Source organism: Okeanomitos corallinicola TIOX110 (assembly GCF_038050375.1).
Lineage (GTDB): Bacteria > Cyanobacteriota > Cyanobacteriia > Cyanobacteriales > Nostocaceae > Okeanomitos > Okeanomitos corallinicola.
In genome coordinates this window covers 4,440,531-4,498,201 of sequence record NZ_CP150886.1, presented here as the reverse complement: position 1 = coordinate 4,498,201, position 57,671 = coordinate 4,440,531, and the positions used below count along the sequence as shown (strand labels likewise).

Sequence of the window (57,671 nt, the reverse complement as noted above, 5' to 3'; positions counted from 1 at the left end):
GTTCTTCTTTAATCTCTTGTGGACGCAAAAATATACACCTGGAGAAATTATTTTATCTTATGTATTTTAACAGTATTTAATAGCTTTGTAAATTAAAAAAGTTCAAAAAGTAAGTTCAAAAAGTAAAATTTTTGCAATAAATATTATACTTTCAACTTCCATATTTTATTTTCCTCATCCGCGTCTATCCGCGTCCATCTGCGTTCAACACCACCTACCTTTTTTGCACCAAATACCCGCAACGATGCTCACCATGAATCAACCAATGCGTCCTTTCCACGCTACAATCAGGTAAAATCGCTGCAAACATTTCTAACTCATTTCCACACACACTAGGAAATGACTCCGCAACATCAGAAATAGCGCAAGTGTGTTCCATAAAAATAAACTTTTCACCACCATTAACATCAGACTCAACAGGGTGAAACTCAGCCATAAAACCTTCCGCTTTTCGCAACTCTACCAAAGCTGCAACCCTTTCCTTTAAAGAACCTTTACCCACCCTTTCTCGATATTCCAGCGCTTTGCGTTCCCATTGCTTTTGTAAAATCGTTTTAACTTGCTCACGTCCAACAGTTGCCGCTAAAGTGTCTAACAGCGAAACCGCAAACTCTCCATAACCACCATTTAAACTGGCGACACTTTTTTGTAAATATTCCCTACCCTTCGGACTTAAATGATAAATATGTTGGGGTCTGCCCATACCAGAATTTTCAGGTATAGAATATATCACTAAATTATCAGCTTCTAAATCCTTTAAATGGCGACGAATCGCTTGGGGACTGACTTCTAGTATTTCCGCAAGTTCCAGAGCCGTCGCTTGCGTATGTTTCAAAAGATACTCTAAAATATCCTGCTTAGTGGAGGACTGCTGGGTAGTGGCCATTTTAGTCCCAAGAAAAAGTTCAAAAAAATTCAAAAAATTTGACTTAAACAACAATGTTGTTGTTAATCTATCGTACAATGAAAATGAGATTAAACAACAGCCGAATTGTTTTAATCCTCAAACCCATTCTAGCAGTCTTGTTAGCAATAGGTACAAAAAACGGGAATTAGCATTATAAAGCCCGTCTCCTATCCTTTAAAGAGAACACGAGAGAAACGATGAGCGCATCAGTTAAAACCTTAGTCAATCAACCTTACAAGTACGGTTTTGTCACCGACATCGAAACCGACACCATCCCTCGTGGACTAAATGAAGACGTTATTCGCTTAATTTCCGCTAAAAAAGAAGAACCAGAATTCATGTTAGAATTTCGTCTTCGTGCATACCGTCAGTGGTTGAAGATGACAGAACCTACATGGCCTCATGTCACCTATCCACCTATTAATTATCAGGATATTATTTATTATTCCGCACCTAAGAAAAAGAAAGAAAAACTCAACAGTTTAGATGAAGTTGATCCCACTTTATTGGAAACCTTTGCAAAATTAGGTATTCCTTTAAATGAACAAAAAAGATTAACTAATGTTGCTGTTGATGCAATTTTTGATAGTGTTTCTGTCGCTACTACATATAAAGAGAAACTCGCCAAAGATGGCGTTATTTTCTGTTCTTTTTCCGAAGCACTGCAAGAACATCCAGAACTGATTAAAAAATATTTGGGTAGTGTTGTTCCCGTTGCTGATAATTATTTTGCAGCTTTAAATGCGGCTGTTTTTAGTGATGGTTCTTTCGTTTATATTCCCAAAGGCTTAAAATGTCCAATGGAATTGTCTACCTATTTCCGCATTAATTCCGGTGATACAGGACAATTTGAACGGACTTTAATTGTCGCCGAAGAAGGTAGTTATGTTTCTTATTTAGAAGGTTGTACAGCACCCATGTACGACAGCAACCAGTTACACGCTGCGGTGGTAGAATTGGTGGCTTTAGATAATGCCGAAATTAAATATTCTACTGTGCAAAACTGGTACGCTGGTGATGAAAAGGGTAAAGGTGGAATTTACAATTTCGTAACTAAACGTGGTTTGTGTCAAGGTGTCAATTCTAAGATTTCTTGGACTCAAGTAGAAACCGGTTCTGCTATTACTTGGAAATATCCTAGTTGTGTGTTAGTTGGTGATAATTCTGTGGGTGAGTTTTATTCAGTTGCATTAACAAATAATATGCAGCAAGCTGATACTGGCACTAAGATGATTCATATTGGGAAAAACACTCGCAGTACAATTATTTCTAAAGGTATTTCTGCTGGAAATTCAAGCAATAGTTACCGTGGTTTGGTGAAAGTTAATCCGACTGCAAAGGGTGCGAGAAATTATTCTCAATGTGATTCTATGTTAATTGGGGATAATGCTCAAGCTAATACTTTTCCTTATATTCAAGTTCAGAATAATACCGGGAAGGTTGAACATGAGGCTTCTACTTCTAAGATTGGTGAAGATCAATTGTTCTTTTTTGCTCAACGTGGTATTTCCTCAGAAGATGCTATTTCTATGATGATTAGCGGTTTCTGTAAGGATGTTTTCAATCAACTTCCTATGGAATTTGCTGTTGAGGCTGATAAATTGTTGAGTTTGAAGTTGGAAGGTAGTGTTGGTTAATCTGTTTTCTTTGAGGTTCTTTTTTAATGAACCACGAAGGAACGAAGGAAGCGAAGAAGAAAGAGAAGAAGAAAGAGAGGAAAGAAGATGATTGTTGAGAATAGTGATTTGATTTTGTCGGTTAAGGATTTGACTGCTGATGTTGATGGTACTCCTATTTTGAAGGGGTTGAATTTGCAGGTTCGCGCTGGTGAAATTCACGCGATTATGGGTCCAAATGGTTCTGGTAAGAGTACGTTTTCTAAGGTTTTGGCTGGCCATCCTGCTTATGATGTGACTGGTGGTGAGGTGGTTTTCCAAGGTCAGAATTTACTGGATATGGAAGCGGAAGCAAGGGCTAGAAGTGGTGTGTTTTTGGCTTTCCAATATCCTTTGGAAATTCCCGGTGTGAGCAATTTAGATTTTTTACGGGTTGCTTATAATTCTCGTCGTAAAGCGCAGGGTTTAGAGGAAGTTGACGCTTTCGATTTTGATGATTTGGTTGAGGAAAAGTTGGATGTTGTGAAGATGAATTCTTCTTTTCTGGAACGTAGTGTAAATGAGGGTTTTTCTGGTGGGGAGAAAAAGCGGAATGAAATTCTGCAAATGGCTATTTTAGAACCTAAGTTGGCAATTTTGGATGAGACTGATTCTGGTTTAGATATTGATGCTTTGAAGATTGTTGCTAATGGGGTGAATCAGTTAACTAATGCTGAAAATGCCACAATTATGATTACTCATTATCAGCGTCTTCTTGATTATATTGTCCCTGATTTTGTTCATGTCATGGCACAGGGACGCATTATTAGAAGTGGTGGCAAGGAATTAGCTTTAGAGTTAGAATCTCGCGGTTATGATTGGGTGTTAGCAGAAGCTTTAGGGGTAGGTGTGTAATTATGACTATTGAAGTTTCTCCTAGTTCTATTGCTGATTCTTTGTTAGATAGAGATGAGTTTTTAACTGGGTTGTTAAATCAGGTTTCTGGATCTGAAAAAAGCGGTTGGATACAACAAATTAAGAATGATGCTGTTAAATGGGTGCGTCATTCTGTAATTCCTAATACCCGCGATGAAGAATGGCGTTTTACTGATTTATCTGCTCTAAAAGAGGTAAGTTTTAATGTAGAGACAATTCATGAATTGTCCCTACCAGATGGTTTAGCTTTATCTGAAGTTTCTCAGCGGTTGGTTTTTGTGAATGGTGTTTTTGCACCAAGTTTATCTAATACTGAAAGTTTACCTGCTGGTTTGAAGGTTGGTAATTTGGATGTTTTACCTGATGATGTTGCCCAAAAATATTTAGCTCAGTCTGAGGGTACAAGGGATGTTTTTACTGCTTTAAATACTGCTGGTTTAAATGATGTGGCAGTGGTTTGGGTGGGTAAAAATGTGGTGATTGAAAATCCCATTCATTTGTTATTTATTTCTGTTGCTGCTGAAGGTGCTATTATTTCTCAACCTCGTTGTTTAGTAGTTGCTGAAAGTAACTCTCATGTGAGTTTAATTGAAGAGTATATCACAGGCAAGATGCCTGTTCCACAAGAGCAGCAAGTTTACTTTAATAATAGTGTGACAGAAATCTGGGTAAATGAAAATGCTCAGGTTAATCACAATAGAGTTGTGTTAGAAAGTGATGCTGCTTTTCACATTGGTAAAACTGCGGTAACACAAGCACGATATAGTCGTTATAGCTGTAATGCTGTAACCGTTGGTGGTAAAATTTCCCGTCATAATTTGGAGATTTTACAAACTGGAGAACAAACAGAAACCACACTCAATGGTTTAACAGTTATTGCTGATAAACAATTAGCTGATACTCACAGTGCTATATCCTTAAATCATCCTCACGGTGTAAGTAAACAACTACATAAGTGCATTATAGGCGATCGCGCTCATGGTGTATTTAACGGTAAAGTTTTCGTACCCAAACCCGCACAATTAACCGACGCAGCACAATTAAACCGCAATTTATTGTTATCATCAAAAGCCAGAATTGACACCAAACCCCAACTAGAAATTACTGCTGATAACGTTAAATGCGCTCACGGTGCAACTGTCAGTCAATTAGAAGATGATGAAATCTTCTACTTGCAAAGTCGCGGAATAGATGAAACCGACGCACGCAAATTATTAGTTAATGCTTTCGCAGCAGAAATTATTAACTTAATTCCTGTTTTATCATTGCGAGAAAAACTGTTAAAAACAGTCATTACCCTCACAAGTAAGTAAAGCATCTTTCTTAAGTTCGTAGTGAGCGATTCATCGCTCAAACATAAAGATTTTAAGGACTAAATTCCTTACTACGAACTTTATAGTTTCTGTTGAATTATCGAATTTCTAAATTTTAGAAATTATTCTGTACCCCTGAAATCCTTATTAAAAATGACATTCACTTCTACCAAAACCCTAGCCGATCAAGTTCGCAAAGACTTCCCAATATTACATCAAGAAGTCCACGGTAAACCCCTCGTTTACCTCGATAACGCCGCCACCTCCCAAAAACCAATATCAGTATTAAACGCATGGCGTGATTATTACGAAAAATATAACTCAAACGTTCATCGTGGCGCACATTATTTAAGTGCAAAAGCAACCGACGCTTACGAAGCAGCAAGAGACAAAGTTACTAACTTTATTCATGCAAAATCTCGCCAAGAAATTGTTTTTACCCGCAACGCCAGCGAAGCAATAAACCTAGTAGCTTACAGTTGGGGAATGAACAACTTACAACCGGGAGATGAAATAATTCTCTCAGTTATGGAACACCATAGTAATATAGTTCCTTGGCAATTTGTCGCTCAAAAAACAGGCGCGGTTTTAAAATTTGTCGAACTCACACCAGAAGAAACTTTTGATTTTGAACAATTCAAAAACCTTATTTCTGAGAAAACAAAACTGGTTTCTATAGTTCATATTTCCAATACATTAGGCTGTGTAAATCCAGTCAAAGAAATTGCCGAAATTGCCCACAAATACGGCGCGAAATTCTTAATGGATGCTTGTCAAAGTGTCCCCCATACTCCTATCAATGTCCAAGAAATTGATTGTGATTGGTTGGTAGCTTCCGGTCATAAAATGTGCGCTCCCACAGGCATTGGTTTCTTGTATGGTAAATTAGAATTATTAGAAGCAATGCCGCCATTTATGGGTGGTGGAGAAATGATTGCAGAGGTCTATTTAGACCATTCCACCTATACAGAATTACCCCATAAATTTGAAGCCGGTACACCTGCAATTGGTGAGGCGATCGCCCTTGGTGCAGCTATAGATTATCTTACTAATATCGGTATGGAGCAAATCCATGCCTATGAAGCGGAATTAACAGCCTATTTATTTGAGCAATTAGCCCAAATACCCCAAATTAGAATCTACGGGCCAAAACCCGATGCTCACGGCGAAGGTAGAGCGGCTTTGGCAGCTTTTACAGTTTCTGAAGTTCACGCTAATGATTTAGCAACTTTGTTAGATCAAGAAGGGGTAGCGATTCGTTCTGGACATCATTGTACTCAACCTTTACACCGTCATTTAGAGTTAGCAGGAACTGCACGGGTGAGTTTATCTTTTTACAATACTCGTGAAGAAATTGATGTTTTTATCAAGGCTTTGAAAGAGACTTTAGACTTTTTTGCTAGTGTGTTTGGAGAGTAGGTAAATAATATTTTAGGTGGTATTTTCCCACCTTTTTGATTTTTCAACATGAGGCACTCCAGCAGCAGAGATAAAAATCATGAAAACATATCTGTATCTAATATGTTTTATTACTCCTTAGTCATAATTCTTATTTGTCCCTCATCAAACTAGTAATACATGGTATTGAGTTCAAATGAGGTACAAAATTAAATCATACAATCTTTGTAGTGCAGATATCTTAGTCGCTGTATGTATACGTTACTACAGAGGAAAATTATGTCATGAAGACACTGTGAAATGTACATGAAACGATGTATGATTTAATATTAAGAAGTATATATCTCACAGTATCATCCCTGATCTGTGGACTATATTATCTTGTGGTGATGTAATTGTACTGATTGCAATCATCTAACTAATGGTTTTCAGTAATCAACATAACTGAAAGCTAATGTAATTTCTGAACCATAGAGAGCAACAACCAATGCCTAGCAAAATCTTAGAACCCCAGGTAAAGCCATTCTTTGCCCGCTTTTTAGCTGAACAAGAACCACCAGAAAAACCAGAAGAGCCACAGCCTGCTCCTCAACCTGCTTCTCCCCCACCAATCTGGACTTTCAAATGGCCTTCTGATTGGGAAGAAATTTAAATACAAATAAGTTTCATTTTTCTTTGAAAAGCATAGGAATCTTGTTTGATTCTTGTTCAATCTATTTAGGTTCAAGCACTAATTAAATAAGTTAAACTATTTAATACTTATTTATAAATCAAACAAGATTCCTAGCCAGAAAACACAGACTTCATAAAAATTGCCTACAAACATTGATCATAATTGATATTTTTTTACCCCAGATCATCTTTACTTATTCATACAGGGGTTATTTACCTAATAGTTGTATAACTATTTACGAAAATCATAAATATTTTAACTAGATTTCTCACCAGCAGCACAGTGAGCAAACAGACATGATATAAATACGTAAAAAGTCAATCAAATTTCCTAATTTGTACTGATTCAAAACAGAATATATATAAATACAAATGCTTAATCCAGTTGCTAGGGATCAAAACAAAAAAAATCCTGTCTCTGTTTTTACTCAATTTTGGGAGGATCTGAGATTAGTCGCTCAACCTTATTGGTATCCTACAAGTATTAACGGCAGAGCATTCACAGAAGTAATTCGCTCATGGGGAATGCTATGTCTCCTATTATTATTGATAGTTGCACTGGTAGGTATGACTGCCTTTAGTAGCTACTGGAATCGCTATGTGCTTGATATAGTCATTGAAGAGAGAGATATTTCTAAGTATTTCAGTACATTATGGGTTTCTACCCTAGTGATTGTGATGACAGTCTTATTAGTAGGATTTTCCAGATATATCAGAAAAAAAATCTCTCTAGATTGGTACAAATGGCTAACTAATCACATTTTAGAAAAATATTTAAATAATAGTGCTTATTATCACATCAATTTTCGCTCTACTCTAAAAAATCCCGATCAACGTATAGCCCAAGAGCTAGAACCAATTACAAACAATGCTTTAAGATTTTCCACGACTTTCATGGAAAAAGTTTTGGAAATGTTCACTTTTTTAGTTGTATTGTGGACTATTTCTCCACAAATTACAATTTATCTAGTTTTGTATACAATTATAGGAAATACAATTGCTATTTACTTAACGCAAAAACTAAATGAGATTAATAAAAACGAACTAGAATTTAAAGCCGACTTCAATTATTGTTTGACTCACATCAGAAACCATGCAGAATCAATAGCTTTTTTTCAGGGAGAAGATGAAGAACTAAATATAATTAAGCGCAGATTTGATAATGTCATCAAAAATGCTGAACAAAGACTGAATTGGGAAAGAGGACAGGACATTTTCAATAGAGCTTATCAGTCAGCTATTACTATATTTTCCATGTTCATCCTTACACCTTTATTTATTCAAGATCAAATTGATTATGGAGAAATAAGCCAAGCAAGTTTATGTTGTTTTCTCTTTTCTAATGCTCTGGGAGGATTAATAGGTGAATTTGGGAGTTTAGGCAGCTTTTCTAGTTATGTTGAACGGTTAGCTAACTTTACAGATACTTTAGCTGAAGTTATTAAACAACCTGAGAATGTTAGCACTATTAAATTCAAAGAAAATGAAAGTATAGAATTTGATCATGTTACCTTACAAACTCCAAACTATGAAAAAGTAATTGTTGAAGACCTATCAGTAGCGGTGCAACCAGGAAAAGGGTTATTAATAGTTGGTCCTAGTGGAAGAGGTAAAAGTTCATTGCTGCGGGCAATCGCTGGTTTATGGAACTCAGGAAGCGGTAGTCTTGTCCGGCCTCCCTTAAGAGAAATGTTGTTTCTTCCCCAACGTCCTTACATAATTTTGGGTACTTTGCGCGAACAGTTACTTTATCCCCACACAGATAAAAAAATCAGTGATAGCGAACTAGAAGAAGTTTTGCAAAAAGTGAATCTGCAACATTTACTCACCCGTGTCAAAGGTTTAAACACAGAATTTAATTGGGAAAATACATTGTCATTGGGAGAACAACAACGTCTTGTTTTTGCACGAATATTAATTTCTCGTCCTAGTTTTACCATCATAGATGAAGCTACCAGCGCTTTAGATTTAGATAACGAAAGTAATTTATATCATCAATTACAAGCAACGAATAAAACTTTTATTAGTGTGGGACATAGGGAAAGTTTATTTGATTATCATCAATGGGTATTAGAACTTTCTGAAAATTCCCAGTGGAGATTTTTATCTATAGATGAATATCGTCGGCAGAAAGCAATTAAGACTTGCTGATTCAGCTATCATGTTGTTTTTACTTTTTTTTGCTTTTGTAAATCCTTAATATTAATAGCAGTTAACTCTTGGTTGAATAGATAAAAACGTCCCGATATCACAGTATGATAGCGTCCATTTTTGTCTTTTTTCAAGGTAATAATGGCATTTTTGCGTTTTTTAGATCCTTTGAGAAGGATAATTCCCCCAAAATTAAAGCTACTAGATAAAATTAATTTACTACTATCAGCACTCGCTTTGACATTGAAAAAATCGTAACCCAAAAACTTGACATGACCTGCAATACTAGCAGAATTATTAATATTGCCATTTTTTCCTTTACCAAGAATTAAAGTAGCACTATGGAAAGCTAAAATACCAAAATTGAAATCACCACTAGATTGAAATCCACTTTCAGTCAGACTAATATCTACAGCAGAAAATTTTCTACCCAGGATGCTGACATCTCCTAAACCAAAAACTGTTTTATTAGTTAAATCAAGACTAAAACTAGGCACATCTATCTTCAGAATATTTGCTAAATTCCAAGAGGCATTATTAATGGTAATAGCTTGATGATTAAATGATAAAGTACCAGTACCTAATGATTGCTCAAAAGCCGTAATGTCAGCAGTTCCTGTTGCCTGGTTATTTGCTAAGTTAATTGTTAAACTTTCAATATCTAATGTTAAAAACCCGGCTAAATTCAGAGTTGTATTATGGATTGTAATTCCATTTTTAGTTAAATAAAATGTGCTGCCAGCAATGGTATTTCCCAATACTAAAATTTTTCCTGAACCATTACCAATACCAGATTTTATATCTATACTCAGGTTATCAACATCAATACTAATCAGATTAGCAAAACTCAAATCAAAGTCTTTAAAAATGGCATTTGTAGGAGTAATTTGGAATTCAACTTTGGCAATTTCTTGATCAAAAATTTCAACTTGACCATCACCGGATAAATATTGTTCAGTCGGTGTTACCTTTAAGGCTAAATCTAAACAATCGTCATCTGTCCCCCCAACTTTGACAACTCCTAAATCAATTTCTGGAACATTTAATGATCCTTCTATTTTCTGAAAAGCTTGATCACTTTGTAAAATTAAAGTTGCTTCATGATTCCAAGCTGTAACTTTACCATTAATCTCTAATCCTGCTGATATAGGTTGTCCGGCAATTTCTGTTGCAAAAGGAACAATCTTGATTAATGGCTCATATTTTCCATCACCTTCTCTATCAATAGATTCGATGCTTAAATCTAAAAATGTATTTAAAAATTCTAATGTTTGATCAACTAAATCAGTTGAGAAATTAACTTGTTTACAAACAAAACCAGCTAGTGGTCCTTGCCATAATTTTACTAAGCTAACTGCTTGATTTGTAGTTAAAATTAACGCCAGTTTATGAGGGTCATTGGTATCCATGAGGAATGCTATCTCAATGTCTATTGAGTCCCATTTCAAATCCCCAATAAAGCCAAAGTTATCAAAATAGGGTGGTAAATAAGTACCACCTCCTTGAAAACAAATATTACGCAGTTCAGTCCCTACTAAACCATAGGGATTACACCAAGAATTTTCCCCTTGTTGAGAAAAGAAAGCCGTTAAGGATTTGGGTTCAAGAGCAACTGCACCAGTAAGAAATAATGTAGGTTCATCATCTTGAGTCAAATCATAGCCTTGAATAGCTAGATTTCCTATTAATTCAAAACTCGGTTCTAAATTAGCACCAATATCTATACTAAACAACAGGTTAGTAAAATTAGCATGAAAATCTTGTACAGAAATTAGCGGAGTGTTTTGTTTAATATCACCAGTTAAACTGACTAATCCCCCAGGATCAAAGCTAATTAAAACTCCTAAATCATCAATAGCTAGTTGACTGTTAATAAAACCACTGAAATCTGTGTTCAAACTTGTTAAGTTAATATCTCCAATAAAGTTAAAACCTTTGTTGATATTGATTCTTCCTAATTTTGTATGGTTACATAAATAGGTATTATCAGTAATAATGAGTTCCCCATTTCTTAATTTTAAATCTTTGATTACAGGGAGATCACTTGTTAAACTACTAAAATCAATATCATCAGATAATTGATATTGTAGTGTGATTCTATCGCTAAAGGTTAATTCAACTTCTTGGTCGTTGATTAATCCTGTTAAACTCAGCTTATTACTGATATCTTCTGGTGATAATCTTAATTTAGCCTCAGAAATGATCAGTTTAGATGTACCAAAAATTTTAGTAATGAAGCTGTTAAATATTTCTTCTATATTGATAGATGGTAATTGTAAATTACTACTCAGATTAAAAAAGTCATTTAAATTTAACTGAATGTCATCATTAAAATATAAGTAAATCTCTGATGTTGCTAATCCTAAGTTAACCTGATCTAAGGAATTGAGTTTTAATTGCAGCGGTTCAGGTAAATTAACTCCTCCTAATTGACTAAGTAAATTTATAATATCTTCTGAATTGATGTTATTAACGATTACTTGATAATCAATAGATGAGGTTGTAAATCCTTGTATATGGATATGAGGATTACTTACTTGATAACTAGCAAATTCAGGATTATTTTGAATAATATCTAAGTCAAGATTAAATTGTTTGCTCAAGGCTTGTAGTTCAACTTCTCCTAAATAGGAGATAAAAGCATTATTTTCTGCAATATTGATTATTTTTATTGGTGGTAATGTATCATTTTCTGGATCAATAATTGAATTTTCCCAAGCTGCTGATACTTGATATTCATTGGCTTTTAAATTTAAAAATAAATCATGCCAGGATTTAAAAGTCTTTTGCATAAATTCGCAACCTTGCAATCAAAATATGGTGATTTTCAGCAGAACACCCTTTGCGGTGTTTTATTGCTTATTTAGTATCTATATTAATCAGATTTGATTTTTGATTGATGTAAATAAAAATAAAAATTAACAAGGTTGAAAATCGCTGTTCTAGACTTTTTTACCTACAACGAACAGCTATCACCAAAAGTAAATCCTAATTAATTGATAAATGCTGAAATTTATTTAAGCCATTTATCGGCAATTTCTTGGATATTTCCCTCTTGCTCTAACTGCAACAGATTTACATCCAAGTCGTAAACTAAAGAACTACCCATTGGTAGCGCAAAGCCATAACTTTCAGTACCGACGGAAAAATCTGCTATTTTTAAATCAAGTTGAGGATTTTGTTTTAAATAATATTCCAGTGCAGGATTATCAAAGATTACTCCATCAGCTTTACCTGTTTCTACTAACTTAATTGCTTCAGGTAAATTTCCTATTTCTATTAATCTACTTTGATAATATTTACCCCACTTCACACCAGTCGTCCCTGAAACTACTGCTATCCGCGCTCCTTTGAGGTCTTCTGGTGACTGAAAACTGTCATTGCTTAAATTTGTCATTGATAAGGTAAAAGCTGATGCTAAACCTGCGGTGAGAGAAGAAACTGTTACCAGTGTCACCATCATCCAAATCCCGGCAATGATACGTCCAGCTTTGGTAACAGGAGCGCGATCTCCATAACCAACGGTAGTTAATGTTACTACAGCAAACCACATTCCATTGCCAACTCCATTAATATAAGACTTAGGAAACTGTTCGCTGTTTTGACGATGTTCTGCTAACCAAATTAAGTTACCAACTATAAACAAAGATAGGCAAATAAATCCTATTGATGAAAGGGTCGCTATGCCAAAAAAGGGTTTAAGTCTGCTCCACAAAGAGGGAGCTTCACTAGGTACTAATACCCCAATTTGAGCAATGTAAAAAGGCTGGGAAAAATCAACTTCTTGCCGACGTTCAGCGGTAATACTAATTGGTCCAATCACTACATCTAATTCACCTTTTTTGATCCCATTAATGCCAGATTCGACATTTTGCTGAGGAATAAATTCATATTCCAGATTTTGAGCTTGTGTGAATTGTTGCCAAATATCTAAACTAATTCCTTGATATTGATTATCGCTACTTTTAACTACAAAGGGAGCAGAACCTGTAATACCAACTTTAAATTTTTTTTGTTCAATTCGTGCAGAATTAATTTCACTATTAGGAGTTTGGCTAAAAGCAGGAAGACAGTAAGAAAAAACAGAGATTCCCGCAGAAGTAGCTAAGGTTAGAAGTATTCTGGAAATGTTAAATTTATTTTTGTAATCAAACATTGTAGTTGTGTTTTTCAGGATTTTTTGGAAGTAGCCATTTTGATAGCTAGGTTGCCTGATTAACTCAAACTATTTCACTCAGAAACTATCAGAAACTATCAGAAACAAATTTATACAAAGTGCTGAAACTCAATCTAGGATTACTGTAAGTACACTGAAAATCAAATTTAGTGGTTGATGAGCCACTGGTGAATAGTCAGAGTTAGGCAGATTCCCAACTAAGGTTAAGCGATACAATGAGTTGCCAGTAATTTAACACAGTCTGGTGAGTATGGCTAATTTGGCTACAGAGCGATCGCTAATTGATATCCCCCAATCTTCCCCACTAGCTTATAATTTCCAAGGGGCGCACGCTCTCCACCGGTAAGTAAAAGAGGGATAGATGACATTTAAACGGTTTCTGTTAATTCTCCTAACACTTTTATCAATCATATTGTCTGGCTGGTCTTTATTTGCTAGTTGGCAAAAACCACAATTCCAAAGTCGCTTGGAACTCTATCAAACTAATATTGTTCTCCAAGCCCAAGCTTGGCAACCAGAAGATGGCAGTGATGAGAACTTTATTGCACTGCGGAGAGCCATAGTCGGTGATCAACCTTTGGAAAGTGCCGCCAAGCAATATCAACAAGCTCGTAACTCTGTTCAAACTAGCTTAGACAAGGCAAAAACAAAACTCGTAGAATTGCGATCGCCAGACATCACAGCTATCACACCTCCCCAACCCCTAGCAAATGATCCTCTAGAAGTACAAAAAGAGCAAATAGAAAAATCTATCAGCAAGCTGCAAAAACTAAGAAATGAATTGGACTTACGCTGGGGAATTTTACAAACTCAACAGGGAGAAACAGAAACAGCCCTCAAAACCTGGAGTCAAGTCCAGACAAATTCAGAATCCAAATTTACGGAAACTGCTAATGTTTTAAGTGGACTTTGGAGCGACCCCCCGCGTTTACTCCCAAATGCTCAACCACTAATTCAAGCAAATTTAGATAGTTGGTTTCGCTTCACAGCTTTAATTCAGCTATACCAACTCCAACAACGTCAAGCAGCTTTAACAGATATACAAACTGCACAACAAGCAGTTGCCACCGATGCAATCTTGAAATTAGCCTTAATTGCCATTATCCCCAGTTTAGCGGCGTTTATCGGTGTTATATTCCTAGTAGCTTTAATTATTCAGCTTTTTCTCAAAGGTAAAGCATCTCTCTTAGCGACAAATGCCGATCAACCTTGGTCAACACCTTGGAGTGTCGAAACAATTTTACAAGTATTTGTCCTGGGATTTTTATTAATGGGACAACTATTTATACCTGAATTACTCAGCATTATTCCCCTACCCCGTTCCTCAGACAACGCCCGTATTCAGGCTTTTTCTGTATTAGTAAGTTATTTACTGGTTGCTTTCGGTGCTTTCACTGTACTGTATTTTTCCATCAGGCGCTATTTTCCCCTACCAGAAGGTTGGTTTAAATTCCGTTTTTTTAGTAACTGGTTTTTATGGGGAATAGCTGGCTACTGTACCGCCTTACCCATAGTAGTCGTTGTCTCCTTAATTAATCAAAAATTATGGCAAGGACAAGGTGGCAGTAACCCACTCTTACAACTGGTACTAGAAAGTCAAGACAATCTGGCCTTGGGGATATTTTTCTTTACCGCTGCTGTAGCTGCTCCATTTTTTGAGGAATTTCTATTTCGGGGCTTTTTATTACCCTCCTTAACTCGCTACCTTCCAGTTTCAGGTTCTATTGTGGTTAGTAGTTTAGTATTTGCTGCTGCTCATCTGAGCTTATCGGAAATATTGCCACTCACAGCATTAGGTATGGTTCTAGGAATAGTGTACACGCGATCGCGCAATCTCCTCGCCCCCATGCTTCTCCACAGCCTTTGGAATAGTGGCACATTATTGAGTTTGTTTATCTTAGGCAGCAGCAATAATTAAAACAGACAATTACGGATGAAAAAATCAAAAACATTTGCTTAGATCAACATATAAACTTTGAGTTACCAACCTGTCCAGAAGTTCCACTTAACAAGCCTAAAATCCTGAACCTAGACTCGTTAAACAATTACAAAACCTGTATTTTTTTAGTGGTTAAAGTTTTCATTAACTCATCATCTGAATACAGGTAAGTGTATTTATAGGAGACAAATTTTATGTGATGCTGTATAGAACCATAAAACGCATCAAATTATCTCCTCCCATCCGCGTTTATCTGTGGTTTATTATTAAGATAATATTCTATCCAGCTTCATATCAATTTGGTATTAGTCTCAACAACTCATATAAACAATATATTCCCCTCATCACTAGGAATTTTGAATAGTTCGGAAATAATTTTCCTGCGGCTGTAAACACTATTTTTTGTAGTTAGTTTTATCAAAGTTAAGTGTAGCTACACTTAACAAAATAGAAAATTAGTATCCATACTTCCCAGAGTCAGAGAATTATGCTGAATTGAGCTATACATACTCAGATTTTATAATTTTAACCCCTATCAATTCAGGAGTTTACATAAAAATGACAAATATTAATCCATCTCATGCTAACAAACAACTTCTAGCTGGTTATTGTGGCATTATTATGGGTGGATTGGGACTACATAAATTTATTCTCGGTTATGCTCCAGAAGGATTTATTATGTTAGTAATTTCCGTTGTCGGTGGTTCTCTCACCTACGGTTTTACATTAATACTTATGCAGTTGGTAGGTTTAATTGAAGGCATGATTTACCTCAACAAAAATCATGAAGAATTTGTTAAAACATACTTTATGAAAAGACAAGGTTGGTTTTAAAATACCAACATGATTTTTACATCATTTTGCATTAACTGATTATCAGTAGACAGACATCAACAAACCAAACAACGTAACAAAAATTAAAACTACTCCAAAACTCTACAGAGTAAAATATTTAACTATTCTTAACCTGCTCAAGTTCTTTATAAGTTATTAAGATTCAAAATTTTATGTAAGTATTAGGTTATCATTACAACGAAAACTAAGGACAGAAATTTCCGTTAGTGATGCTAAACACCCTGGTTGAAAACCATTATACTCAATCAGAGTCAAAGCTTCACAATTTTGTCTATCCTCAAGGAGTAGTTGTAATCATGTCTAATATTAATCCCAGTGATGCCAGTAACAAAAAAGTCGTAGCGGGTATCTGTGGCATTCTTTTAGGTGCTTTAGGTGTTCACAAATTCATTCTCGGTTACACAACTGAAGGTATCATCATGTTGTTGAGTACACTACTTACCTGCGGAATTGGTGGGGTAGTTATGGGTGTGATTGGTTTAGCAGAAGGGATTATTTATTTAATCAAAACAGACGATGAATTCTTAAATACCTATATTGCCAATAAGAAAGGTTGGTTTTAATCATCTGCATTGGAAGTTGTATTTGCCGTTTGACCTCATATTATACCTGTGTTTAAAATATCTCTAAATCGGCTTTCATATCACGGCAAGTTAGTACGTTGGGGTATATTGGGATTCTCATTTACCCCCCTACTTGGGACTCACTTTTATAACCAAGGATATAAACTCCCATTTCTAGTTTGTCCAATACGCTATTTCACGGGTATTCCCTGTCCCGGTTGTGGTATGACAAGCTCATTTATGGCGTTAGCTAGAGGCGATTGGCATCAAGCACTAACAGAACATCTGTTTGGCCCACTGTTGTTTTTGGGATTTTTAATCGCAGCAGTTCACGTAACAATAGAGTTGTTCATCAAACATCCAATCAAAGCTTTTTATTGGCAATTAATAAAGTTTAAAAAGTTGCAGATTCTGGGTTTATGTACAATTTTTATCTATTACTTATGGCGTTTGTATTACCTTTCACAAACAGGAGAACTATATTTTGCCTTAATTAACTCTCCCTTATTTAAAATATTTTCTGGTTCTGTTTAAGTTAAATATTCAATATTAATCCAAAGTTTTTTTTCTATCAAATCCAAATTTGACTATCATGTTAACCATCAAACGTAAACAAATTACCTGGGGAATTTTACTGATAATTGGCTGTGGGTATTTTAGCACCATGTCCAATTTAGAAACACATTATATTCTCAAAAGTATAATTGCTTTCATGCCTATTCAAGGGTTAGCTCTAATTTACGTAGCTTATGTCAACTGGAGTCGAAAATAAATTAACTTAATAAACTTAATATTTAGGACTAGCCGTTTCAAGGTGTGTTAATTTTATGTGTTCTTTGAGCTAGAATCTTAGCAGTTGAGACATGGGGCTTGTTCTTCAGGTAAGTTCGTTTTGGTTGAACTTTCTTAAGGCTTTGTGGATGTAGTAAGAGTTCAGATTGATTCCGAGGCTTCTTGTTTAACAAAAATAGCTCGATAAACAGGTTCACCCCTATTCTGCGTTGCTATTTCTCTTTCTGTAGGAACAGGAAGCGGATTTTCTGCTAACCATTCTTCATTACCAATTTTCTCAAATACAGGATTTTCAGAAAAGCGATCGCACATTTCTTCAGCTATAAATTTCTGATCAGATTGCAAAAATACCACTCCACCTACAGCCAAATAATTAGCTAACTCAGTTACTAATTTTGGTTGTACTACACGCCGTTTAGCATGACGATTTTTAAACCAAGGATCAGGAAATTGAATTGTTATCCTTTGTAAAATTCCTGGTTGTAAAGTAGATAAAATGGGACTTAAAGAATTATTGACATTACAAAATAAATAATGCAAATTTGTTAACCCCAACTCAAACCCCAACTTATTAGCCTCCACAACCAAAGTTTCTCGAATTTCCAAACCTAAAAAATTCCAGTTTGGTTCTACCTGCGCCATCTTGAGTATAAATCTGCCCTTAGCACAGCCAATATCTAAATGTAGAGGTAAATTGGGCTGTCTATAAACTTTTCCCCACGCTGGGGGATCAACAGGGGTTTGAAACTTTCTCGATAGTGGATTAACGTGCTGACGGACTCGAACCAAAGCCATAATCAATACTCCTTTGATGGGAATTTAGATAAAATTAAACATAAATATGTACAAATATTAAGTCTACTTGCTATTACGTAACCAGACAAAGCAAGAGTTATACTTTGATAAAAAGAGTATTTGCATTTGTTTTTAACATTTTTTTAATCAATGGATATCAACTTTCGCTTTGCCATAGTTAGTGATTTACACATTGCACTACCCCATACAATCTGGGATCATCCTAGCCGATTTCATTTAGTAGAAGTTAGTATTCCCGCCTTTGAGAGTGTATTGGAACATTTAACACAACTTGATTTAGACTTTCTTTTGATCCCTGGAGACTTAACCCAACATGGAGAACCGGAAAATCACAATTGGTTAACCAAAAGATTATCTCAGCTACCTTTTCCAGTTTATGTTGTTCCTGGTAATCATGATGTTCCTGTTCTCTTGGCCAACGAGCAATCAATTGGTTTGACTGAGTTTCCCTATTATTACCATAAATTTGGGTATGAAAATTCACAGCAATTTTACTACAACTGTCAAATATTACCGGGAGTGAGATTAATTGGTTTAAACTCTAATTCCTTTGATGAAGACGGTAAACAAATTGGGCGTTTAGATCAACAACAATTGCAGTGGTTAGAGACAGAACTAGCAGCAATTGATAATGAAATAGTTTTAGTCATGTTGCATCATAATGTTGTTGAACATTTGCCAAATCAGTTAAATCATCCTATGGCAAATCGTTATATGTTAGAAAATGCCCCAGAATTCCTAGATTTACTACGTAAGCACGAAGTAAAATTAGTATTTACTGGACATTTACACGTCCAAGATGTCGCCTGTGCTGATGGAGTTTATGATATTACCACAGGTTCATTGGTCAGTTATCCCCATCCCTATCGTGTCTTAGAGTTTGAAAGAGATAGTTTAGGAAAAGAATGGTTACATATAGTTTCCCATCGTGTTGAATCAGTACCAGATTTTCCCAAGTTGCAGGAATCATCAAAACAATGGATGGGCGATCGCTCCTACCCATTCTTAATCAAATTACTAACTTTACCACCCTTAAATCTACCACTAGCACAGGCAAAGCAACTAGCCCCAGACTTACGAGATTTTTGGGCAACCATAGCCAATGGAGACGGAGTCTTAGATTATCCCAACCTGCCCCTAGAAGTGCGTCATCACATTCAAGAATATGGTGCAGTTACTCACACCGGACATCATCACGCCATTGATAATAACAGTAAGCTCTTAATCGGTGATTGAGTTATTAATCTCCCCCACAGCCCACATCCTACTTGCTGCGGCAAATTGTAAAGACAGAAGTGTAACCATGGAGGAAAGTTTTACCGCTGACTGGGCCTATTTCACCACCACAAAAACAACCACCCATGGGGATGTCATGGAAATAACGACTAAATAAATGGGAATCAAAATTGGGTTGACCGTAAAGCCCCGTACCACGTCCCACGCAACTAAACATCAAGGCCGCCAGCGGGGAAGATTCACCATTACTTTGGTATTGATACTCTTTTAAGAGAAATTCTAAATCCTCTGCTGAGGCTTGGGAATCACGGAGATGAAATTGTAATCTTTGTCCAGCACGTATGCGATCGCCAATTGCGATCGCCCCAGCCGCCGGATCTACCCCTAATAAATTACGAATCAGAAAATCACCCTGTTTTAAAGACAGCTTAAACTCATCCATTGCCAAACCCACAAATAAAGAATGCTGTGCCAGCATTTTTTCCTGATCACTGAGACTATCAATCAAATCTCGTAGCACCTTGAGAGGTACTTGATCATCCAATTCCAAAACAATATTCCGTTCGGCCTTAGTTACCTGTAAAGGTTCACCAATAGGACGGCATCCTTGAGCGACAATAGTTTCCAGGACAATATCACCACTCAAAGCCACACCCACCGTACCTTGACGATATAACTGATCATTACAAAATAGAGCCATGCGATCGCTGGCAAATCCACCACTAGCTTGTCCTCCTACAACCACCGAACCAGGATAAGCAAAATCCAGCCCTTGTAACAAATCATTAGTACCAGCCGAAAAAGCACTAGAAAATAACAGAAACTGAGGTGCAGGTGATGGAGGTACACCCAAAAAATCAATCCAAGCATCCGGGGAACTATCCAAATCTGGCAACTGATCGCCCATAACATGAAAAGTCCGAATATCCACCCCAGGTAAATGTGCTAACGTCAAACTAATGGCTGGTTCTGACTCAATCTCTTGAGTTTGACTATCTGAATTTGTCCCCACTACACCCGCCGCACTACAACCAATCAACACAGGTATTGACAGCTTCTCTGCCAACAACGGTAAAAGTCGGGAATACTCACTGGTAAAAGCAGAAGAAATAAACACCAGTCCTAAATCCGCAGGTGCTTTCAAAGATGAAACAGCTTTTTGTACCACATCTGTGACAGCTGCTTCCAAGGAATGATGAGTTGATAGGGCATTTGCCCACTGCATTTGGTCTGCCATAATTTCTCGACTTCTCTCTGTGTTGAGGCTAATATTTTCAGTAGTTTGATCGGTGGGGCGGCTACTCCCTATCATATTCATTAAAATATTAAATCTATTGTATTATTCTTTTTCTGTATTTACGTCACCGACAAATCTTAAAACATCAAGAGGAACAGAAGATATGCAGGTTTGATGTGTTGTATTAGTGATGTAATATCAGCGGTAAAGTCCAACTTAGCAACTCAGTGGTTAAAATAGTAGGCAAAGACATAGAGCAAAACTATCATCAACTGAAATTTTTGATTCTTCCAACTCTGGTATAAACAACAAATAACGAGATTAACACAATGACAAACACTCAAGAAAAAACCAACAACATCGAAGAACAGATTCAAGACGAGATTCAAGAAGCTCGTAACGTCTGTGATATTTCAGGTAACAACTCCGCCGAATGCGCTGCCGCTTGGGATGCTGTTGAAGAATTACAAGCAGAAGCTTCTCACCAACGTCAAACCAAACCCAAAAACTCTTTAGAGCAATACTGTGATGCTAACCCCGATGCAGATGAATGCCGGGTTTATGAAGACTAGGAACTGCTCATAGTCTGGTTTCTCTAAACCTGTTCGGTAAGTAACCCAGAACTGAAAACTGATTAGGTTACACTTCTAGCATACTCACCATGAGTATTATTAATTTACAAATCATTAGGAAAAGTCAACGGATTTTTCCTGATGAATTGAAACATAAGTGTACTTTATCAGCCTATCACTGGTAAAACCCGAAATTATCAACGTTACTGGTGGAACAACTCAACTGGTTTACCACCAGTTACTAAATCTGGTCTTTAACCTACTGAGGCTGATGAGGGAAATGTAGGTAATTTACTAATTAACTAACAACTAACAAAAGCTATGCCGCAAGTTTGGTTTCGCCCCTACGTTTGGATGGATTATAGATTAGCATTATTATTTACTTTAATAATTCCTGTTATTCTTCTCATTTGGGCATTTGTACAAAAAACAGATGCAATACAACGCTTATTAATTATTTACTGGCGCGTAGCAAGTTTATCAGCTATTACAGTTTACTTATTGATTGGGGGATTACCAATCAGTTTTATTTCTGCTTTAATGGCGCGGATTTTGATTCCTATTTCCCTGTGGTTTTGGGTTGATATCAATGACGAAATAGACTACTTACCCAAAAGTCCTTTAAAACTGATGTTCACATCTTGGCGTTGGGCAATGACAGTGTATAGCTTTTTGGGTGCAATCAGTTTGCTACCATTTTTGAGTTGTACTTTCTCAGCAGCATCTCTAAAAAATCCCTTCTGTAGTGTTTGGGCTGAAGCACCATTAATGTTTAAGGATTATTTTCACCATAACAGTAAAACAGGTTTTCTAGGCTTTTTGGGCATAGTTGGCCTAGTTATTTATGTAGTTTATTTAAGTTACTTTGTATTTGTAAAACTAGGTAAGCATGGCAGATCAGCTACTCAATAAATAGAATACTTTAACCTCTATGGTGTCAATTCTCCCCCTTCAGGGATAAATGATTATCCCTAACACTTACTAAAAAAAAGATAAAGTCTGCCGTTAAATCATCAAGATAATGATAATAATGCAAACACTTAACTAAAATTAACAGTATTCTCTTGATGAATAGTCCCATTGGTAAACGGTTAGAACAATACACCATCAAAAGACCTCAAGAAGTCCTACTTGTTACCATAAGTATTGGTGATGAACAAGATAAAATTGCTGTGTTTAAAGGATTTTCTAGTTCTTTAATGCGTCCTACTGATTTTGATCCAGATGTACCTGTATTACCAGATGATGCCATTATTGTGGCAATTGATCGCATAGCTAGTCCTTATAATCCTGAATCACCCCGTTATATTCAACAAGGCATTTCTTGGGAAGCGATGGAGGCTTTGTTATTAGAAGTAGGTGTTTAATTAGGTAACTGGTGACAGTAAAAAATAACCAATGACTAATTCTGGATATACTCTCCCCGTGTTTGCTTGCGCTGCGGCCGTTGCAGCTTTACATTGGTTACGTCAGCGTCAAGCTTTAACTTTTAGTTCAGTAGATTTAATTACACCTGCGGAAATTGCAGATATTCCGATTGAACAGGTGGCTGGAATCTCTAAAAATTCAGCTTTAGCTATTACCCGTAGTGATCCGGGTGATAACCTTGACTTGACAAAAAATACACCAATTTGGGCAATGGTGACATGGTACGAGGGAGATGGGGAAAGAGTAATTATTCAAGGGGGAGAGGGAATTGGTAAACAATTAAATAATGATGGAAAAGCAGCGATTTATGGTTATGCTGAAAATTTGCTCACTGAGAATTTACAACGGTTGTTAGCACCAGGGGAAAAAATTATAGTGACAATTATTTTACCCCAAGGACGATCGCTGGCCGTTCGTACTTCTAACTCCGCTTTTGGTGTAGTGGAAGGACTTTCTCTATTGGGTACAACGGGTATTTCTCAACCTTTGAGTACACCTGATCAGTTAACTGCTTTCCGTGATGACTTAAAAGAAAAAGCTAGTCAGTTTAAAAGTTTAGTTTTTTGTATTGGTGAAAATGGCTTAGATTTAGCGAGAAAATTAGGGATAAATCCCCAACAATTGGTAAAAACAGCTAACTGGTTGGGACCTTTATTAGTCGAAGCTCATCTTTTGGGTGTGCAGGAAATTTTATTGTTTGGTTATCACGGTAAACTGATGAAACTTGCCGGGGGAATTTTTCACACCCATCATCACTTAGCTGATGGCCGACGGGAAATTTTAGCCGCTCATTGTGCGATCGCCAGTTTACCATGTTCCCATATACACACTGTCTTTTATAGTCCTACCGCAGAAGCTGCTTTGAAACATTTACGTCATTTAGATAGTACAACTGGTAGTAATTGGACAAACCAAATTTACAGTAGTATTGTAGAAACAATTGATCACCGCGCTCAAGAATATATAAAAAGTCATAGCAATAGAGAAATTAACACCACAGTCTGCGGTTCAGTTGTTTTTGACCGCGATCGCCAAATTATCACCAGTAGTAAAACTGGTTGTATGTTGATGGAAAAATTGTGCTAATTTAATATGAATAATCATAAACAAACCAGAATAATAAACAATTTTTTGTTAATTGAACCCTAACACCGCTTCGCGGAAGTCAAAAGTAATATGGCGTAATCTTTTTAGCCATTGAGAATGGTCTGTTTATTTACGCCATACCATACTAAATGGATATTTTTGCAATTAATAATAAGCCAAATTTATCGGCTTGATAGGTTTAACAGTAGTTATTACCATAAAACAGCACTTTACAAGTAAATAAAGTACACATCTAAATATTATTAAGTATTTCGATCTGGGAATATTTTCCCCATATGTGTACCTAATCCAGAAAAATTTGCTGTAAAAAGGTGTTTTGATTATTACTAACCTAAAAAGCCGGAAATGGTATTTACAATTTTTATCCTCAAAGACACACATCCACCATCATGAACACAGCGGTGACTCTACCAACCGAAGAAACATCTCCAAACCAAGAAGATGTAAAGGCGCTTAACCGCCAAATAATCGTCATTTTAGACTTTGGTTCTCAATATTCTGAACTTATAGCTCGACGTATCCGTGAAACTCAAGTTTATTCAGAAGTTCTTTCTTACCGCACCACAGCGGAACATTTACGCAAACTCAACCCCAAAGGAATTATCTTTTCCGGTGGACCAAACTCAGTTTACAGCGATCATGCTCCCCATTGTGATCCAGAAATCTGGAATTTAGGCATTCCCATTTTAGGAGTGTGCTATGGGATGCAGTTGATGGTGAACCAACTGGGAGGGGAAGTTGTCAAAGCTGAACGGGGTGAATATGGCAAAGCATCATTATATATAGATGATCCCACAGACTTGTTAACCAACGTCGAAGATGGCACAACCATGTGGATGAGTCATGGCGACTCAGTAAAAAAAATGCCCCCAGGTTTTGAATTACTGGCACATACAGAAAATACACCCTGTGCTGCAATAGCAGACCACGAAAAGAAACTTTACGGTGTGCAGTTCCATCCAGAGGTAGTACATTCACTAGGTGGTTTAGCACTAATTCGTAACTTTGTTTACCATATTTGCGACTGTGAACCGACTTGGACAACTGCGGCTTTTGTAGAGGAATCAATTCGAGAAATTCGCGCCAGAGTTGGGGAAAAGCGCGTATTATTAGCACTTTCCGGGGGTGTAGATTCTTCAACCTTGGCATTTTTACTTTATAAAGCCATTGGTGAACAACTAACCTGTGTGTTCATTGATCAAGGCTTTATGCGGAAATTAGAACCAGAAAGGTTATTGAAATTGTTTAAGGAACAGTTTCATATTCCCGTAGAGTATGTTAACGCACGCGATCGCTTTATTTCTGCCATTGCAGGTGTTACAGATCCCGAAGAAAAACGCCGGATTATCGGCCATGAATTTATCCGTGTCTTTGAAGAAACATCGAAAGAATTAGGACATTTTGATTATTTAGCACAGGGTACACTTTACCCCGATGTAATTGAATCTGCGGATACCAATGTTGATCCGAAAACTGGTGAACGGGTAGCAGTAAAAATCAAGAGTCATCACAACGTTGGTGGTTTACCCAAAGATTTGAGATTTAAACTCGTTGAACCATTACGGAAACTATTTAAAGATGAAGTCCGTAAAGTAGGCCGTTCCATCGGTTTACCAGAAGAAATTGTCCAAAGACAACCATTCCCAGGCCCTGGTTTAGCAATTCGGATTTTAGGGGAAGTCACTGCCGAAAGGTTAAATATTTTACGGGATGCTGATTTAATTGTCCGCCAAGAAATTAACCAACGTGGCTTGTATCACGATTATTGGCAAGCTTTCGCCGTATTATTACCTATTCGTAGTGTGGGAGTAATGGGTGATAAAAGAACCTATGCTTACCCCATAGTTTTACGGATTGTCACCAGCGAAGACGGGATGACAGCAGACTGGGCAAGAGTACCTTATGATGTGTTAGAGGGAATTTCTAACCGCATTGTGAATGAGGTCAAAGGTGTTAACCGCGTGGTTTTTGACATCACTTCCAAGCCACCTGGAACTATCGAGTGGGAATAATAAATAGGTCATAGATAACAGGGGACAGGTGACAGCAATAAGTTATCACCCGTTCTCCTGTAGTTAGATATTTACTACAAAAAATAATTATGCAAAGTTATGAACAACAAGGAAATATCATATTTCATGGTGATAGTGTGAACGTTTTAAGAAATCATATTTCCTCAGCATCAGTAGATTTAATTTTTATTGATCCTCCCTATAATATAGGTAAAAAATTTGGTGATTTTCATGATCAATGGGATTCTGAAGAAGAATATATAAATTGGTCATATCAATGGCTGAATGAATGTATTCGCATCCTCAAACCAAATGGAACATTATATTTAATGACCAGCACCCAAGCAATGCCATATTTTGATATTTACGTAAGAAAAGAATTAACTATTTTAAGTAGAATAGTGTGGCATTATGATAGTTCTGGAGTACAAGCTAAAAAATATTTTGGTTCAATGTATGAACCGATTCTTCATTGTGTTAAAAATAAAAATGATTATACTTTTAATGCAGATGATATAAAAGTTGAAGCAAAAACTGGTTCACAACGTAAATTAATTGATTACAGAAAATCTGTTCCCACTCCCTATAATACGGAAAAAGTCCCTGGTAATGCTTGGTATTTTCCTCGTGTAAGATACAGAATGGAAGAATATGAAAATCACCCTACACAAAAACCAGAATCATTGTTAGAAAGAATTATTCTTGCAAGTAGTAATCAAGATAGTCTCATATTAGATCCTTTTGCTGGAACTTTTACAACTGCGGCTGTTGCGAAACAATTAGGCAGAAAGACAATTAGTATTGAACTGCAAAAGGAATATCTAAAAATTGGTTTAAGAAGAGTTTTTGGATGGCAAGAGTACGAAGGGGAAAGACTTTTATCACCAGATAAAAATCACAAAATCAGAAATAAACATGGTAAAAATATAGAATGTGAATTTAGGCAAGGAAGTATTTTTGATGCCAATATTACATCATGAATTTACCCAAATAATCATTGATATTCTGGATAAATATTTTCCGGAAAATGGGAATATTATTTTCAATAATAGTCAATTATTACAATATATCAATATTAAAACAAAGGCAGCAAATCGTGGTTCAAAATCAAGAGCTAGTTTTGCTAATCATTATGCAATATATGTTTTAGTTGAAGATTATTTACAAAATGAATTTCATATTAAAAATGGATATGAAGATTATGAAGGCGCACAATATACAGCACTTTTGATAAGACAAAGAGAACTACCTTTTGGGAGTAAACTACAAAATCACGCTCTTAATAGTCGGTTAAATGAAGAATTTAAAAAATATTTTTTAATATCAGATTATTTACCAATTATTCGAGATATTAAAACTAACCGATATTGGATAAATGAAAATTTACTTAAACTGACAATTGAAAATAAAACTATTAATATTGCTCAGGCAATTAAAGATATTATAGATGCCTATATACAAGCAAGAACAGAATCATTTACGAACTTTATGAAACGCTGCCAAGAAATGACTGACATACAGCAGCAACAACCAGAAGCAGCAATTAATTTTATTAAAGAATTAATCAATCCTAATGAAGATGCTAGAGTTTTTGAAATAGTTAGTTATGCAATATTAAAGGAATATTATGCAGAACAAAAAATATATTGGGGATGGTCTCCAGATGAACTAAATGTTGAATCTTTATCTCTTTATAAAACAGGTCGTACAAATGCTAATGATGGAGGTATAGATTTCGTAATGAAACCTCTTGGTAGGTTCTTTCAAGTTACAGAAACTATAGATGCAGGTAAATATTTTTTAGATATTGATAAAGTGCAAAGATATCCAGTTACTTTTGTAATCAAAACTGAGCAGACAATAGAAGATTTATTAAAAATAATTGCGGCACAAGCAAGCATGAGATATAAGATTAATGCTGTTGTCAGCAGATATATGGAAGCAATAGAAGAAATTATCAATATCCCACAATTAATACTCTTTTTCGATCAGGTATTAGAATCTAACAGAGGTATGAAGGTTATTGAAGAAATAGTTTTACAGAGTCGAGTTGAATTTAATATGGATGAGGAAGTATTGAATTAATTTGATCTCAATACTATCCTCACAAATTTAGTCTATTGCTCTTGATGTTCAAAACTAATAGTTTCCGTTTTATATTCAGGTGGTTCAACGTGAATAATAATTCTCACAGGACTGAAACGTTGTTGTAATTGCTGTTCTACTGCTTCAGTAATATGGTGAGCAGTTTCTACATCCGGTGCATCTACGATCAAATGCATTTCTATAAAAACTTGACGACCTAAAACACCACGGGAAGCAATATCATGACAATTAATGACACCAGGAACAGCAACAGCAATACTATGAATAGTTTCCGGTGCGATCGCCATTTCATCTACTAACCAAGGTAAATTCTCTTTTAAAACTGACCAACCACTCCAAAACACCAACAAAGCTACAGGAAAGGCTAAAACTACATCTAACCATTGCAAATTTAACCACCAAATTCCTATTAACCCCCCTAATACAGAAATAGTCACCCACACATCACTCATGGTATGTGTAGCATCAGCAATTAAAATCGGACTACCTACCCTTCTACCAACATTACGTTCATAGAAAGCAACAAAAATATTTACTCCTAAGACTATTAATAATAACCACAATTCAACTCCTGATATTTTTATAGTTGAACCACCTTTAAGAATTCTCTCAATCGCTCCCTGGAGAATTTCAAAACAAGCTATTCCTAAAAAAGCAGCTATCCCTAAAGCACCTACTGCTTCAAATTTATGATGTCCGTAGGGATGTTCTCGATCAGGTACTGGGGAAGAAAACTTAATAGCAATTAATCCTAAAACGTTATTAGCACTATCTGTCACGCTATGCAAAGCATCAGCTAATAAACTGAGAGAGCCTGTAGAATATCCCACCACTGCTTTTATTGCCATGACAAATAAATTCAGAATTAGAGTAATAATTAATACTTTTCTAATTTCCAAGCGATTATCGTAAGCCATAAAAAATTTATTAGTTTTTGTATGTTCTATAGCTTCTAATGTAAAGCATCAAGGAAAAATAAATACAAATAAAATGTATCAAAATCTTACAGTGTAAAGAGTGTTTTTCTTGATAATCTCTGAATTTATGCCAATTTATTGAGATTTATTGTAAATAAAATTTGCTAAATATACAATTAATTCTGACATTATCATTTCTGCTCAAGAAGATATTATTCTCATTTATAAATTGATAATAATGTGGAAATAAAATTTCTCATATACCTGATTTCTTATAAAATCTGGAAAAATAGTCAAAATATCAATAAGAATTATTGATTAGTTTTGACTCATAGCACCATTAAGTAGGATATGTAGTAATGCAGAGGTTTTAATTAAAAATTCTATGTCTTCTACACCTTTAACACTAAACTTAGCTGATGGTTCTATCTCCTTTAGTTTTTCAGCCCAAGCCGCAAGGGAATTAAAAGCAGCAATAGACCAATTAATGCTGAGTCTCAAAGCTGTAGCAGCTAAACCGACTCCTGGTGGTGGTAAAGTTACTCCCCAAGCCTCTTTAGAATATCGCTACACCGGAGAAGTATTTTTAGAAGTGTTTTGTAACCCTAATATTTGGCCTACTCCTTTTGCCGCTAAAGTATTACTAACTATTCGTAATATGGGTATTCGCTTAACAACAGAAGCAGAACTTACTCGCATAATTGAGGATGTTAATCAATATTTAGAGCAAGTGGGATAATTTGTAATTCGTAATTCGTAATTGAGTTATGAATCTCTCCAACTCCTCCTTCACCTTTCTCCCACCAAAAAATATACTTGTCCAAAGTTATAAACTCTGGACAAGCATAAATAAAATAATGACTACTTATTCAAAATAGCGATCCTTTGGCTTAGGGTATAGCTAATATCGCTTACTGGCAAAGTAGTATAAATTCAGACTGTAATTGTTCTTTTTTCATAGTTAATTTCAGGATGATGGACAGAAAAATGTTTTTTCTTAAATCCACACATCAAAAAATTAACATTTAATTCAAAACTAACTTTTAATTAGTCGTTATCCCATTCTTCTCGGCCAATTAAATCCCCAATGCGATCGCGCAATAGAAAGTCACATTTCTCCAATTCACATTCCACGCAAACCCACTCTCTGGCTGGGATATATTGACAAAGTGTATATATTGGCTGTTGACGGCTCACTATCCCCCTTTGCACAAGTTGGCGTGCTTCGTCTTGGATTACGTCTAGAGAGTAATAATTGATAGAAGGCACCGTATTCACACTCATGGTTTTTACTCACAAAATTACATTTAGGTTGTGTTCCCAAAATTAATTAGGAACAAAGATGGAAATAATTAGACCTGTGGCTAGGTTTTGTAGTTTGCTATACGGAACTATTATCATTTTGACGCTACACACCTGTAAATTATCTAAAGAAATATTAAGTTTGTCAAGGAAAGATAACATCAAACCTAATTCCGCTTCCAACTTTCAATCCCAGAGACTAGCAGTGGGAATATCTTGTATGTATTAGCTCACTAGAATTAATTAACAGGTTTTTTACTCTGATATCTATATGTCCATAGTTACAATTTCATCTAAGATTTTCTGATTCTTTGTATCAAAAAAATTTTTATACTAAATAGCTAAACTACACTAATGAGCCGTATGACTACAATCTGTTAATATTTTTTTAACCTATACTCTGAATATCCTTAATAATCTCAATATTGTTTGTTTACACAATACCAATCTTTTCATCAGTAAGCCTTCAGTAGAGGTTGAGCGTTAGGCCTTACCCCTACTACAATACATACAAAGTTTAAAATAAGTAACTTTACTTATTCAGGAAAATCTTCCTCATTTTCTTCCATGCTTCCTGAAGAACGCTCTTGTTGGAGTTGGTTTAATAAGCTCAGAAGCTTAGTACCTCTTTCAAGAGAGCGATCTTCAACAAATATCACTTCTGGAGTACGGCGCAGCCTTACCCTAGAACCCAGTTCACTACGAACATAACCAGTAGCCGACTTCAAACCAGCCATTGTTTCAGCTTTAGCTTCCTCTGTCCCATAGATACTGACAAAGATTTTCGCGTGTTGTAAGTCACCAGAAACATCTACGTCAGTGACACTTACCATTCCTGTCCCCACACGGTCGTCTTTAATACCGTTGAGTAACATTTGGCTAACTTCTCGTTTAATTAGTTCAGCAACGCGGGAAACGCGGCGATTTGTAGCCATATAAATTCCGCCTTCTCACAGAGTTTGTACAATAAGATACGAATGCAAATTTAGGTGAACAGTGCTTGCGGTTATTAAAACCAGCAACAGCAACAGTCAGCGGGGTTAAATTATGGTTAAGCCCAATCCAGATTTTAACGGTATTGTACCTAGATTGTATTTAATCCCAACATAGCGCGGAGAGTAAACGTTAAAAAAAATATACTTCCCACAAACAAACCCAAAATAGCTATCAAAGTAACTGGGCGTTTCAAGAGTGGCATGAATGGTTCAAAGGTATTTAGAAAAAGACCTAAGACGATAGTGATCAAGTAACGAGGGTAGCGAAATACGTTATCCCAAAATCCATCAAACATTTGAATATAGACTACCTTGTTATTAACTGTTTTTTTCAGGTGCTTATTTAACTTAATTGTAATACACAGGGTGGAAAATCGTGCAATTCAGATAAAATAACTCAGATTGGCATATATTTAATATTTAACTATGGCTAGTAATTGGTAATTAATAATAAATAATTGGTATTTAGTAATTAATCTTTTGGTAAAACATCCTCCTAGTAAAACTTGATAAAAGAATAAAGGAAAATGGTAATTAATTTAACCTTTTCCCCTATCCAGCAAATTATTTTCACTGGGTAATAACCCAGGTAGTATTGATGCTCTAGAAAGCTGTTAATCTTCGTCAAGTGCAGGGAGAATTTCTTCAAACCGCCATAAATTATCTTTGTTTTCAATGAACCAAATGCGTGATTCTGTGGTTAATTTACTCCAGATTTCTTCAGGAGGAATGTGAGGAGAAGCATATTGATATTCTTGTCCGAGTTCTTTGAGATTATCCACTACATCAACCGGAACACCTAAGTCTCCCCAATCTATTTTTAAACTTCTACCTACTGTTCCAGAACAGGGGTCAAAAATTAATTGTGCTGTTCTGATTAAATCTGCGAAGTGTTGAGGTTTGAGTCCGATAATTTCTTGAATTTGGATTGATTTCTTTGGTTCTTGAGACATTGCACTGGAGTTATGAAGGTAGTTGTTTTACTGAATTTACTGCCAGAGATAATCCCAATACATCCTAATATTTATCCGAACATACCTAGTTTAACGCAGAAAATCAATGTTAATCAATAGAATTGAAAACAGGTGAGGTTTTGAAATATGTTTTCCATAATTTATAATTAAATTATCTTAATTTTCTTTGGTTTCAACTAACACTGTCACTGCTGCAACTGCTATCAACATTTCATCATTTTTGTCATTGAGAGAGGCGATCGCTAACCCATCCACTACCATTCCTCCAACTTCTACAGTTAGGGTTTTTTTCCCGAATGGTAAAACAGATAATACTTCTGCTTCTCTTACTTGTTCGGGGTATGGTACAGCTACTTTCACTTCTACTATCATCTCATTGGGATCTTGTAACCCTGCTACCTCCATAATACCTAATAAGGCATTGTTAGCGATCGCATTTCTGACTGCTCTTGCTGCTGCTACTGTTGGTTCTTGTCCATGTTGATCTACTCCCATTCCCATTTCTATAATAAAGCGTTTAAGTGCCATAAGTAAATTTTCTTAACTTTTCATCCTCTACTTTATCGCTATATGAGACAGTTAAATAATTTTACATATTTACAAATATATGAAGCCATAGTTTTTAGTAGTCATTAATCTTATGAATATAAATCGTCGTCAATTTATCACTACTTTAGGAGTATCTAGCCTACTAACCCAAATTGCTCCAACTATAGCTCAAAATACGATTTCACCACTGACCATAATTAAACCACCACGACTTAAAATAGGTGATACCATCGGCTTAATTTCTCCTGCTGGGATCATTGAAAATCAAGATATTGAAAATGCCAAGGAAACTTTTCAAAAATTAGGACTAAATATTAAGATAGGAACACATATTTTAGATCGTCATGGTTATCTAGCAGGAACGGATATCAACCGTACTAAAGATATTCACTTGATGTTTACAGATCCATCTGTTAAAGCAATTATGGCTATGCGTGGGGGTTGGGGTTGTAATCGCCTTTTACCTTTACTAAATTATTCTCTCATCCGTTCTTATCCTAAAATTATCATTGGCTACAGTGATATTACTTCTTTATTATTAGCTATTAATGCTCGTAGTCGCTTAATTACTTTTCATGGTGGTGTTGCTACTTCCACGTGGAATAAATTTACAGTTGATTACTTTCAAAGAATTTTATTTGATGGGGAATTATTAACAATGGAAAATAGTTCCACCCCAGAAGGAAACATCGAAAAAATTACTCCAGGTCAAGCACAAGGTAAATTAATTGGGGGGAATTTATCAGTTATAGCCGCTATGATTGGTTCTGCTTATTTACCATCATGGCATAATAACATTTTATTTGTGGAAGATATCGGTGAAGATGTTTATCGAATAGATAGAATGTTAACACAATTAAAAAATGCTGGTATTCTCAATCAAATTTCTGGTTTTATCTTTGGACAATGTACCAATTGTCAAGTTTCAGAACAACCATCATTTACATTAAAGCAAATATTACAACAACATATTCAACCTTTAAATATTCCGGCTTGGTATGGTTCTATGATTGGTCATGTCAAAGATAAATTTACAATTCCTGTAGGTTTAAAGGTAGAAATAGATGCTGATTATGGCACAATAAAAATGCTAGAAGCATCTGTTATGGTAGGTGACAGGGAACAGGTGACAGGGAACAGGTGACAGACCTAGAAGTCTTTCAGTGTCTAAGTTTTAGTTTTGCTTAATGTCCTAACCGCCTTGTCCATTGCTATATATAAATAAATTCTTTCAAAATTCTTTAACAATAATTTTTATATTTAAAAAAAATACTATTTAAAAGTCTTGACAATAGTTACAAAAATCACCTATTGTATTAGTAGATTTTAGTTATATTTACTGCTACATTACAGTGGTAATACTTCATAAATTTCGGATATTTATGTGATCAACATAATTTTTCATCTCTCAGTTAAGGGGTGTATATAAAATTGGAAGATAAACTCATGATAATTAATAATCAAAAGTCGAAAAAATATATTTGTTATATTTTATTAAATAAGCTTATTCTGGGTAGTTTGCTATTACCAGCTAATGCTCAAATAATTACCCAAAATATTACACAAACACCTGATCGAATAAGAGAAACAGAAATACAACCGCCAGTATTACCTAATCGTGAACCTCTACCAGAAAAACCATTACCACCCCTGGAAGAATTACTTCCTCAACCAGAAACAACACCTACAACTCCTCAACCATCAATAGGAGATATTCCCGGCACAATTACAGTGGTAAAGTTTGAGGTAATTGGAAGTACGGTTTTTAGTCAAGAAGAATTTACAAATAAACTGAAAGATTTTACTAATAAATCTCTTTCCTTTGCTGAATTATTACAAGCTAAAGAAGTTATTAATCAACTATATATAGAGAGCGGTTATATTACTTCAGGTGCTTTTATTCCTCCCCAAAATATAAAAGATGGGGTGGTAAAAATTCAAGTAATTGAAGGAGAAATTGCAGAAATTAATATATCTGGGTTGAATAGATTAAGACCTAGTTACATTCGTAGTAGATTAGCATTAGCAACAAAAGCACCTGTGGAGCAAAATCGCTTACTCCAAGCTTTGCAACTGTTACAACTTGATCCTTTAATTGCTAATTTATCAGCAGAATTAGCGGCGGGTTCTCGAACTGGTGTCAGTATATTGGACGTTAAAGTACAGGAAGCAGATGCTTTTTCTGGACAGATAAGTATTGATAATCAGCGATCGCCTAGCGTTGGAAGTGTACGTCGTCAATTACAAATTAATCACAATAATTTATTAGGATTTGGCGATCGCTTTCGTGTTGGTTATATTAATACCGATGGTAGTAACTCCTTAGATAATCTCAGTTACACATTCCCCATTAATGCCAAAAACGGTACTATCGGTTTTAACTACAGTCGTACCAAAACAAATATTATCGAAGCACCTTTTAATGTTTTAGATATTCAATCAGCATCACGTAACTATCAAATTACCTATCGTCAACCTCTGCACCAAAGTCCTACCCAAGAATTTATAGTCGGTGTCACAGGTTCAAGACAAGAGTCAGAAACATCATTATTAGATGAACCTTATCCTCTCTCCCTCGGTGCAAATGATCAAGGGGAAGTGAGAATTTCCGCACTGCGCTTTTTTCAGGAATATACAAAGCGAGACAGTCGGCAAGTATTTGCGATGCGATCGCAATTTAGCGTCGGGATCAATGCCTTTAATGCGACAAATAATAGTACAGAACCCGATGGTCAGTTTATAGGATGGCGTGGACAAACCCAGTATTTACGCTTACTAACACCAGACTTAACATTACTATTAAGATCAGATATACAACTGAGCGATCGCCCCTTACTAGCATTAGAGCAATTTAGCGCAGGTGGTCAACAAAGTGTCCGTGGTTATCGTCAGGATTCCTTATTAGCAGATAATGGTTTATTTGCATCCGCAGAACTTCGCACCCCCATTTTGCGTGTTCCCAAATGGCAAACCACAGTAGAATTAAGTCCCTTTTTTGACATAGGCACTGTTTGGAATCACTCTAGCTCTGATGTAGAAATTGACCAAAAAACCTTATCTTCACTTGGTTTAGGATTACGCTTATTAGTAGGTCAAAACTTTAATGCCAGATTTGACTGGGGTATTCCCTTACTTAAAGTAGATAAAACCGGAAATTCTTTACAAGAAAATGGTCTATACTTCTCCATTGAATACAGGCCTTTTTAGGTCAGAATTCAGGACTAAAAAATAATTTTTTTGAATAACGGGCTATTTTTGAGAAATTTCTGTAAAATCGAAATCTAAATTAGAAAAACTCCTTGATCAACCCATATGTTGCGTTACTCAACCTTATTTTGTTTACTACTGAGTGTTTTATTAATGGGTTGTTCTCCTCCCACCACAGCTGAACCAAACAACACATCAACAGATCCAATCATAATATCCACAGAAAAAGGTCAAAACTTGCCAATTTCCGCTCAAGCTATCCTTCCCCAAGGTGAGAAAATCAACCTAGAAGTAGCAGAAACACCAGAGCAGCAGATGATGGGGTTGATGTATCGGCCAGCTTTACCAGGTGACAGAGGAATGTTATTTGTATTTCCCTCCGCTCAACCTGTGAGATTTTGGATGAAGAATGTACCCGTAGCTTTAGATATGGTATTTCTGCACAAAGGAGTGATCAAATATATTGAAAATTCTGCACCTCCCTGCAAAAGTGAACCCTGTCCTACCTATGGACCCGATGTACCCATAGATCAAGTCATTGAACTGAGAGCAAAAAGAGCTACAGAGCTAAATTTACAAGTAGGCGATCGCATTGAAATTGAATTCTTTGAACCTAGTTAGTATTGACATACCTCCTCGTCCTAAAGGAGCGAGGATTCCTTGACACTTCGCTGGGATGCGCCACAAGTGGTCTTACCGTCCCTCCATGTCCGTTTAGAGTCTCCCAATGCCCTATGGCGACTATACCTAAATTTTACCATAAAGCCGTCCTAGAAGGACGGGGCTTGTATCCCATTCTTTTGGTCAGTAGGAGCCGGAAACAGATTGATAACTGATATGTGTAAAGAATTAATCAATTTTCTATGAAGATACTGTAGTCAAACAAATACTTAAAATAAAGGGGTTAATATTTAGCAGTATCCGTAATCACATCAAACTTAGGTTTCTACTACCTTAAATCATAGCTTCAAAATTTAATTTCAAATATCAGCCTTTTGGCATAAGTGTAAATAGTCATCAATAGAGGACTATAAGCTATGGAATCTTGGTGACTCCAAACGTAATTACATACAATGCAAACAACTAAATAGAATACAGCTAGAGTAACTGAGAATTAGTATGACTTCAAAATGCTAAAAACCAGCAAAATCAAACTTACTTTGTTGATCACCAAACTCTAGTAGGGACAAATAACCACTTAACTGTGATGGAGTATTTATCCAGTCATAGTACAGTGACACATCAAATACTGGCTTGAGATCACTGAGAAATTCAGGAGAGATATATGATAATACACTCTACCCAAAAAGGTGAGATACAAATGACACCATCAAGATATTCCCGTTTAATTAATTTTCTCCAAGAAGATTTAGCAATTTCCACCGCTTCCCTCGATGTAGCTTTGCGTCATCGTGAGCAAAATACAGGTTCTTTAACTATGGTTCTTTGGCAGTATGGGTTAATTACCCTAGAACAGTTAGAACAAATTTATGATTGGTTAGAGACTGTATAACTTCAGCAATGAAAAACCAGAAAATTCATTGCTGGTAAATATGGCAGCTAACTGTATGATGCAAAAATTTAAACTGAAACGGTTGAGCTATTTCAGGAGAAATGAGGTATGTTAAAACTCTGCCTAGTGCAAAGTTTAATCAATAGAAAACAGAAAATCAACACTAAGAATTTTTACTCATTCACATCCAAAATAAAAGGGCGAGTTCATGACAAGACTCGCCTTTTTAATGTTAATTATTATGTTTTAATTAGGGCTTGCTGAATAAATCTCAAAACATTACAGGTAAACGATTTTAGCGATTTTGACTTTCAAAAAATGCAAGCTTTGATGAGGTGAGAACTGAAAAACCTTGCATTTAATTCCTGCTTCAAGGAAAAATAGTTCCCATCCAACTCTTGAAACTGTCACCTGTCACCTGTCACCTGTCACCTGTCTCCACGACAAGACTTTATCAGCAAACCCTAATTAGTTTACTGTCACCTATTCTCTTATCCAAACACTTTAGCAGCCGCGCCTATTCCAGCACCAGGAGTAAATTTGTCATAACCTAGTTCTGCAAGGACAACTTCTAGGGATGCAATGCAGCTGAGAATATCGCGATCGCAGACAAATCCTAAATGACCAATCCGGAAAATTTTATTACTTAAATGGTCTTGACCACCAGCTAAGGCAATATCAAACCGCTTTTTCATTAATGACCGAATTTTATCAGCTTCCATACCCGGTACTGAAACAGCGGTAATAGCTGGACTAGCACATTCATCAGGTGCAAACAATGGTAAGTTTAAAGCTTTCATGGCCGCACGAGTAGCATTTTTTTGACGTTCATGACGAGCAAAAATAGACTCTAAACCTTCTTTTTTCATCATCCCCAAGGTGGTGTGTAATGCCACCATTAAGTTAACTGGGGGAGTAAAAGGAGTGGTATTTTTAGCAGTAGATTTACGATATTTACCTAAATCTAAATAATATTTGGGCAATTTCGCAGTTTTGTATGCTTCCCAAGCTTTAGGACTGACAGATACAAATCCTAAACCGGGGGGTATCATGTAACCTTTTTGAGAACCAGAAGCCACTACATCTAAACCTAAAGCATCAACAGCCACGTTATAAGCACCCAAGCTAGTGACAGCATCAACAATAATTAAGGCTTCACCGTGGGCTTTGACATGACTATTAATAGCTGCCAAATCATTAATTACACCTGTGGAGGTTTCGCTGTGGGTGATAATGACAGCTTTGATTTCTTTGTTGGTATCAGCTTGTAATTTCTCTGCAAACTGAGCAGGATCTAAAGGTTTTCCCCATTCTGCGCTGATAGTTTCGACATTTAAACCAAAAGCTTTACCAACTTCTACCCAACGTTCACCGAATTTACCGTTAGAACCGACTAAAATGCGATCGCCAGCAGAAAGGAAATTAATCATTCCTGCTTCTACAGCACCAGTACCACTGACATTCAGCATCAGTACATCATTTTCAGTTTGGTGCAACCATTTTAGGTTTTCGGTTACTTCCCCCATCATGTTGCTAAATTCAGCCGTGCGGTGGCCAATGGGGTGTTTGGCCAATGCTAGTAAAGCCGCTTCTGGAACTGGGGTCGGTCCAGGAATCATCAACATTAGCTTATCGTCCATTATCTCTATCCTAAAAATCCAATAAGAGTGAATAGTTCCAAAAAACATAGACAAATATCTCATGCCTTTCATTTGTCGGGAATAACCCCGACAGGGCAAACTACAACGCCCCCTATCCCTAGACTAAAAGCTGTCGGGACTACTTTACGTAAAATATTCAAACTACCATTGACATCAGCATGAATCAATCGCTGCTATAGCATTACTGTCTAAACCATAATCTGTTTCCTCTTTTTCATAGACCACTTCTACTACATACTGTCTGTGTGATTGTTGCTGATGACAAATTTATAGTTAGATATTCATCTACAAATTCAATCAGTTTGCTATTTCATATCCTGCCAAAAATTCTATTGCCAACATCCAAGGCTATAAACCTGATTTTTTCGTAATTGACAATATAACAAGATGTTAGTCATCAGATTATAGTACCTGAGAGAGTCACATCTGTTCTAGGTATCAATCTGGCGTTATGGCTTTTCCATGATGATGGTTGAGTGACCAACGGTGATCAACTTCTACAGAGGAAGCTTGACAAATTTCTTCTAATCGCTTTTGCTGTGCTGCGGCTTTTCTGAGGGTAATAATTAATTGATTGACTTCATGCCGTAAATCTTGATTGTTGTTGACAGCATTCAGCGTTTGCTTTTCTAACAGTTGCAGTATAAGTTCGTAGTGGATAGGTGCAGGTAAAGGAAGTTGCTCCATTAATTTCATATAAGGTTACCAATATAAGATTGTATCTGATTGAGAATTAATTTCTTGAATAGACCTGCTGATTTCAGCCTATGTTGCTCATTTTGTCACCCAGAATCCCCCAGCATTAATGTGGGGGAGTGCATCAAATAGCAAACCAACTTAGTGTTTTATTGTCGGTTATTATCCTGTTAATCACTAATGATTATTCTGCAATTTTTTGCAATTCTGGCCGTTCTTCGGCTAAAATTGCGTCTTCTACTGGGCAAACTTGTAAACAGATGCCACAGTCAATGCAGGTAGAAAAGTCTATCCAGTACCAATCTGTTCCTTTGACGTTTTTACCGGGTCCTTCATGGATACAAGCTACAGGACAAGCACTTACGCAGTCTGCAACACCTTCACAAACATCCGTTACTATTGTATGTGCCATTTTCTTGATTCCCTCTCTTTATTGAATCAGCCGTTTCTAGCTTAACAATTTGTAATATTACCTGTTAACGGACTGCTTCAATAGTGGGTGTACCATCGGAGTTGATCCAGGCAATTTGAGCAATTGAGCGATCGCGTGCATACTGTCGAATCGCTTCTGCATCTCTGCCACCTAGATCCATTTCCACCCTCACTAAATGAGTAGAATCTCGCAACTTTTGGGCATAAGCAAAGGCAGCATCTACATTTTCACTGTTGGGTACTACTAACCAGTGGCTGGCTGGGATACTTTGCGGTAATTGCTGACTAGAAGTTAAAACTTGGTATAAATCATCTATACTCAGTTCAAAGCCAATACCAGGAATATTTTGACCTTGGGGATGATATAGCCCCAAAAGTTGATCATAACGTCCACCGCTCCCTAATACCTGTGCTTGTCCATTTATATCACTGACTACTTCAAACACAATACCTGTATAGTAGTCAATGGTTTGAATTAAGCTGAGGTCAAGAATTAAAGAAAATTTACCCTCTGATTCCAGTAATTCTACTAGGGACTTGAGGTTATTTACGGCTTCTTGTTGGTCAGCATCTAGAGCTAAACTGCTGACTTTTTGCAACACATCAGCACTGTTGCCACGCAAATCTAACATGATTTTGGCGCGTTGATGTAATTCTTCCGCCAGAGGTAAAGTATCTAAAGTTACACGGTCTAAATTGGCGATCGCATTTCTGACCCGACTTCTGATCTTAATGGGAAAAGCATCCAACAGGGATTTAGTGATTCCCGCTTCACCTAAAATCAGATGCCAAGAACCCAAATCTAAAGCTTCCAAACAATTAGCCACTAACATCAGCACTTCAGCATTAGCTAGTAAGCCACCGGAACCTATCAACTCTACTCCAGCCTGATAATACTCTTGCTGACGATTATGCCTTTTTTCCCAGTTGCGGCGAAATACATTAGCGTTGTAGTATAGCCGCTGGGGGTAAGTATCCTCTGCCATGCGAGTTACCACAGTCCGAGCAATAGAAGCTGTCAGTTCTGGACGTAAACCCAGTTCTTCATCTTGCCCATTTTGTAACTGAATTACTTTGTGACGTTGAATAGCTTCACCAGCCATTAAAGTATCCATCCGTTCCAAAGTTGAGGTGATAATCCTGTGATATCCCCAACGATGGAAAACTTGTTGTAACCTATCTTCAATCCAGCGTTTTTGAGCCACATCCAAGGGTAATAGATCCCTAGCTCCCGCTGCTGGCTGATACACCATTATTTTTTCTTCCCACCAAACAAACCACCAAACAAACCACCACTTCCAGATTTCTCTGGTTGTGTATCTGCATTATCAGCAGATTTATTCACCTGATTAGCTGGTTTAATTCCTAGAGCTTGATCAACCTTGGGTTTCCATTCCAAGGCCAATTGTTCATGGGAATCTAATTTCAAAGCATTATCAAAGTGAATTTTTGCCATTTTTAGCTGATTTTGCCGTAAATATACCATTGCCATCAAGCTGTGGCAGCGGCCATTTTTTGGCTCAAGTTTCAAGGCCTCCTGTAATTCTACTTTGGCCTGAGTAAATTGTTCCTTTTTGATTAAGGTTTGAGCGCGTCGTTGATACTGTTCTATTAAAGAATCTTTTTTAGTGGTTTGTACCTTCGGTGGTGGGGGTGGGAGTGTTGTGGATTGCCCCTGGGTGGAAGCAGGTTGTACAGCAGTATTTAATTGCTCTGCGCGGCGCATTAGGTAAACTAAATTTAATTCGCTAATTTGGGCGATATATTTGATTGCTTGCTGTAAATCAACAAATTGAGTTTCGGCGATTTTGGCTAATTCTTGTTTGTAGAGTAACTCAATATTAGGAGCAGATGCTAATTGCTTGCCTACTTCTGTAACCAGTTCAACTCCTATGGTTTCCTTTGCTAACCGCTTACCTATTTGGGAAAGTATTATATTGTATTCTGCCCGATTTCGTTCTACTGAAAGTTTTTCATAGGCAGGATTCACCAGCTTAGATAATAATTCATTGGCAATTTCTTTTTCCTGATTTTTAGCAAGTGCAGAACTATCTGGGTGCAAGCGGCGAGCAATTTTCAGATAACGCTTGCGTACTTCCCCAGCACTAGCGTCAATTGGAACACACAAAACTGAGTGATGATCAGTAAAATTAAATTTAAATAATCCACCATCTATTGTTAAAGACATAATTGCAATCTTGCACCCAAGCAGCAGTTTCCTTATAGTTTACCCGGTTAGTAATATTAATTTAACAGCCAGTCAGCATTTTTTCGATGTCACCACGCTGACAAAGGTTTAACTTGCATGAGTTTCTGGCTGATACTGTGATGAAGATAACCGTTAGTGGCCAAAATTCTCCCAGCATCAATTTTTAAATCACTACCATCATAAGCTGTGACTTTACCACCAGCTTCCTGAACTAAAACTATACCAGCTGCAATATCCCAAGGTGCAATACCTCTTTCCCAATATCCATCTACACGTCCACAGGCTACATAGGCTAAATCTAAGGAGGCTGAACCGCCGCGTCTAACTCCTTGGGTGAGATGGGTAAAATGACAAAATTCAGCGTAGTTGTTATCTGTGGTCTCTCTGCGGTCATAAGCAAAACCTGTAACCAGTAGACTTTTACTTAGTTCACAGGTTTGAGAAACTTGGATAGGACGACGGTTGCGTGTTGCACCTAAACCAGCAGCAGCCCGGAAGAGTTCGTTATGAAAAGGGTCATAAATTACACCTACTTTTGGCACACCTTGAATAAATAAGCCGATGGAAACGGCAAAGCAAGGATATTGATGAGCGTAGTTGGTTGTACCATCTAAGGGATCTATTGCCCATAGATATTCACTGGTTTGATTTCCCAGTTTTCCTGATTCTTCGGCCAGGATGGCATGATGGGGAAAGTGGCGATTGATAATTTCTAAAATCACCTTTTCAGAAGCTTTGTCAGCTGCGGTGACTAAATCTCCTGGTCTTCCTTTTTCGGTGGTTGCGTCTTCTACTTTCCCTAAATAATCTTGCAAAATTACACCAGCAGCAAGGGCGGCTTCGGTGGCTATGTCGAGAAATGTTTGTAAATTAGTCATTGGGCATTGGGCATTGGGTTATCTATACATACGGCGAAATTCACTGGGGGTAAGGCGCATGGGTTTTTCTGGGTTCCAGATGCCTTGACCCATGAGTCTAGCGTAATGTTGGGCATTTTCTAGGCGATTGTCGTATTTATGATTGGGCGAACGCCCTACAAATAGAGCATACCCCTGTTTGAGAACTTGTTCATTCAAAAACATCTGGTCTTTCCATACATAGGCTAAGGTTCGCCCAAATCTATCCTTCGTTTCTAGGTCAAACTCTAGCTTGATGGTTTTTTCACCTTCACCAATCAATTTTTCTATCATTGTTTTGGCATCATATCCCCAGGGACGTTGACCTAAGTCTGGTGCATCTAAGCCAATTAAGCGGACTTGGGAAATTAGGTTTGGTTGTTCTCCCATTCCCAATACTTCTAAGGTTTGTCCGCTGACAACTCTTGCTAGTTTGACTTCAGTAATTATGCTGGCTGGTTGTTTTTTGCTTTGACAACTTACCAGCAATAATAAACAGGATAAAATTACCATTTTCTGCAACAAAATACCCAGATGGGGTACTAAGGCGGCAATTTTACCTTGTAGGTATTTGCACCTTGGTACTATGTTCATGTTTTACTTTTAATCTTCATCTAGGGGTAAACCGGCTTTGATTTTGCCTTTGCCAAAAAAGCGCCCAAACTGAAGTTCATAAACTTCATCTTCATCCTGTGTTTCTACTTCTAGGTCAGAACGAGCATAACTCACACACAGTAAGGCATATCCCCGACGGCGAAGTTCTGGGGAGAGTCCAATGGCTTCTGGTTGGTAAATTTCTCCTGAAATCACTCGCACAGCACAGGTTGTACAAGCACCGTTACGGCAAGAGAAGGGTAATTCTACCCCATTATGTTCGGCTGTATGCAGAATATAGCGGTCTTCTGGAACTTCTAAGGTGTATGATGTACCTGCTTGGCGATCGCGAACTTTGATTGTGTGAGTCTGAACCATCTTGATTTTTGTTTGGGAATGTGAGATCGTAAGTTTATTGTAAAAATGTTTGATCAATTATTTGCATTTTTTACGGTTTGGGTTTACTATAGGAATTCATGACACCTGGAGAGGTGGCCGAGTGGTTTAAGGCGCAGACCTGGAAAGTCTGTTATGCAGAAATGTATACGAGGGTTCGAATCCCTCCTTCTCCGTTTCTAAATTGAAACATAAAACTGTAAGCGCCCAAACGGTAGAGCTTGAGCGCTAATTAATTTTAGTTTGTAGACAAGTTTCTGTAATTTCCTGAAATTAAGCAGTTACTTTTTGTATAGAACTGCTGGTTTCAGCACATCTACGACAAGCTGCTGCACATTTAGTCATCTTTCTATCATCACTAATTGCTTCACAAGCTACAGCACAGCGATTGCACATTTGCTCACACAGCATACAAGTACGTAGTGTAAACTCAGAACCTCCCATGATCATATTCATACACATCATGCACATTTCTGAACAGTCGTGCAAAATGCCGATGATTCCCATATTTACGTGTTTACCACCTTTACTCATGCAGTAAGTCATGGTTTCTAAACAAATTTTATGACATTCCATGCAAGCATTCATACAGGTTTGCATTTCGGTAGTCATAGATTCAGTTATCATCACCATTATAAAAATACTCCAAATGTCGTGTTTTTGTGATCTTGCTGATTGGGACTTATAACAAAATTAATTACCTATTTATTTCAGCTAAACAATAGTTAAAGTCCTTAAATTTATCAGTCAATAATTCAGACCATGAATTCTAACAACTACAATTAAATTATTTCCTATTACTTAAGTCAGACTTTATGGCTTGAGAAATTAATAGATGTAAAAATTAGACCATCAACAGTTAGATGTTTTTAGATCAGATCATAAACTACTATTTTTTAATAATTAGACGTAGATAAATGCAGATAGTGATCAATGATTTTATAAATTCTATGATTCTATGTATCTTTACATAAAAATAGTATTACATTAATTTTTGATCAAGTAAATTTGAATAAGACATTATCTATAGTAGAGTAACTTATATAAAGTATTCCAGGGTTTTAAGCAGTTTAGTTATGAAATTTTTACACCGTGCTGATTTATATAGTTGGACTTGTTTTAACTTAGCGAGAAATATTGATTTTAATGGCTTTGCTTGGATACGTCCAGAGGGTAATATATTAATTGATCCAGTAGCTTTATCTAACCACGACTGGAATCATTTAGAATCTCTCGGTGGTGTAAACTGGATTGTGTTGACAAATTCGGATCATCTAAGATCAGCTAAAGAAATTGCTATTCAAACTTATGCAAAAATTGCTGGACCCATAGGAGAAAAAGATAACTTTCCTATTGCTTGCGATCGCTGGTTGAGTGATGGTGAAGAAGTTGTGACCGGACTAAAAGTGATGGAAATGGCAGGATCAAAAACCCCTGGTGAGTTAGCTTTGTTACTGGAAGAGACGACATTAATTACTGGTGATTTAGTGCGATCGCCCATAGCTGGAAGTTTATCTATATTACCACAAGAAAAGCTAATAAATCCAAAACAAGCTATAGCCTCAGTTCGCAGATTAACAGAATTACCAAAAATAGAAGCAGTTTTAGTGGGTGATGGTTGGTCTATATTTAGAGATGGAAAGCAAAGATTACAGGAATTAGCAGCAACTTTGTAATTAACAGCTTAAACTTACACCATTAATATTCTATCCTTGATTTTTTTGGAAAATTCAAGGATCTAAAGTATAAATTAAAGTTACAATAAAATATAGTAACTCAACTAGCTTGATTGTATATTTAAAACTGGTGATAGCTAATTAGTGATCAAACCCCAGTTTTAATTCTGTTCATGCTTTAAATTCTGGACATCCTGATTCTGACAGTATTCCCAATGAATAACTTTATTAATAACAAAAAACTCATCTTTGATCGCTGGTCATCCAGTTACGATTGGACATTTCCTTCTTTTATTTATCAAGCTATTCATAAAAGATTAATGTCTAAAATTGAATTACCAGCTAATGCTAATGTACTTGATTTAGGTTGTGGTACAGGACAATTATTCAATCGTCTAGGATATCAATATCCGGAATTACGTGGAACTGGTTTAGATTTATCAGCGCAAATGCTACGGATAGCTAGACAAAAAAATCAACACCGTCCGCGATTCATTTATATTGAAGGTAATGCAGAATTATTAACATTTGCCAACAATCAATTTGATGCAGTTTTTAACACTATTAGTTTCTTACATTATCCTCACCCAGAACAAGTTATCAGTGAAGTAAAACGGGTACTTTCTCCCGGTAGTAAATTCTATTTAGTAGATATTGTAGCTAACAACTCACCTTTAAAATGTATGGCTAATTCTCCAGCAGCAATTAAATTTTACAGTCAGGAACAACGGGAAAAATTAGGGAATGATGCAGGACTTTTATGTTTAGGACATCACTATTTATTAGGTTTTGTGATGTTAACAATTTTTACCAAACCTGAATAACTTAGGTGAAATATATTTCTTTATAGACATAGGAGTTATACTATGAATATTCCCCATTATATTTCATTAAATGAAGTTCGCACTGCATTAAAACAAGTTTGGGGTTATGACGATTTTCGACCACCCCAAGGAGAAATAATTAATAGTTTATTATCACAAAAAGATGCTTTAGTTATTATGCCGACAGGAGGAGGAAAATCTATATGTTTTCAACTTCCTGCACTATTAAAAACTGGGTTAACTTTGGTAGTTTCTCCCTTGGTAGCACTGATGGAAAACCAAGTAGAAGAACTCAAACAAAAAAATCAAAAAGCAGCACTTTTACACAGTCAATTATCTTCATTTCAACGTCGTGCAACTTTGCAAGCTTTAGAAAAACAACAATTAAGATTATTATATTTATCACCGGAAAATTTATTAAGTCCTCCAGTTTGGGAAAGGTTATGTAACCCTGAATTAAAAATAAATGGAATTATCCTAGATGAAGCACATTGTTTAGTTCAATGGGGTGATACTTTTCGTCCTGCTTATCAGCGTTTAGGTGCTGTACGTCCAGGTTTATTAAAATCAAAACCAGCGGGAACTAAAATTAGTATAGCAGCTTTTACAGCAACCGCAGATCCTTCAGCACAACAAATAATTTCTACTGTACTAAAATTACAACAACCTGATAGTTTTAAGCTCAATCCTTACCGAGCAAATTTACAACCTATAGTACGTATTGCTTGGACTCCAAAAGGTAGAAAACAACAATTATTAAAGTTTATTCAAAAACATCAAAATCAGGCGGGTTTGATTTATGTGAGAACTAGGAAAGATAGTGAAGAATTAGCAGCTTGGTTAACAGAAATAGGTTATAAAACAGCTAGTTATCATGCAGGTTTAGGTGCAACAGAAAGACGTGCAGTAGAAGCAAATTGGTTAGGGGGAAAAATCCCGTTTGTGGTTTGTACCTGTGCGTTTGGGATGGGAATTAATAAAGCTGATGTCAGATGGATTATACATTTTCATGCACCACATTTATTATCAGAATATGTGCAGGAAATAGGACGTGCGGGAAGGGATGGAAAACCAGCAGAAGCTTTGACTTTAATTAGTGAACCGACGGGGTTTTTAGATGGGGAAGATAAACAAAGACAGCAGTTTTTTGAACAACAGATGTTGAAACAACAACAGAAAGCACAGATGTTAGTGAAGAAGTTACCAAAACAGGGAGAGGTAACATCTGTAATTAAACAATTTCCTGATGGTGCAACGGCACTTTCTTTATTGCATAGTAGTGGACAATTACAATGGATTGACCCGTTTAATTATCAAATTTTAAATAAGTCGGGAAATGGGTTAAATAAACAGATGCAAGGTGGTAAACAAATGAGAGAATATTTGCATACGAAAAAGTGTCGTTGGCAGTTTTTGTTAGCTACTTTTGGGTTTGGGAAAGAAGCTGAAAATTGGCGTTGTGGACATTGTGATAATTGTCGGAAATAAATAATAAAAGTAGGTTGGGTTGGGTTGACGATAGGAAACCCAACAATGTAAGATTTTGTCTGAATCAGGATGTCCAGGATTTGATGATTTTCAGGATTTTTGATTTGATAAAATGTTATTTGAGTTACTTTGGTTAATTTGTAAATAGATATGCTATAATCATGAGCTATGAGTAAAGAGTATATAATTTATGTTGGTTCAGTTTTTCAGTTAGAGTGGTATTTTGATGAACACAGTGAAAGTGAAGCTCTGGAGTATTTTAATCAACTATCCGAACAACAACAATTAAAATTTTTATTTTTAGTGAAAAGAATTGGTGATTTTGGAAAAATAAGTAATAAAGAACAATTTCGTAATGAAGGAGATAAGATTTACGCTTTTAAACCACAACCAGATAGATTTTTATGTTTCTTTTTTACTGGTAAAAAAATTATTGTCACTAATGCTTTTCAGAAAAAAACACAAAAATTACCAAACAATCAAAAAGAAAAAGCTATCAAATATATGAATGATTTTATTCAACGTCATGAGGAAGGAAAATATTATGAAGAAGAATGAACAGTTATCAACTTTTAATAGAATGATGCAAGATGATGATTTTCAAGCTAAGTTTGCATCAGGATATCAGGAGTTTTTACTATCTGAATTGTTAATTTCTATCATGGAAAATGATCATATTTCTGTTGAACAATTAGCTAAAGAAGTTAGTCTTTCTCCTGCTGTTATTCAAGATATTTGCTCTGGGAAGCAAAATGATATTAACTTTAGTAAGTTTTTACAAATAGTTCAATCTTGTGGGTTTCGTCTGGTTTTGGAAAAAGGTGATGAGCGTATTTCTGTAGGTTTGTAAATTGTAAGTTTTTTATTTTAGTATTATTTGGGTAAACCGGAATTAATATCATCGTTAATAAATAATCTTATTGTAACATGAATTTGGTATTAATAAGAAATATGAAATTGTCTGAATCAGGATATCCAGGATGTTTGATTTATTAACTACTATAAAATTCTTGTAGTCGGTTAAAACCGACTTTAGCTTTTAGACAGGGAATTTATTCCCTGACAATTGTTAAATGTTAACTGGGAATTAATTCCCAGTCAGACTAATTATTCATTACAAGACTGTTCCAAAATCAACTTTTTCTTTACAGTCTGTTCTTCTCCTGGTGGTACTGTTATTTCATCCATAAAATAAACATCGAATTTAGTTAATTTTTCACTATCTTGATGTTTACTATTCCACGCACTACAAACATATTTTCCATAAGCTGGATAAAGCTTTTTACCTATGGCACGATTGAGGTTAATAAAATAAGTACGCCATTGCATATTTCGGTAGATTTTACTTCTCACTCCTAAGCTGGGTTTATCCCAATTCACAGTATTTCCAAAGCGGAAAATATCCACTTCATTACCATTTTCTAACTTTCCAGGAACAACGTGCCATCCGTCATCTCTAGGGGGTGCTGGTGCAAAAATACTCCAAGATTGATCAACTCTAGTTATGCGTCCCATAATTGCGGTTTGCTGCCATATTTTCCGCTTGAATAAATCAGGAGCGTAACTTTGAATATTCCAAACAAAAGCGTACAACAGTAGTATTAATGCCAAAATATTTAAAACTTTGGATTTACGTACCTCTAAAGAATGGAATTTAAAAGGTTTAGTCAAATTACCTGCAAACTTACGATTATTAGCAACTGCTTCATAGAATTTTGTCCCCGCTGCCATGATTGGTTGCCATTTTAATAACGGTACTAAAAATTTAAAAATTGGGGATAAACTGACGACATAAATAATACCTTTAAACTTGAAATGTCGTCCTCCTTGATAGTCTTGAATTACCCAAGAATTATGTTTTTCCATATCCTCATAAACATCTGGATAATCTTGCGCCATTAATAATGGTGTTCCTGGTAAAATTAACAGTGTTCGTAAGATATGAACTACTTTTTTGCAGAAACCACAGTCAGCATCAAAGTAAATTGTTAAACCTTGACGTGCGGGAGTTTGCAAACGCTTTTCTAAACCATCCCAAAATTCACTAGGGAGAAAAGCTAACCAACTAAAGGTACTCAAAAAGGGAAAAATGCCAATATTTAATGTTAAACTAAATCCCAAATGCAAACCGATAAATGTAAAAACAGCAATGGTTTTGAAAATGTGATTTTTAAAAGGAATGAAAATTAATAATGGGCCTACCCATTCCAGCACTAAAGTAATTTGGGTAAAGACGTTTAAAATTGGCTGAAAGTTCAGGAGAAAATGTCCCAAATGAGTAACATATTGGTCATAACTTAAAGCATAATAAACCGCACTGCCATCAGTCCAAATTTCACTTTTAGTTTTAATTGCGGCTGAGAAAATATAGATAAAACATTGCTGACACATTAGTGCGAAAGTTGCACCGGAAGCAAATGTAATCGGTGATTGAAGTTGAGAAGTATTTAATGCACTATCTAAAGAATAACGAGCGCCCCAAGGTAAAAACATTGCCCAAAACATGAGCGCACGTAACACATCATCCGCCGCAAAAATTAAAGTTGGGTTGCGGTTGTGCATGGATATCAACAATATCCAAGATGCAATGGTAGCAAATCTGGTGCGATAAGCGACTAACATTTGCAATGCAAAAAACGCTGCCAGCGCAAATAATAAAATCTGAAAAATTGGCTCACCACTAATAGCGTGTAATGACCAATGTCCAGTTTTTGCTACTTCTGATAGGAGAGTGCGGGGAAGTACACCATAATCTGTATAATGTGCGGTTAAGTCTTGAAACCGAGTAAATAAATCAACTAAAATGATAATGGAAATACCGATACGAAAAGCAGCGAGCGATCGCAAATCTAATCCTATAATGGTATCTAATATTTTTCCCCAGGGTTTTTTTAATGTTTCTTGTTGAGTAACCATAAATTATTTTTTAATAAACTCTTATTCTCTTTGCGTCTTTGCGTCTTTGCGTGAGCATTTATTTTTTTTACCCCCAAATATCCATCTTTTAGCTACTTGAAGTTTGTGTTTTAAGGTTGGTAAACGTTGAATATATACTCCTCTACGAATGATGCCAGCTAATTTACCATCTAGAGTAATTCCAAAGCTAAAAACTACAGCATTCTTAACACCTAAAGTTAACATTTCTCCTAAATGTAGGTAGCTAAATGATTTTAATTTCTTACCTGTAATTTTTGCCCAAATATTTTTAGCTGCACGGGGTGCTTGTTGAAATGCGGCTTGGGCTGTTGTTGGCGATATTTTACCTTTTTTATCTCTAATTTCCGCTAAGTCTCCTAATACAAATACTTCAGGATATTCTGCTATTTGTAAAGTTGGAGTCGCTATTAATTGCCCATATTGATTATGCTGACAACTTAGTTCTTTTACCCATTGTATTGATTGATTTCCTCCTGTCCACAAAACTAAATCTGTTGATAATCTCTCGGTTTTACCTTGATAATTGATAATAATTTCATCAGCTTTAATTCTTTCTAAAGAAGTATGCAAATGTATTTGTACATTTCTTTTTAATAAAGCTCTATAAGATGCAGTTTGACAACTTTTAGGTAAAGTTTTTAAGATTTCATTTCCCCGATCAATTAAGTGAATTTCTCCTTTTTTTCCTAATCTATCTGCTAATTTACAAGCTATTTCTACCCCATTGGGACCCGCACCAGCAACTGCTATTTTAATGATTGAAATATCAGAAGTTTCTAAAATTATTAACTTTTCTTTTAACCTTTCTGCATCTGCCAAACTTCTAAAAGTCTGCGCGTATTCTGCTGCACCAGGGAGTATATCTAATCTAGTTTCTTTACCAACAGCTAACACTAAATAATCATAATTTAGTATTTCTCCATTTTCCAAATTTATCAATTTTTGCTCTAAATCAACATTTTCAATTTCTGCCTGATAAAATTTAACCGGACTATCTGCAAGCAACTTTTGATAACTTGGTGCAACTTCCCAATCTAATAACTCTCCCGTCACCACCTCATAAAGCAAAGGAGTAAATAAAAAACGTTCTTTTTTCTCAATTAAAATAATCTCATAATTAGAATGATGAAATTGAGCAAATTTACACAATTCTAAAGCAGTGTATAAACCACCAAACCCACCACCCAAAACACAAATCCGCCTATTATAATTAGTAGTATTCTTATTTTTCCGATTCCTATTACTAAGCAAATTATTCATGTTCATCTATATAACTCATATTTGATAATTCATAATTTACTCCTTTGCTACTACCCTGCGGGATCTCCTGACGGAGATTGCACGAAATAAAATCAAAATTTTATTTGATATTTGCAGCCTTAAACTGTTTAACAAGTTCGCTTGTGCGAGTACGACGACCATCAGGATTAAGATGATAGTGAGTATCAGCAAACAAACTCGAATCTGTCTTTACATTTAAACTTTTTTGGTCATAAAGTACGGGAGCAATTTTTTCTAATTCTGCTGCTGTAACACGAATATTATTCATAGTTTTCGGATCAGTGCTGCCATAAATCCAAGAAAGTCCTAAAACTAAAGTTGCTTCTTTTGCTTCTACTTCCTGTTTAAATTTTTGAATTCGCTGCAAAGCGTGATCAGAAACACTATCATTAATTTTTAATGACCACCATTCACTTTTTGTCCTTTTTTTCATCACTGTCGGATCACCATTTTCTGTAACTGGATCAGAATAGTAACCTGTTAAATGTCCTTTTTCAATCACATCTAAAGATGATTTTGTCGCAGCGCGGAGGGTGGGAATTCCTAATAACATTAAATCTTGAGCGAGTTGTTTAGGGGGTATATTTCCTAAACCGGGTTTACCAATAGCTGCACCAAATTGCCCAGAGCGATCGCCAAAACCGTCCTGATCTAACAACAATAAATATTCAGGAATTAGTAAAACAATATCACCTTTTTTGATCACATCAAGAATGCTAGGTAAAATCACATCTAAACCCACTGGTCCATCGGTAGCAATATTGATAGTAGGAATATTTAATTGTTCCTGCATCAGTTTGGCATCAACGGTGTAATGAGCGCCAGAACCACCGACTATTAAAATCCGTTTGGGTGCTTGTACTTCTTTAGCAACAGCCATTTTTTGTTCATACATCATCCGTAACCAGCTAAGTTCACCACCATAACGAGCATTGTAAACATAACCAACACTCCAGGTTACACCAGCGATCGCAAACCAACTTAAAAGTTTTACAAATTTGTTCATCATAGGTGACAGTAAGAAGGTAAGAGGTAAAAGGTAAGAGTAAAAAAAATTAACCAATAACCAATAACCAATAACTAATAACTAAAATTCAAAGTAAATAAAGGGAGAAGGTGCATTAGCAGCAAACAAAATAGTCAAGACTAACAAAATTCTTGACATCCAAGGGGTAACTAATAAATCATATTCTGTTTCACCCTCGCGCCATACTCCTAATTGTTCCATGAATAAAAGTCCTACAGAAAAAACCAAAGTTATTACTAAAGCTACTGCTCCATTGTCATTAAAAAATGTTAAAGCTTCCCCTAAATTTGATAAAGAATAATTCCAAGGAGTTATTAAAACTATCAACTTTTCAACTAAACGACGTGTATTTGTTTCCATAAAAAACAAACATCCTAAAATCACAGATCCAAAAGTTAAAGCCCAGGAAATAAATTGAGGCATTAACAGTTTTTGTTTGCCAATAATTTGGTAAAATGGTCGTCCAACATAACGTATAACTAACAGTAGTAAACCGTGATAAGCACCCCACAAAATAAAATTCCAGGCTGCCCCATGCCAAAAGCCAGAAAGTGTAAATGTGATAAAAAGATATAATGGTGCGAGTTTCATATTTTTACCCATTAAAGGAATAAAAACATAGTCTCTAAACCAGGTACTCAGGGTAACGTGCCATCTTCGCCAAAACTCGTTAATACTCTGGGAAGTATAAGGAGCAAGGAAATTGAGGCTTAATTTCACACCTAAAAACTTTGCTAAACCCAAAGCGATAAAACTATAACCACCAAAATCAAAATAAATTTGTAATGTAAATAAAAACGCAAAAAACCAAACTAACCAAGGATTATCTACTTGATCTAATTTGATATAAGGGGAAATATTATCCGCTAGAACAAACTTCATAAAAAGTCCCAGAGATAACCAGCGAAAACCAGCCTCAAAGTTATCAAACGTCAACTTAAATCTGAAGTTTTCAATCTGAGGAAATAAATCCGCTCTCCGTTCAATTGGCCCAGCTACAACTTGGGGGAAAAATGCCGCAAAGTTAACATAATCTAAAGCAGCAAGTGGTTTTTTTCTCGCTCTTTTACTTTTGTAGGAATCAACTACAAATGCCACCATTTGAAAGGTGTAAAAAGACAAACCTGGAGGAATTGAACCCATCCCAGGAATAGTTTTTGATTGCCAATTATCTGCTAATCCCGGAATAATTAAACCTAAAACATCTTCTACAAAAAAGTTGAGATATTTAAAATAGGCCAAAATAGCAACATCAACTACTATAATGCAGGTAGCTATTAACTTAGCTTGTGCCTGTTCCTGTTTCAACATCCACCACACCATGATGTAGTTGAAAATAATTTCACAGACAAAAATAGCAAAACTAGATTTAGAGGCGTTGAGAAATAAAAATAACGACATTGCGGCCAAGCCAACAGTGTCGAAAATATCTCTCCACAGGTTTAAAGACTTAGCAATATAGCGGACTGTAAAAAAAGGGATGCAAAATAGCAGCAGTACCCACCAAAACGAAAATTCCGAAAAATTCAATTCACCACCCCTCCAACCTGTGAAATATTAGGTAATAGGTAATGGGTAATGGGTAATAGGTAGTATATCTTCCCAATCACCAATCACCAATCACCAATCACCAATCACCAATCACCAATATTAGCTACCACTAATCTTGTTCCAAAGTCCACCCCAACCTTTACCTGCGGGTGCTTCTGCTTTTGCTTGACTTGCTGCTGCTGGTTGGGGAGTAGCGGTTTCTTCAGGAGACACACCCACTTCATCCACTAAATATTGAGCAGCTTTGGCAATGGTTGGATAGTCCCAAAGTAAGGTAGAAGGTAATTCTGCATCTAACCAGTCTTCCATATCACCGACGATGGTTACAGAGTCAATGGAATCTAAACCATAGCGAGTTAAAGGTTCAGTAACTTTAATAGTTTCTGGACCGATTTTTAACTGTGTCGCAATTTGGTTAACTAACCAACTTTGAATAGTATCTACAGAGTTCATAGTATTAGGTTTGGAGTTGGAGTTTTGGACTTGCATCGGTGCTGGTTTCCTCTAGTTGAGATTTTGCTAGTTGGAAAGGAACGATGGAAAACATTCTGTCTTCGTTATATAAACGAATCATTTCTTGGGTGACACCACTATCATCTATTCTTCCAGGTAATGCCTTAGCTGGTTTTAAGTTTAACATTAGCCTACGTAAGCTCAATGCTAACCACTCGCCATTAGCAAAAAATTCTCCTAGATGATTACGGTTATAAATCCATGTATACACACAAGCAGCCGCAGCGTGCAATACACAGTATTTTCTGGCCATGTCAAAAAATTCTGGTTCTTGTTCATGGCCAAACTGGAAGGTTGACTCTGTGATTTCCACATCCAGACTGTTTAATTCTTCTCGCATTATCTCCGTAAAGGTGATGATTTGATAAAGAGTATCTGGATTCAAGTTAGAGTCACTTTTTAACTTCTCCAAGGAGGCGATCGCTAATTCCAGACCTTGCAATACATCATCTCCACCCCGATTCACTAACTCTAGTTTTTTACCATCAAAGGCTGGTAAAGTCTGTGTCAGGTCAAAAGTGGTAGATAATCTTGTTGACAGGGCTTCTAGATTCTTTCCAGCATTTCTAGCGCGAGATTTAGTTAACTGCCTTAGCTGTAATAACAGGGCGTGCAGGTTAACAATACTACTACCATCAAACATACTAATAATGGCATTATCCCTTAGCACCTTCTGGAAAATACCCCAGTCGTGTGCTTCCCGCATATAAAAACGCGAACCCAAAACCACGGAGACATTGTTTACAACTGTTTCTAAGGTAGTAGTAACAAAATATTTCACCACTGCTGACCAGGCGCTGATTTGTTCAGGAACGGTACTAAAACCACGCCCCACACCATAGGTACAACAGTCACAAATCAAAATATCTAAAAACGCATCGGTAAGGGTACGCCGGGGTTGGGGCATATCAAAGACTGTTTTACCGTATAATTTGCGACCTAATGCAAATTTCAAGGTAGTCCGCAAAGCCGTGTCAGCCGCACCTTGGGAAAAAGCAGCACATAAAGCCCTGGTAATTTGAAAACCCTTTAAAGCCAGTTCTAAACCTGTACCTTCTGCCCCCAACCGCATCGCATCAGGAATAAAGCAGTGATCAAATTTGATACCGCTCATATCTGATCCGCGAATGCCATGAGTGAGGATTTTGGGCAGATTACTATATTTAGCTGGGTCAATTTTGCTCTTTTCCACCATGAACAGGGATAGGCTACGGGGGCCCCCGGCTGGGTCGGTTTGAGCCAGGACAAAGGACACTCCAGAACGGGTAGCGCGGTTAATTGGCCATTTTTCCCCGGTCATGAGATAACCACCTTCTACCTTAGTGGCTTTCATATCTCCACCTAACAAATCACTACCGTGGGCTTTTTCCGAATAAGCCAGGCACATTGTGCCATTGTTATCCTTCATAAAGCTGGCTAGGTTTTGTTTTTGCTCCTCTGTTCCCGCCATCCACACCAGGTATGACCAAAACATGGTAGTAAAAGCTATCCCTGCGGTTTGATCTCGTCGGGAAAGTACGCGGACAAAGGAGATAAACTCGTCAAAGCCCGTAAATTCACCACCGCATTCTGTGGGAATGTAGTAATGTTGGAGTTTCCAGTTATATAGCCAGTCTATAATTTCATCGGGAAATTCTTCCTTCTCATCCAGATCCATGACCTGTTTGAAGGACATCATACTATTTGGATTACCAGGATCGCCTAAATCCTTTTCTAGTGCTTCGGCGACCCAAAACTGTTTGAGTTGCTGCATAATGTTTCCCTTAATGATTAACTTGCACTTGATCTAATAAGCTATCTACCTCTTTGGATAGTTCCCGGTAGTGGTTGCTATACTTAGGGTTTTCACTCCAGTCTGCTAAGACTTCCAACTCTGCTGAGAGGAAACTGGCTTTACAAGCGCGACGTTGGATTTTACCGCTGGAGGTTTTGAGGATATTACCAGGTTTAGCTAAGACTACAGCATAAACTTGTAGTTCATGAATTTCGGCGATCGCCTGACGAATATTAGTAATCACTTCCTCGGTTTGATATTCTTCGGGATTGCGTTTTACTTCCTGCACAACTACCAGTTTTTCCTCTCCATTCGCATTGATAGAAAAGGCTGCACCGTAGTCAGGACGCAAGCAAGGATGAACTTGTTGTATAGTCCACTCGATATCCTGGGGATAATGATTAGTACCACGAATAATAATCAAATCTTTGATCCGTCCGGCGATAA

57 protein-coding genes and 1 tRNA gene (2 of these 58 cut by a window edge) are annotated in these 57,671 nt (G+C 36.4%); 30 read left to right on the top strand and 28 right to left on the bottom strand.

What is annotated here, in order from left to right; genetic code table 11:
- A protein-coding gene (locus tag WJM97_RS19680) for a hypothetical protein (protein WP_353930455.1) crosses the window boundary here: on the bottom strand, positions 1-28 show its 5' end (the start). Its footprint begins 668 nt before the window's first position; 28 of the gene's 696 nt are visible here — the first part of the coding sequence; the start codon lies at positions 26-28; its stop codon lies beyond the left edge, outside the window.
- Positions 29-214: 186 nt separating this feature from the next.
- Positions 215-886, bottom strand: a complete 672-nt coding sequence (gene sufR / locus WJM97_RS19675) for an iron-sulfur cluster biosynthesis transcriptional regulator SufR (protein ID WP_353930454.1) — start codon at positions 884-886, stop codon at positions 215-217.
- A 218-nt stretch (positions 887-1,104) separates the two neighbouring features.
- Here sufR and sufB point away from each other — a divergent pair, with 218 nt between their 5' ends.
- The 6 genes from sufB (at position 1,105) to WJM97_RS19645 (ending at position 8,972) form a co-directional block, all read left to right on the top strand.
- Entirely contained in the window at positions 1,105-2,544 is a 1,440-nt protein-coding gene (gene sufB / locus WJM97_RS19670; protein WP_353930453.1) for a Fe-S cluster assembly protein SufB, read from the top strand.
- An 87-nt stretch (positions 2,545-2,631) separates the two neighbouring features.
- Entirely contained in the window at positions 2,632-3,417 is a 786-nt protein-coding gene (sufC, locus tag WJM97_RS19665; RefSeq protein ID WP_353930452.1) for a Fe-S cluster assembly ATPase SufC, read from the top strand.
- 2 nt (positions 3,418-3,419) lie between these two features.
- Entirely contained in the window at positions 3,420-4,751 is a 1,332-nt protein-coding gene (sufD, locus tag WJM97_RS19660; protein WP_353930451.1) for a Fe-S cluster assembly protein SufD, read from the top strand.
- A 153-nt stretch (positions 4,752-4,904) separates the two neighbouring features.
- Positions 4,905-6,170, top strand: a complete 1,266-nt coding sequence (locus WJM97_RS19655; RefSeq protein WP_353930450.1) for a cysteine desulfurase — start codon at positions 4,905-4,907, stop codon at positions 6,168-6,170.
- 466 nt (positions 6,171-6,636) lie between these two features.
- Positions 6,637-6,801, top strand: coding sequence for a microviridin/marinostatin family tricyclic proteinase inhibitor (locus WJM97_RS19650; protein ID WP_353930449.1), 165 nt, complete (start codon positions 6,637-6,639; stop codon positions 6,799-6,801).
- Between the two features lie 392 nt (positions 6,802-7,193).
- A complete protein-coding gene (locus WJM97_RS19645) occupies positions 7,194-8,972 on the top strand; it encodes an ATP-binding cassette domain-containing protein (protein ID WP_353930448.1) in 1,779 nt (592 codons plus the stop codon).
- A gap of 8 nt (positions 8,973-8,980) precedes the next feature.
- On the opposite strand, the gene WJM97_RS19640 is transcribed toward WJM97_RS19645, so the two are convergent.
- Complete coding sequence (locus WJM97_RS19640) at positions 8,981-11,764, bottom strand: hypothetical protein (RefSeq protein ID WP_353930447.1); 2,784 nt, start codon at positions 11,762-11,764, stop codon at positions 8,981-8,983.
- A gap of 221 nt (positions 11,765-11,985) precedes the next feature.
- Positions 11,986-13,128 carry a transporter substrate-binding domain-containing protein gene (locus WJM97_RS19635; RefSeq protein ID WP_353930446.1) on the bottom strand — a complete coding sequence of 381 codons (1,143 nt, stop codon included), beginning with the start codon at positions 13,126-13,128 and terminating at the stop codon, positions 11,986-11,988.
- A gap of 382 nt (positions 13,129-13,510) precedes the next feature.
- On the opposite strand from WJM97_RS19635, the gene WJM97_RS19630 reads away from it, so the two are divergent.
- The 5 genes from WJM97_RS19630 to WJM97_RS19610 all read left to right on the top strand — a co-directional run bounded on the left by WJM97_RS19630 (position 13,511) and on the right by WJM97_RS19610 (position 17,278).
- On the top strand, positions 13,511-15,067 hold the full coding sequence (locus WJM97_RS19630) for a type II CAAX endopeptidase family protein (protein WP_353930445.1): 1,557 nt from the start codon (positions 13,511-13,513) through the stop codon (positions 15,065-15,067).
- A gap of 579 nt (positions 15,068-15,646) precedes the next feature.
- Entirely contained in the window at positions 15,647-15,922 is a 276-nt protein-coding gene (locus WJM97_RS19625; protein ID WP_353930444.1) for an NINE protein, read from the top strand.
- Positions 15,923-16,239: 317 nt separating this feature from the next.
- A complete protein-coding gene (locus WJM97_RS19620) occupies positions 16,240-16,506 on the top strand; it encodes an NINE protein (protein ID WP_353930443.1) in 267 nt (88 codons plus the stop codon).
- Between the two features lie 225 nt (positions 16,507-16,731).
- Entirely contained in the window at positions 16,732-17,040 is a 309-nt protein-coding gene (locus WJM97_RS19615; protein ID WP_353930442.1) for a DUF2752 domain-containing protein, read from the top strand.
- Positions 17,041-17,098: 58 nt separating this feature from the next.
- Positions 17,099-17,278, top strand: a complete 180-nt coding sequence (locus tag WJM97_RS19610) for a hypothetical protein (RefSeq protein ID WP_353930441.1) — start codon at positions 17,099-17,101, stop codon at positions 17,276-17,278.
- A 161-nt stretch (positions 17,279-17,439) separates the two neighbouring features.
- On the opposite strand, the gene trmB is transcribed toward WJM97_RS19610, so the two are convergent.
- On the bottom strand, positions 17,440-18,093 hold the full coding sequence (gene trmB / locus WJM97_RS19605; RefSeq protein ID WP_353930440.1) for a tRNA (guanosine(46)-N7)-methyltransferase TrmB: 654 nt from the start codon (positions 18,091-18,093) through the stop codon (positions 17,440-17,442).
- Positions 18,094-18,243: 150 nt separating this feature from the next.
- Here trmB and WJM97_RS19600 point away from each other — a divergent pair, with 150 nt between their 5' ends.
- Positions 18,244-19,350 (top strand): metallophosphoesterase, encoded by a 1,107-nt coding sequence (locus WJM97_RS19600; RefSeq protein WP_353930439.1) that lies wholly within the window; start codon positions 18,244-18,246, stop codon positions 19,348-19,350.
- Between the two features lie 28 nt (positions 19,351-19,378).
- Here WJM97_RS19600 and WJM97_RS19595 read toward each other — a convergent pair whose 3' ends face one another.
- Positions 19,379-20,587, bottom strand: coding sequence for an FIST N-terminal domain-containing protein (locus WJM97_RS19595; protein WP_353933227.1), 1,209 nt, complete (start codon positions 20,585-20,587; stop codon positions 19,379-19,381).
- Between the two features lie 329 nt (positions 20,588-20,916).
- Between WJM97_RS19595 and WJM97_RS19590 the strand changes: the two genes are divergently transcribed.
- From WJM97_RS19590 to WJM97_RS19560, 7 genes are all read left to right on the top strand, one after another.
- Positions 20,917-21,159: a Calvin cycle protein CP12 gene (locus WJM97_RS19590; protein ID WP_353930438.1), complete on the top strand. Its 243-nt coding sequence runs from the start codon at positions 20,917-20,919 to the stop codon at positions 21,157-21,159.
- A 321-nt stretch (positions 21,160-21,480) separates the two neighbouring features.
- Positions 21,481-22,071 carry a DUF3177 family protein gene (locus WJM97_RS19585; RefSeq protein WP_353930437.1) on the top strand — a complete coding sequence of 197 codons (591 nt, stop codon included), beginning with the start codon at positions 21,481-21,483 and terminating at the stop codon, positions 22,069-22,071.
- Between the two features lie 155 nt (positions 22,072-22,226).
- The gene (locus tag WJM97_RS19580) at positions 22,227-22,526 is read left to right on the top strand and encodes a hypothetical protein (protein WP_353930436.1); all 300 of its coding nucleotides are present in this window, start codon (positions 22,227-22,229) and stop codon (positions 22,524-22,526) included.
- A gap of 31 nt (positions 22,527-22,557) precedes the next feature.
- The gene (gene cbiD, locus WJM97_RS19575) at positions 22,558-23,673 is read left to right on the top strand and encodes a cobalt-precorrin-5B (C(1))-methyltransferase CbiD (protein ID WP_353930435.1); all 1,116 of its coding nucleotides are present in this window, start codon (positions 22,558-22,560) and stop codon (positions 23,671-23,673) included.
- Between the two features lie 410 nt (positions 23,674-24,083).
- The gene (gene guaA, locus WJM97_RS19570; RefSeq protein WP_353930434.1) at positions 24,084-25,706 is read left to right on the top strand and encodes a glutamine-hydrolyzing GMP synthase; all 1,623 of its coding nucleotides are present in this window, start codon (positions 24,084-24,086) and stop codon (positions 25,704-25,706) included.
- Between the two features lie 89 nt (positions 25,707-25,795).
- A complete protein-coding gene (gene yhdJ / locus WJM97_RS19565; RefSeq protein ID WP_353930433.1) occupies positions 25,796-26,686 on the top strand; it encodes an adenine-specific DNA-methyltransferase in 891 nt (296 codons plus the stop codon).
- Positions 26,667-27,791 (top strand): restriction endonuclease, encoded by a 1,125-nt coding sequence (locus WJM97_RS19560; protein ID WP_353930432.1) that lies wholly within the window; start codon positions 26,667-26,669, stop codon positions 27,789-27,791. The genes yhdJ and WJM97_RS19560 overlap by 20 nt, the downstream gene beginning before the upstream one ends.
- A 32-nt stretch (positions 27,792-27,823) precedes the next feature.
- Here the strand turns inward: WJM97_RS19560 and WJM97_RS19555 are convergent, their stop codons facing one another.
- Complete coding sequence (locus WJM97_RS19555) at positions 27,824-28,729, bottom strand: cation diffusion facilitator family transporter (RefSeq protein WP_353930431.1); 906 nt, start codon at positions 28,727-28,729, stop codon at positions 27,824-27,826.
- A 385-nt stretch (positions 28,730-29,114) separates the two neighbouring features.
- Between WJM97_RS19555 and WJM97_RS19550 the strand changes: the two genes are divergently transcribed.
- Positions 29,115-29,468, top strand: coding sequence for a hypothetical protein (locus WJM97_RS19550; RefSeq protein WP_353930430.1), 354 nt, complete (start codon positions 29,115-29,117; stop codon positions 29,466-29,468).
- A gap of 308 nt (positions 29,469-29,776) precedes the next feature.
- Here the strand turns inward: WJM97_RS19550 and WJM97_RS19545 are convergent, their stop codons facing one another.
- From WJM97_RS19545 to WJM97_RS19525, 5 genes are all read right to left on the bottom strand, one after another.
- Positions 29,777-30,013 (bottom strand): DUF4327 family protein, encoded by a 237-nt coding sequence (locus WJM97_RS19545; protein ID WP_353930429.1) that lies wholly within the window; start codon positions 30,011-30,013, stop codon positions 29,777-29,779.
- A gap of 554 nt (positions 30,014-30,567) precedes the next feature.
- Positions 30,568-30,966, bottom strand: coding sequence for a 30S ribosome-binding factor RbfA (gene rbfA, locus WJM97_RS19540; RefSeq protein WP_353930428.1), 399 nt, complete (start codon positions 30,964-30,966; stop codon positions 30,568-30,570).
- 149 nt (positions 30,967-31,115) lie between these two features.
- The gene (locus WJM97_RS19535; protein WP_353930427.1) at positions 31,116-31,322 is read right to left on the bottom strand and encodes a DUF751 family protein; all 207 of its coding nucleotides are present in this window, start codon (positions 31,320-31,322) and stop codon (positions 31,116-31,118) included.
- 318 nt (positions 31,323-31,640) lie between these two features.
- On the bottom strand, positions 31,641-31,979 hold the full coding sequence (locus WJM97_RS19530; protein WP_353930426.1) for a hypothetical protein: 339 nt from the start codon (positions 31,977-31,979) through the stop codon (positions 31,641-31,643).
- A 177-nt stretch (positions 31,980-32,156) separates the two neighbouring features.
- Positions 32,157-32,528: a Lin0512 family protein gene (locus tag WJM97_RS19525; RefSeq protein WP_353930425.1), complete on the bottom strand. Its 372-nt coding sequence runs from the start codon at positions 32,526-32,528 to the stop codon at positions 32,157-32,159.
- Positions 32,529-32,640: 112 nt separating this feature from the next.
- On the opposite strand from WJM97_RS19525, the gene WJM97_RS19520 reads away from it, so the two are divergent.
- The 4 genes from WJM97_RS19520 to WJM97_RS19505 all read left to right on the top strand — a co-directional run bounded on the left by WJM97_RS19520 (position 32,641) and on the right by WJM97_RS19505 (position 37,269).
- Positions 32,641-33,693: an LD-carboxypeptidase gene (locus WJM97_RS19520; protein WP_353930424.1), complete on the top strand. Its 1,053-nt coding sequence runs from the start codon at positions 32,641-32,643 to the stop codon at positions 33,691-33,693.
- Positions 33,694-33,995: 302 nt separating this feature from the next.
- Positions 33,996-35,756 (top strand): ShlB/FhaC/HecB family hemolysin secretion/activation protein, encoded by a 1,761-nt coding sequence (locus tag WJM97_RS19515; protein ID WP_353930423.1) that lies wholly within the window; start codon positions 33,996-33,998, stop codon positions 35,754-35,756.
- Between the two features lie 105 nt (positions 35,757-35,861).
- On the top strand, positions 35,862-36,377 hold the full coding sequence (locus tag WJM97_RS19510; protein WP_353930422.1) for a DUF192 domain-containing protein: 516 nt from the start codon (positions 35,862-35,864) through the stop codon (positions 36,375-36,377).
- Positions 36,378-37,041: 664 nt separating this feature from the next.
- Positions 37,042-37,269 carry a DUF2949 domain-containing protein gene (locus WJM97_RS19505; RefSeq protein ID WP_353930421.1) on the top strand — a complete coding sequence of 76 codons (228 nt, stop codon included), beginning with the start codon at positions 37,042-37,044 and terminating at the stop codon, positions 37,267-37,269.
- 491 nt (positions 37,270-37,760) lie between these two features.
- Here the strand turns inward: WJM97_RS19505 and WJM97_RS19500 are convergent, their stop codons facing one another.
- From WJM97_RS19500 to WJM97_RS19465, 8 genes are all read right to left on the bottom strand, one after another.
- The gene (locus tag WJM97_RS19500; protein WP_353930420.1) at positions 37,761-38,909 is read right to left on the bottom strand and encodes an alanine--glyoxylate aminotransferase family protein; all 1,149 of its coding nucleotides are present in this window, start codon (positions 38,907-38,909) and stop codon (positions 37,761-37,763) included.
- A 459-nt stretch (positions 38,910-39,368) separates the two neighbouring features.
- The gene (locus WJM97_RS19495) at positions 39,369-39,617 is read right to left on the bottom strand and encodes a DUF5340 domain-containing protein (RefSeq protein WP_353933226.1); all 249 of its coding nucleotides are present in this window, start codon (positions 39,615-39,617) and stop codon (positions 39,369-39,371) included.
- A gap of 193 nt (positions 39,618-39,810) precedes the next feature.
- Positions 39,811-40,038, bottom strand: coding sequence for a ferredoxin family protein (locus tag WJM97_RS19490; protein WP_353930419.1), 228 nt, complete (start codon positions 40,036-40,038; stop codon positions 39,811-39,813).
- 64 nt (positions 40,039-40,102) lie between these two features.
- Positions 40,103-41,311: an ATP phosphoribosyltransferase regulatory subunit gene (locus WJM97_RS19485; RefSeq protein ID WP_353930418.1), complete on the bottom strand. Its 1,209-nt coding sequence runs from the start codon at positions 41,309-41,311 to the stop codon at positions 40,103-40,105.
- Positions 41,311-42,246 (bottom strand): J domain-containing protein, encoded by a 936-nt coding sequence (locus WJM97_RS19480; protein ID WP_353930417.1) that lies wholly within the window; start codon positions 42,244-42,246, stop codon positions 41,311-41,313. Before WJM97_RS19480 ends, WJM97_RS19485 begins: the two co-directional genes overlap by 1 nt.
- An 89-nt stretch (positions 42,247-42,335) precedes the next feature.
- Positions 42,336-43,145, bottom strand: a complete 810-nt coding sequence (locus tag WJM97_RS19475; protein ID WP_353930416.1) for an inositol monophosphatase family protein — start codon at positions 43,143-43,145, stop codon at positions 42,336-42,338.
- An 18-nt stretch (positions 43,146-43,163) separates the two neighbouring features.
- A complete protein-coding gene (locus WJM97_RS19470) occupies positions 43,164-43,757 on the bottom strand; it encodes a thermonuclease family protein (RefSeq protein ID WP_353930415.1) in 594 nt (197 codons plus the stop codon).
- 9 nt (positions 43,758-43,766) lie between these two features.
- Entirely contained in the window at positions 43,767-44,135 is a 369-nt protein-coding gene (locus WJM97_RS19465) for a 2Fe-2S iron-sulfur cluster-binding protein (protein ID WP_353930414.1), read from the bottom strand.
- A 107-nt stretch (positions 44,136-44,242) separates the two neighbouring features.
- Between WJM97_RS19465 and WJM97_RS19460 the strand changes: the two genes are divergently transcribed.
- Positions 44,243-44,329, top strand: a tRNA-Ser gene (locus WJM97_RS19460).
- Positions 44,330-44,426: 97 nt separating this feature from the next.
- Here the strand turns inward: WJM97_RS19460 and WJM97_RS19455 are convergent.
- Entirely contained in the window at positions 44,427-44,789 is a 363-nt protein-coding gene (locus WJM97_RS19455; protein WP_353933225.1) for a four-helix bundle copper-binding protein, read from the bottom strand.
- Between the two features lie 440 nt (positions 44,790-45,229).
- Between WJM97_RS19455 and WJM97_RS19450 the strand changes: the two genes are divergently transcribed.
- The 5 genes from WJM97_RS19450 (at position 45,230) to WJM97_RS19430 (ending at position 48,991) form a co-directional block, all read left to right on the top strand.
- Entirely contained in the window at positions 45,230-45,829 is a 600-nt protein-coding gene (locus tag WJM97_RS19450) for an MBL fold metallo-hydrolase (RefSeq protein WP_353930413.1), read from the top strand.
- A 215-nt stretch (positions 45,830-46,044) separates the two neighbouring features.
- The gene (locus WJM97_RS19445) at positions 46,045-46,653 is read left to right on the top strand and encodes a class I SAM-dependent methyltransferase (RefSeq protein ID WP_353930412.1); all 609 of its coding nucleotides are present in this window, start codon (positions 46,045-46,047) and stop codon (positions 46,651-46,653) included.
- A gap of 42 nt (positions 46,654-46,695) precedes the next feature.
- Positions 46,696-48,141, top strand: a complete 1,446-nt coding sequence (locus tag WJM97_RS19440; RefSeq protein WP_353930411.1) for an ATP-dependent DNA helicase RecQ — start codon at positions 46,696-46,698, stop codon at positions 48,139-48,141.
- 168 nt (positions 48,142-48,309) lie between these two features.
- Positions 48,310-48,699: a type II toxin-antitoxin system RelE/ParE family toxin gene (locus tag WJM97_RS19435; RefSeq protein WP_353930410.1), complete on the top strand. Its 390-nt coding sequence runs from the start codon at positions 48,310-48,312 to the stop codon at positions 48,697-48,699.
- The gene (locus tag WJM97_RS19430; protein ID WP_353930409.1) at positions 48,686-48,991 is read left to right on the top strand and encodes a hypothetical protein; all 306 of its coding nucleotides are present in this window, start codon (positions 48,686-48,688) and stop codon (positions 48,989-48,991) included. The genes WJM97_RS19435 and WJM97_RS19430 overlap by 14 nt, the downstream gene beginning before the upstream one ends.
- 257 nt (positions 48,992-49,248) lie before the next feature.
- Here the strand turns inward: WJM97_RS19430 and WJM97_RS19425 are convergent, their stop codons facing one another.
- From WJM97_RS19425 to WJM97_RS19395, 7 genes are all read right to left on the bottom strand, one after another.
- Positions 49,249-51,057 (bottom strand): hypothetical protein, encoded by a 1,809-nt coding sequence (locus WJM97_RS19425; RefSeq protein WP_353930408.1) that lies wholly within the window; start codon positions 51,055-51,057, stop codon positions 49,249-49,251.
- A gap of 21 nt (positions 51,058-51,078) precedes the next feature.
- Positions 51,079-52,338, bottom strand: a complete 1,260-nt coding sequence (locus WJM97_RS19420) for an NAD(P)/FAD-dependent oxidoreductase (RefSeq protein ID WP_353930407.1) — start codon at positions 52,336-52,338, stop codon at positions 51,079-51,081.
- A 100-nt stretch (positions 52,339-52,438) separates the two neighbouring features.
- Positions 52,439-53,368, bottom strand: coding sequence for a hypothetical protein (locus WJM97_RS19415; protein WP_353930406.1), 930 nt, complete (start codon positions 53,366-53,368; stop codon positions 52,439-52,441).
- Between the two features lie 78 nt (positions 53,369-53,446).
- On the bottom strand, positions 53,447-54,916 hold the full coding sequence (locus tag WJM97_RS19410) for an MBOAT family protein (RefSeq protein WP_353930405.1): 1,470 nt from the start codon (positions 54,914-54,916) through the stop codon (positions 53,447-53,449).
- Between the two features lie 120 nt (positions 54,917-55,036).
- Entirely contained in the window at positions 55,037-55,390 is a 354-nt protein-coding gene (locus WJM97_RS19405) for an acyl carrier protein (protein ID WP_353930404.1), read from the bottom strand.
- A gap of 4 nt (positions 55,391-55,394) precedes the next feature.
- Positions 55,395-57,203 carry an acyl-CoA dehydrogenase family protein gene (locus tag WJM97_RS19400; protein WP_353930403.1) on the bottom strand — a complete coding sequence of 603 codons (1,809 nt, stop codon included), beginning with the start codon at positions 57,201-57,203 and terminating at the stop codon, positions 55,395-55,397.
- Between the two features lie 10 nt (positions 57,204-57,213).
- On the bottom strand, positions 57,214-57,671 hold the end of the coding sequence (locus tag WJM97_RS19395) for a fatty acyl-AMP ligase (protein ID WP_353930402.1). Its footprint extends 1,381 nt past the window's final position; 458 of the gene's 1,839 nt are visible here — the last part of the coding sequence; its start codon lies beyond the right edge, outside the window — the gene reads right to left on this strand; it ends in the stop codon at positions 57,214-57,216.

What these genes read in the sequence shown, in the direction of transcription:
- WJM97_RS19490 (WP_353930419.1), bottom strand. Translation starts at nt 40,038, where the DNA reads ATGGCACATACAATAGTAACGGATGTTTGTGAAGGTGTTGCAGACTGC.
- WJM97_RS19425 (WP_353930408.1), bottom strand. Translation starts at nt 51,057, where the DNA reads ATGGTTACTCAACAAGAAACATTAAAAAAACCCTGGGGAAAAATATTA.
- WJM97_RS19600 (WP_353930439.1), top strand. Translation starts at nt 18,244, where the DNA reads ATGGATATCAACTTTCGCTTTGCCATAGTTAGTGATTTACACATTGCA.
- WJM97_RS19515 (WP_353930423.1), top strand. Translation starts at nt 33,996, where the DNA reads ATGATAATTAATAATCAAAAGTCGAAAAAATATATTTGTTATATTTTA.
- sufD (WP_353930451.1), top strand. Translation starts at nt 3,420, where the DNA reads ATGACTATTGAAGTTTCTCCTAGTTCTATTGCTGATTCTTTGTTAGAT.
- WJM97_RS19435 (WP_353930410.1), top strand. Translation starts at nt 48,310, where the DNA reads ATGAGTAAAGAGTATATAATTTATGTTGGTTCAGTTTTTCAGTTAGAG.
- WJM97_RS19640 (WP_353930447.1), bottom strand. Translation starts at nt 11,764, where the DNA reads ATGCAAAAGACTTTTAAATCCTGGCATGATTTATTTTTAAATTTAAAA.
- WJM97_RS19595 (WP_353933227.1), bottom strand. Translation starts at nt 20,587, where the DNA reads ATGGCAGACCAAATGCAGTGGGCAAATGCCCTATCAACTCATCATTCC.
- sufB (WP_353930453.1), top strand. Translation starts at nt 1,105, where the DNA reads ATGAGCGCATCAGTTAAAACCTTAGTCAATCAACCTTACAAGTACGGT.
- WJM97_RS19590 (WP_353930438.1), top strand. Translation starts at nt 20,917, where the DNA reads ATGACAAACACTCAAGAAAAAACCAACAACATCGAAGAACAGATTCAA.
- WJM97_RS19415 (WP_353930406.1), bottom strand. Translation starts at nt 53,368, where the DNA reads ATGATGAACAAATTTGTAAAACTTTTAAGTTGGTTTGCGATCGCTGGT.
- WJM97_RS19535 (WP_353930427.1), bottom strand. Translation starts at nt 31,322, where the DNA reads ATGTTTGATGGATTTTGGGATAACGTATTTCGCTACCCTCGTTACTTG.
- yhdJ (WP_353930433.1), top strand. Translation starts at nt 25,796, where the DNA reads ATGCAAAGTTATGAACAACAAGGAAATATCATATTTCATGGTGATAGT.
- guaA (WP_353930434.1), top strand. Translation starts at nt 24,084, where the DNA reads ATGAACACAGCGGTGACTCTACCAACCGAAGAAACATCTCCAAACCAA.
- WJM97_RS19545 (WP_353930429.1), bottom strand. Translation starts at nt 30,013, where the DNA reads ATGAGTGTGAATACGGTGCCTTCTATCAATTATTACTCTCTAGACGTA.
- rbfA (WP_353930428.1), bottom strand. Translation starts at nt 30,966, where the DNA reads ATGGCTACAAATCGCCGCGTTTCCCGCGTTGCTGAACTAATTAAACGA.
- WJM97_RS19465 (WP_353930414.1), bottom strand. Translation starts at nt 44,135, where the DNA reads ATGGTTCAGACTCACACAATCAAAGTTCGCGATCGCCAAGCAGGTACA.
- WJM97_RS19550 (WP_353930430.1), top strand. Translation starts at nt 29,115, where the DNA reads ATGTCTTCTACACCTTTAACACTAAACTTAGCTGATGGTTCTATCTCC.
- WJM97_RS19610 (WP_353930441.1), top strand. Translation starts at nt 17,099, where the DNA reads ATGTTAACCATCAAACGTAAACAAATTACCTGGGGAATTTTACTGATA.
- cbiD (WP_353930435.1), top strand. Translation starts at nt 22,558, where the DNA reads ATGACTAATTCTGGATATACTCTCCCCGTGTTTGCTTGCGCTGCGGCC.
- WJM97_RS19450 (WP_353930413.1), top strand. Translation starts at nt 45,230, where the DNA reads ATGAAATTTTTACACCGTGCTGATTTATATAGTTGGACTTGTTTTAAC.
- WJM97_RS19630 (WP_353930445.1), top strand. Translation starts at nt 13,511, where the DNA reads ATGACATTTAAACGGTTTCTGTTAATTCTCCTAACACTTTTATCAATC.
- WJM97_RS19585 (WP_353930437.1), top strand. Translation starts at nt 21,481, where the DNA reads ATGCCGCAAGTTTGGTTTCGCCCCTACGTTTGGATGGATTATAGATTA.
- sufR (WP_353930454.1), bottom strand. Translation starts at nt 886, where the DNA reads ATGGCCACTACCCAGCAGTCCTCCACTAAGCAGGATATTTTAGAGTAT.
- WJM97_RS19485 (WP_353930418.1), bottom strand. Translation starts at nt 41,311, where the DNA reads ATGGTGTATCAGCCAGCAGCGGGAGCTAGGGATCTATTACCCTTGGAT.
- trmB (WP_353930440.1), bottom strand. Translation starts at nt 18,093, where the DNA reads ATGGCTTTGGTTCGAGTCCGTCAGCACGTTAATCCACTATCGAGAAAG.
- WJM97_RS19615 (WP_353930442.1), top strand. Translation starts at nt 16,732, where the DNA reads ATGACAAGCTCATTTATGGCGTTAGCTAGAGGCGATTGGCATCAAGCA.
- WJM97_RS19625 (WP_353930444.1), top strand. Translation starts at nt 15,647, where the DNA reads ATGACAAATATTAATCCATCTCATGCTAACAAACAACTTCTAGCTGGT.
- WJM97_RS19405 (WP_353930404.1), bottom strand. Translation starts at nt 55,390, where the DNA reads ATGAACTCTGTAGATACTATTCAAAGTTGGTTAGTTAACCAAATTGCG.
- WJM97_RS19555 (WP_353930431.1), bottom strand. Translation starts at nt 28,729, where the DNA reads ATGGCTTACGATAATCGCTTGGAAATTAGAAAAGTATTAATTATTACT.
- WJM97_RS19530 (WP_353930426.1), bottom strand. Translation starts at nt 31,979, where the DNA reads ATGTCTCAAGAACCAAAGAAATCAATCCAAATTCAAGAAATTATCGGA.
- WJM97_RS19525 (WP_353930425.1), bottom strand. Translation starts at nt 32,528, where the DNA reads ATGGCACTTAAACGCTTTATTATAGAAATGGGAATGGGAGTAGATCAA.
- WJM97_RS19470 (WP_353930415.1), bottom strand. Translation starts at nt 43,757, where the DNA reads ATGAACATAGTACCAAGGTGCAAATACCTACAAGGTAAAATTGCCGCC.
- WJM97_RS19580 (WP_353930436.1), top strand. Translation starts at nt 22,227, where the DNA reads ATGAATAGTCCCATTGGTAAACGGTTAGAACAATACACCATCAAAAGA.
- WJM97_RS19655 (WP_353930450.1), top strand. Translation starts at nt 4,905, where the DNA reads ATGACATTCACTTCTACCAAAACCCTAGCCGATCAAGTTCGCAAAGAC.
- WJM97_RS19420 (WP_353930407.1), bottom strand. Translation starts at nt 52,338, where the DNA reads ATGAATAATTTGCTTAGTAATAGGAATCGGAAAAATAAGAATACTACT.
- WJM97_RS19430 (WP_353930409.1), top strand. Translation starts at nt 48,686, where the DNA reads ATGAAGAAGAATGAACAGTTATCAACTTTTAATAGAATGATGCAAGAT.
- WJM97_RS19500 (WP_353930420.1), bottom strand. Translation starts at nt 38,909, where the DNA reads ATGGACGATAAGCTAATGTTGATGATTCCTGGACCGACCCCAGTTCCA.
- WJM97_RS19505 (WP_353930421.1), top strand. Translation starts at nt 37,042, where the DNA reads ATGATAATACACTCTACCCAAAAAGGTGAGATACAAATGACACCATCA.
- WJM97_RS19475 (WP_353930416.1), bottom strand. Translation starts at nt 43,145, where the DNA reads ATGACTAATTTACAAACATTTCTCGACATAGCCACCGAAGCCGCCCTT.
- WJM97_RS19445 (WP_353930412.1), top strand. Translation starts at nt 46,045, where the DNA reads ATGAATAACTTTATTAATAACAAAAAACTCATCTTTGATCGCTGGTCA.
- WJM97_RS19400 (WP_353930403.1), bottom strand. Translation starts at nt 57,203, where the DNA reads ATGCAGCAACTCAAACAGTTTTGGGTCGCCGAAGCACTAGAAAAGGAT.
- WJM97_RS19510 (WP_353930422.1), top strand. Translation starts at nt 35,862, where the DNA reads ATGTTGCGTTACTCAACCTTATTTTGTTTACTACTGAGTGTTTTATTA.
- WJM97_RS19650 (WP_353930449.1), top strand. Translation starts at nt 6,637, where the DNA reads ATGCCTAGCAAAATCTTAGAACCCCAGGTAAAGCCATTCTTTGCCCGC.
- WJM97_RS19635 (WP_353930446.1), bottom strand. Translation starts at nt 13,128, where the DNA reads ATGTTTGATTACAAAAATAAATTTAACATTTCCAGAATACTTCTAACC.
- WJM97_RS19520 (WP_353930424.1), top strand. Translation starts at nt 32,641, where the DNA reads ATGAATATAAATCGTCGTCAATTTATCACTACTTTAGGAGTATCTAGC.
- WJM97_RS19440 (WP_353930411.1), top strand. Translation starts at nt 46,696, where the DNA reads ATGAATATTCCCCATTATATTTCATTAAATGAAGTTCGCACTGCATTA.
- WJM97_RS19495 (WP_353933226.1), bottom strand. Translation starts at nt 39,617, where the DNA reads ATGGAGCAACTTCCTTTACCTGCACCTATCCACTACGAACTTATACTG.
- WJM97_RS19645 (WP_353930448.1), top strand. Translation starts at nt 7,194, where the DNA reads ATGCTTAATCCAGTTGCTAGGGATCAAAACAAAAAAAATCCTGTCTCT.
- WJM97_RS19560 (WP_353930432.1), top strand. Translation starts at nt 26,667, where the DNA reads ATGCCAATATTACATCATGAATTTACCCAAATAATCATTGATATTCTG.
- WJM97_RS19480 (WP_353930417.1), bottom strand. Translation starts at nt 42,246, where the DNA reads ATGTCTTTAACAATAGATGGTGGATTATTTAAATTTAATTTTACTGAT.
- WJM97_RS19620 (WP_353930443.1), top strand. Translation starts at nt 16,240, where the DNA reads ATGTCTAATATTAATCCCAGTGATGCCAGTAACAAAAAAGTCGTAGCG.
- sufC (WP_353930452.1), top strand. Translation starts at nt 2,632, where the DNA reads ATGATTGTTGAGAATAGTGATTTGATTTTGTCGGTTAAGGATTTGACT.